General features: G+C 70.5%; 52 protein-coding genes, 1 pseudogene and 2 riboswitches (1 of these 55 running past the window's edge). Of the genes and pseudogenes, 32 read left to right on the top strand and 21 right to left on the bottom strand.

What is annotated here, in order from left to right; all coding sequences use genetic code 11:
• The 6 genes and pseudogenes from ACZ63F_RS30465 to ACZ63F_RS30440 all read right to left on the bottom strand — a co-directional run.
• Positions 1-865, bottom strand: the 5' portion of a protein-coding gene (locus ACZ63F_RS30465; RefSeq protein WP_469715693.1) for an LLM class F420-dependent oxidoreductase. Its footprint begins 59 nt before the window's first position; the window shows 865 of its 924 coding nt (coding positions 1-865); it begins with the start codon at positions 863-865; its stop codon lies beyond the left edge, outside the window.
• Complete coding sequence (locus ACZ63F_RS30460) at positions 862-1,680, bottom strand: methyltransferase domain-containing protein (protein WP_469715691.1); 819 nt, start codon at positions 1,678-1,680, stop codon at positions 862-864. The genes ACZ63F_RS30465 and ACZ63F_RS30460 overlap by 4 nt, the downstream gene beginning before the upstream one ends.
• On the bottom strand, positions 1,595-3,040 hold the full coding sequence (locus ACZ63F_RS30455) for a preATP grasp domain-containing protein (protein ID WP_469715688.1): 1,446 nt from the start codon (positions 3,038-3,040) through the stop codon (positions 1,595-1,597). The genes ACZ63F_RS30460 and ACZ63F_RS30455 overlap by 86 nt, the downstream gene beginning before the upstream one ends.
• A gap of 28 nt (positions 3,041-3,068) precedes the next feature.
• Positions 3,069-3,725: an isochorismatase family protein gene (locus ACZ63F_RS30450; RefSeq protein ID WP_469715686.1), complete on the bottom strand. Its 657-nt coding sequence runs from the start codon at positions 3,723-3,725 to the stop codon at positions 3,069-3,071.
• 70 nt (positions 3,726-3,795) lie between these two features.
• On the bottom strand, positions 3,796-4,962 hold the full coding sequence (locus ACZ63F_RS30445) for a 3-deoxy-7-phosphoheptulonate synthase (protein ID WP_469715763.1): 1,167 nt from the start codon (positions 4,960-4,962) through the stop codon (positions 3,796-3,798).
• Positions 4,963-5,156: 194 nt separating this feature from the next.
• Positions 5,157-6,326: pseudogene (locus ACZ63F_RS30440) on the bottom strand (NAD(P)-dependent malic enzyme); the annotation flags it as partial.
• Between the two features lie 264 nt (positions 6,327-6,590).
• On the opposite strand from ACZ63F_RS30440, the gene ACZ63F_RS30435 reads away from it, so the two are divergent.
• From ACZ63F_RS30435 to ACZ63F_RS30420, 4 genes are all read left to right on the top strand, one after another.
• On the top strand, positions 6,591-8,534 hold the full coding sequence (locus ACZ63F_RS30435; RefSeq protein WP_469715684.1) for an anthranilate synthase family protein: 1,944 nt from the start codon (positions 6,591-6,593) through the stop codon (positions 8,532-8,534).
• A 16-nt stretch (positions 8,535-8,550) separates the two neighbouring features.
• The gene (locus ACZ63F_RS30430; RefSeq protein ID WP_469715681.1) at positions 8,551-9,885 is read left to right on the top strand and encodes a preATP grasp domain-containing protein; all 1,335 of its coding nucleotides are present in this window, start codon (positions 8,551-8,553) and stop codon (positions 9,883-9,885) included.
• Positions 9,886-9,915: 30 nt separating this feature from the next.
• A complete protein-coding gene (locus ACZ63F_RS30425) occupies positions 9,916-11,148 on the top strand; it encodes an MFS transporter (RefSeq protein ID WP_469715679.1) in 1,233 nt (410 codons plus the stop codon).
• Positions 11,149-11,345: 197 nt separating this feature from the next.
• The gene (locus tag ACZ63F_RS30420; RefSeq protein ID WP_469715677.1) at positions 11,346-12,887 is read left to right on the top strand and encodes a LuxR C-terminal-related transcriptional regulator; all 1,542 of its coding nucleotides are present in this window, start codon (positions 11,346-11,348) and stop codon (positions 12,885-12,887) included.
• 769 nt (positions 12,888-13,656) lie between these two features.
• Here the strand turns inward: ACZ63F_RS30420 and ACZ63F_RS30415 are convergent.
• On the bottom strand, positions 13,657-14,043 hold the full coding sequence (locus tag ACZ63F_RS30415; protein WP_469715761.1) for a DDE-type integrase/transposase/recombinase: 387 nt from the start codon (positions 14,041-14,043) through the stop codon (positions 13,657-13,659).
• 172 nt (positions 14,044-14,215) lie between these two features.
• Here ACZ63F_RS30415 and ACZ63F_RS30410 point away from each other — a divergent pair, with 172 nt between their 5' ends.
• Entirely contained in the window at positions 14,216-14,560 is a 345-nt protein-coding gene (locus tag ACZ63F_RS30410; RefSeq protein ID WP_469715675.1) for a hypothetical protein, read from the top strand.
• Between the two features lie 409 nt (positions 14,561-14,969).
• On the opposite strand, the gene ACZ63F_RS30405 is transcribed toward ACZ63F_RS30410, so the two are convergent.
• From ACZ63F_RS30405 to gcvT, 7 genes are all read right to left on the bottom strand, one after another.
• Positions 14,970-15,389, bottom strand: a complete 420-nt coding sequence (locus ACZ63F_RS30405; RefSeq protein ID WP_469715673.1) for a PIN domain-containing protein — start codon at positions 15,387-15,389, stop codon at positions 14,970-14,972.
• Entirely contained in the window at positions 15,389-15,631 is a 243-nt protein-coding gene (locus ACZ63F_RS30400; RefSeq protein ID WP_093498964.1) for a type II toxin-antitoxin system VapB family antitoxin, read from the bottom strand. Before ACZ63F_RS30400 ends, ACZ63F_RS30405 begins: the two co-directional genes overlap by 1 nt.
• Before the next feature lie 37 nt (positions 15,632-15,668).
• Positions 15,669-16,007 carry a nucleotidyl transferase AbiEii/AbiGii toxin family protein gene (locus ACZ63F_RS30395; protein WP_469715671.1) on the bottom strand — a complete coding sequence of 113 codons (339 nt, stop codon included), beginning with the start codon at positions 16,005-16,007 and terminating at the stop codon, positions 15,669-15,671.
• 434 nt (positions 16,008-16,441) lie between these two features.
• Positions 16,442-17,809 carry an L-serine ammonia-lyase gene (locus ACZ63F_RS30390; protein ID WP_469715669.1) on the bottom strand — a complete coding sequence of 456 codons (1,368 nt, stop codon included), beginning with the start codon at positions 17,807-17,809 and terminating at the stop codon, positions 16,442-16,444.
• 56 nt (positions 17,810-17,865) lie between these two features.
• Positions 17,866-19,128, bottom strand: coding sequence for a serine hydroxymethyltransferase (gene glyA / locus ACZ63F_RS30385; RefSeq protein WP_469715759.1), 1,263 nt, complete (start codon positions 19,126-19,128; stop codon positions 17,866-17,868).
• Positions 19,129-19,152: 24 nt separating this feature from the next.
• Positions 19,153-19,530, bottom strand: coding sequence for a glycine cleavage system protein GcvH (gene gcvH, locus ACZ63F_RS30380; protein WP_469715667.1), 378 nt, complete (start codon positions 19,528-19,530; stop codon positions 19,153-19,155).
• A gap of 111 nt (positions 19,531-19,641) precedes the next feature.
• Positions 19,642-20,769: a glycine cleavage system aminomethyltransferase GcvT gene (gcvT, locus tag ACZ63F_RS30375; protein WP_352364331.1), complete on the bottom strand. Its 1,128-nt coding sequence runs from the start codon at positions 20,767-20,769 to the stop codon at positions 19,642-19,644.
• Positions 20,770-20,817: 48 nt separating this feature from the next.
• A riboswitch (glycine riboswitch) is annotated at positions 20,818-20,927 on the bottom strand.
• A riboswitch (glycine riboswitch) is annotated at positions 20,928-21,023 on the bottom strand.
• 183 nt (positions 21,024-21,206) lie between these two features.
• Here gcvT and ACZ63F_RS30370 point away from each other — a divergent pair.
• The 8 genes from ACZ63F_RS30370 (at position 21,207) to ACZ63F_RS30335 (ending at position 30,511) form a co-directional block, all read left to right on the top strand.
• On the top strand, positions 21,207-21,881 hold the full coding sequence (locus ACZ63F_RS30370; protein ID WP_469715757.1) for an AAA family ATPase: 675 nt from the start codon (positions 21,207-21,209) through the stop codon (positions 21,879-21,881).
• Positions 21,882-21,980: 99 nt separating this feature from the next.
• Positions 21,981-22,772 carry an enhanced serine sensitivity protein SseB gene (locus ACZ63F_RS30365; protein ID WP_469715665.1) on the top strand — a complete coding sequence of 264 codons (792 nt, stop codon included), beginning with the start codon at positions 21,981-21,983 and terminating at the stop codon, positions 22,770-22,772.
• Positions 22,773-22,939: 167 nt separating this feature from the next.
• Positions 22,940-23,731, top strand: a complete 792-nt coding sequence (locus tag ACZ63F_RS30360; protein ID WP_469715663.1) for an enhanced serine sensitivity protein SseB C-terminal domain-containing protein — start codon at positions 22,940-22,942, stop codon at positions 23,729-23,731.
• Positions 23,732-24,102: 371 nt separating this feature from the next.
• On the top strand, positions 24,103-25,110 hold the full coding sequence (locus ACZ63F_RS30355) for an ABC transporter permease (RefSeq protein WP_469715661.1): 1,008 nt from the start codon (positions 24,103-24,105) through the stop codon (positions 25,108-25,110).
• A gap of 69 nt (positions 25,111-25,179) precedes the next feature.
• Positions 25,180-26,976 carry an ABC transporter substrate-binding protein gene (locus ACZ63F_RS30350; protein WP_469715659.1) on the top strand — a complete coding sequence of 599 codons (1,797 nt, stop codon included), beginning with the start codon at positions 25,180-25,182 and terminating at the stop codon, positions 26,974-26,976.
• Between the two features lie 111 nt (positions 26,977-27,087).
• Complete coding sequence (locus ACZ63F_RS30345; RefSeq protein WP_352364319.1) at positions 27,088-28,086, top strand: ABC transporter permease; 999 nt, start codon at positions 27,088-27,090, stop codon at positions 28,084-28,086.
• Positions 28,083-29,180 (top strand): ABC transporter ATP-binding protein, encoded by a 1,098-nt coding sequence (locus ACZ63F_RS30340; RefSeq protein WP_352364317.1) that lies wholly within the window; start codon positions 28,083-28,085, stop codon positions 29,178-29,180. Before ACZ63F_RS30345 ends, ACZ63F_RS30340 begins: the two co-directional genes overlap by 4 nt.
• Positions 29,181-29,203: 23 nt before the next feature.
• Positions 29,204-30,511: an ABC transporter ATP-binding protein gene (locus ACZ63F_RS30335; RefSeq protein ID WP_469715655.1), complete on the top strand. Its 1,308-nt coding sequence runs from the start codon at positions 29,204-29,206 to the stop codon at positions 30,509-30,511.
• Positions 30,512-30,605: 94 nt separating this feature from the next.
• On the opposite strand, the gene ACZ63F_RS30330 is transcribed toward ACZ63F_RS30335, so the two are convergent.
• The gene (locus tag ACZ63F_RS30330; protein ID WP_469715653.1) at positions 30,606-31,127 is read right to left on the bottom strand and encodes a hypothetical protein; all 522 of its coding nucleotides are present in this window, start codon (positions 31,125-31,127) and stop codon (positions 30,606-30,608) included.
• A 332-nt stretch (positions 31,128-31,459) separates the two neighbouring features.
• Here ACZ63F_RS30330 and ACZ63F_RS30325 point away from each other — a divergent pair, with 332 nt between their 5' ends.
• Positions 31,460-32,851: a M1 family metallopeptidase gene (locus ACZ63F_RS30325; RefSeq protein WP_469715651.1), complete on the top strand. Its 1,392-nt coding sequence runs from the start codon at positions 31,460-31,462 to the stop codon at positions 32,849-32,851.
• A 47-nt stretch (positions 32,852-32,898) separates the two neighbouring features.
• On the top strand, positions 32,899-33,558 hold the full coding sequence (locus tag ACZ63F_RS30320) for a trimeric intracellular cation channel family protein (protein WP_469715649.1): 660 nt from the start codon (positions 32,899-32,901) through the stop codon (positions 33,556-33,558).
• Here the strand turns inward: ACZ63F_RS30320 and ACZ63F_RS30315 are convergent.
• The gene (locus ACZ63F_RS30315; protein WP_469715648.1) at positions 33,467-34,696 is read right to left on the bottom strand and encodes an alpha/beta hydrolase; all 1,230 of its coding nucleotides are present in this window, start codon (positions 34,694-34,696) and stop codon (positions 33,467-33,469) included. The two genes, ACZ63F_RS30320 and ACZ63F_RS30315, sit on opposite strands and share 92 nt — an antisense overlap.
• Positions 34,697-34,872: 176 nt before the next feature.
• On the opposite strand from ACZ63F_RS30315, the gene ACZ63F_RS30310 reads away from it, so the two are divergent.
• Positions 34,873-35,721 carry a thioesterase family protein gene (locus ACZ63F_RS30310; protein ID WP_469715646.1) on the top strand — a complete coding sequence of 283 codons (849 nt, stop codon included), beginning with the start codon at positions 34,873-34,875 and terminating at the stop codon, positions 35,719-35,721.
• A 234-nt stretch (positions 35,722-35,955) separates the two neighbouring features.
• Entirely contained in the window at positions 35,956-36,324 is a 369-nt protein-coding gene (locus ACZ63F_RS30305; protein WP_469715644.1) for a hypothetical protein, read from the top strand.
• Positions 36,325-36,444: 120 nt separating this feature from the next.
• On the opposite strand, the gene ACZ63F_RS30300 is transcribed toward ACZ63F_RS30305, so the two are convergent.
• The gene (locus ACZ63F_RS30300; RefSeq protein ID WP_469715642.1) at positions 36,445-37,110 is read right to left on the bottom strand and encodes a TetR family transcriptional regulator; all 666 of its coding nucleotides are present in this window, start codon (positions 37,108-37,110) and stop codon (positions 36,445-36,447) included.
• A gap of 120 nt (positions 37,111-37,230) precedes the next feature.
• Here ACZ63F_RS30300 and ACZ63F_RS30295 point away from each other — a divergent pair, with 120 nt between their 5' ends.
• The 3 genes from ACZ63F_RS30295 to ACZ63F_RS30285 all read left to right on the top strand — a co-directional run bounded on the left by ACZ63F_RS30295 (position 37,231) and on the right by ACZ63F_RS30285 (position 38,989).
• Positions 37,231-37,398 carry a hypothetical protein gene (locus ACZ63F_RS30295; RefSeq protein WP_089098627.1) on the top strand — a complete coding sequence of 56 codons (168 nt, stop codon included), beginning with the start codon at positions 37,231-37,233 and terminating at the stop codon, positions 37,396-37,398.
• Positions 37,399-37,433: 35 nt separating this feature from the next.
• Positions 37,434-37,712: a DUF4190 domain-containing protein gene (locus ACZ63F_RS30290; RefSeq protein WP_469715754.1), complete on the top strand. Its 279-nt coding sequence runs from the start codon at positions 37,434-37,436 to the stop codon at positions 37,710-37,712.
• Between the two features lie 113 nt (positions 37,713-37,825).
• Positions 37,826-38,989: a cysteine desulfurase family protein gene (locus ACZ63F_RS30285; RefSeq protein ID WP_469715640.1), complete on the top strand. Its 1,164-nt coding sequence runs from the start codon at positions 37,826-37,828 to the stop codon at positions 38,987-38,989.
• Between the two features lie 67 nt (positions 38,990-39,056).
• On the opposite strand, the gene ACZ63F_RS30280 is transcribed toward ACZ63F_RS30285, so the two are convergent.
• Positions 39,057-40,676 carry a multicopper oxidase family protein gene (locus ACZ63F_RS30280; protein ID WP_469715638.1) on the bottom strand — a complete coding sequence of 540 codons (1,620 nt, stop codon included), beginning with the start codon at positions 40,674-40,676 and terminating at the stop codon, positions 39,057-39,059.
• Between the two features lie 223 nt (positions 40,677-40,899).
• Positions 40,900-41,562, bottom strand: a complete 663-nt coding sequence (locus tag ACZ63F_RS30275) for an N-acetylmuramoyl-L-alanine amidase (RefSeq protein ID WP_469715636.1) — start codon at positions 41,560-41,562, stop codon at positions 40,900-40,902.
• A gap of 60 nt (positions 41,563-41,622) precedes the next feature.
• On the opposite strand from ACZ63F_RS30275, the gene mnmA reads away from it, so the two are divergent.
• On the top strand, positions 41,623-42,759 hold the full coding sequence (gene mnmA / locus ACZ63F_RS30270) for a tRNA 2-thiouridine(34) synthase MnmA (RefSeq protein ID WP_469715634.1): 1,137 nt from the start codon (positions 41,623-41,625) through the stop codon (positions 42,757-42,759).
• Here the strand turns inward: mnmA and ACZ63F_RS30265 are convergent.
• A complete protein-coding gene (locus ACZ63F_RS30265; protein WP_093498942.1) occupies positions 42,735-43,061 on the bottom strand; it encodes a DUF427 domain-containing protein in 327 nt (108 codons plus the stop codon). The two genes, mnmA and ACZ63F_RS30265, sit on opposite strands and share 25 nt — an antisense overlap.
• Positions 43,062-43,188: 127 nt before the next feature.
• Between ACZ63F_RS30265 and ACZ63F_RS30260 the strand changes: the two genes are divergently transcribed.
• From ACZ63F_RS30260 to ACZ63F_RS30240, 5 genes are all read left to right on the top strand, one after another.
• Positions 43,189-43,728, top strand: a complete 540-nt coding sequence (locus ACZ63F_RS30260) for an LOG family protein (protein ID WP_469715632.1) — start codon at positions 43,189-43,191, stop codon at positions 43,726-43,728.
• Positions 43,729-43,735: 7 nt separating this feature from the next.
• Positions 43,736-44,443, top strand: coding sequence for an SDR family oxidoreductase (locus ACZ63F_RS30255; protein ID WP_469715630.1), 708 nt, complete (start codon positions 43,736-43,738; stop codon positions 44,441-44,443).
• Between the two features lie 162 nt (positions 44,444-44,605).
• Entirely contained in the window at positions 44,606-45,607 is a 1,002-nt protein-coding gene (locus ACZ63F_RS30250) for a methionine synthase (protein ID WP_469715628.1), read from the top strand.
• A 13-nt stretch (positions 45,608-45,620) separates the two neighbouring features.
• Positions 45,621-47,816: an NAD-dependent DNA ligase LigA gene (ligA, locus tag ACZ63F_RS30245; RefSeq protein WP_469715625.1), complete on the top strand. Its 2,196-nt coding sequence runs from the start codon at positions 45,621-45,623 to the stop codon at positions 47,814-47,816.
• A 212-nt stretch (positions 47,817-48,028) separates the two neighbouring features.
• Positions 48,029-50,278: a putative bifunctional diguanylate cyclase/phosphodiesterase gene (locus ACZ63F_RS30240; protein WP_469715621.1), complete on the top strand. Its 2,250-nt coding sequence runs from the start codon at positions 48,029-48,031 to the stop codon at positions 50,276-50,278.
• A gap of 169 nt (positions 50,279-50,447) precedes the next feature.
• On the opposite strand, the gene ACZ63F_RS30235 is transcribed toward ACZ63F_RS30240, so the two are convergent.
• A complete protein-coding gene (locus tag ACZ63F_RS30235) occupies positions 50,448-51,026 on the bottom strand; it encodes a TetR/AcrR family transcriptional regulator (RefSeq protein WP_469715619.1) in 579 nt (192 codons plus the stop codon).
• 96 nt (positions 51,027-51,122) lie between these two features.
• On the opposite strand from ACZ63F_RS30235, the gene ACZ63F_RS30230 reads away from it, so the two are divergent.
• From ACZ63F_RS30230 to gatB, 6 genes are all read left to right on the top strand, one after another.
• Complete coding sequence (locus ACZ63F_RS30230) at positions 51,123-51,494, top strand: DUF4267 domain-containing protein (protein ID WP_469715617.1); 372 nt, start codon at positions 51,123-51,125, stop codon at positions 51,492-51,494.
• 37 nt (positions 51,495-51,531) lie between these two features.
• Positions 51,532-52,023 (top strand): cupin domain-containing protein, encoded by a 492-nt coding sequence (locus tag ACZ63F_RS30225; RefSeq protein ID WP_469715614.1) that lies wholly within the window; start codon positions 51,532-51,534, stop codon positions 52,021-52,023.
• Positions 52,024-52,135: 112 nt separating this feature from the next.
• A complete protein-coding gene (gene gatC, locus ACZ63F_RS30220) occupies positions 52,136-52,432 on the top strand; it encodes an Asp-tRNA(Asn)/Glu-tRNA(Gln) amidotransferase subunit GatC (protein WP_067164579.1) in 297 nt (98 codons plus the stop codon).
• 6 nt (positions 52,433-52,438) lie between these two features.
• On the top strand, positions 52,439-53,932 hold the full coding sequence (gene gatA, locus ACZ63F_RS30215) for an Asp-tRNA(Asn)/Glu-tRNA(Gln) amidotransferase subunit GatA (RefSeq protein ID WP_382717813.1): 1,494 nt from the start codon (positions 52,439-52,441) through the stop codon (positions 53,930-53,932).
• Positions 53,929-54,171 carry a hypothetical protein gene (locus ACZ63F_RS30210; RefSeq protein WP_046726919.1) on the top strand — a complete coding sequence of 81 codons (243 nt, stop codon included), beginning with the start codon at positions 53,929-53,931 and terminating at the stop codon, positions 54,169-54,171. Before gatA ends, ACZ63F_RS30210 begins: the two co-directional genes overlap by 4 nt.
• Before the next feature lie 15 nt (positions 54,172-54,186).
• Complete coding sequence (gene gatB, locus ACZ63F_RS30205; RefSeq protein ID WP_469715610.1) at positions 54,187-55,701, top strand: Asp-tRNA(Asn)/Glu-tRNA(Gln) amidotransferase subunit GatB; 1,515 nt, start codon at positions 54,187-54,189, stop codon at positions 55,699-55,701.
• Positions 55,702-55,938 lie beyond the last annotated feature (237 nt).

The following is a 55,938-nucleotide window of genomic DNA, read 5'->3' as shown; positions in this document are numbered from 1 at the left end:
CGAGGTGGCGGAGGGCGGCGTCGTGCGGCGCCCATGGCAGGTTGAGGAGGACCCGGTGGACTCCGGCTGCGGCCAGGGTCTCGAGAGTATGCAGGTCGGCGTCGGTCCAGAAGACGGTGACGGGGAGCGGCGAGCGCCCTTCGGCCTCGGCCAGTTCGCCCAACCTTGCGATCTGCCGCACGAGTCCCGCGGTGTCGCCACCGTAGATCGGGGCCCAGCCGTCGCCGTACTCCAGAGCGCGCCGGTAGGAGGCCGTGCCCTCCCCTCCGACCAGAACGGGAGGCCAGGGTCGCTGGACGGGTTTGGGCCAGGAGTGCATGGGGCCGAAGTCGACGTAAGTTCCGTGAAACTCGGCCTCGTCGTGCGTCCAGATCTCCTTGGCGGCCAGGATGTGTTCGCGCATCACCTGGGTCCGCACCTTTGGATCCACGCCGTGGTTGCGCATCTCCTCACGGTTCCACCCGGCGCCGACACCGAATACGAACCGGCCGTCGGACACCCGGTCGAGGCTCGCGACCTGTTTGGCCAGGGTGATCGGATCGCGCTGGGCCACGAGCAGGATCCCCGTTCCGATGAGCAGCTCCCGGGTGACGGCGGCGACGGCGGCCAGTACGACGAGCGGGTCCGGAGTGCGCGCGTACCGGTCCGGCAGCGCACCGGCGCTCAGCGCGGACGGCACGGTCTCCTCGGCGAGCACGTACCGGGCTTTGGCCCGCATGGGGACGTACGGCGATTCCCGGCTGATGGGAATGTGCGTGTGCTCGGGGAGAAACAGCGACTCGAAGCCTCGTTCCTCCACGGCCCGCCCCAGCGAGACCGGGTCGATCCCCTGGTCGGTGACGAAGGAGGAGACGCCGATCTTCATTCGCTGTCACCCCCGTCCGGACGGCGTCCCCAGGCCGACATCATCGTCTGCCCCGCCATGTCGAAGTCCGGGTCGGCCATGCGCTCCCGCAGGCCCGCGGTCTCCTCGGCGCTGATCAGCCCGCCGATGTCGTCCCGGGCAAGAAACTGCTCGTGGGAACCCAGGTAGACGGCCGCCAGGGCGGAGGAACCACCGCGCAGGGTCAGCACGCGACCCTCGGCATCGACGTCGACCAGTCCCGAACGGCGCAGCATCCCGGGGAGCTTGCGTCCCACAAAGGGATCAAAACCGTGGCGCCGGTAGAACGCGGCGAGCTTGTCGATCAGAGCGCGCGCGGAGTCGTTCTGCGCCGGGGTGCCGACCGGGCCGTACGAGCCCCAGTCGTAGTCCTCCACCAGCAGCCATCCTCCTGGCCTGACCGCGCGGACCAGCCGGGCCAGGATCTGCTCGCGTTGCGGGAAGTGGATGAGGATCAGCCGCGCGTGGACGAGGTCGAACGCGTTGTGGGGAAACTCCTCCGTGAGGAAGTCGTGACGCACCACGCTGACATTGGCGGGCTGCTCGGCCGCGGTCAGGTGCCGGGTGTCGATGTCGGTGGCGAGGACCCCGCCGCTGTCTCCGACGGCCGCGGACAGCCAGGGCAGCAGGCTTCCGCCACCCGCCCCGGCCACCAGCACGCGGGAACCCCGGCGGAGGCCGAAGCGGGACAGGTGACGGAGGGTTCCCGGATCATAGGTGCTCTCGATCGCACCGAGCCGTGCCCGCTCGTTCGGGGCGGAACCGTCCATGAGGTAGTGCTGCGACACATGGGTCATGAGGATTCTCCTGAGGCCGGACGGCGGAGTGCGCGGGAAGGGAGAGGAGGGCGTCGGCCTGCGCCGCAAGCATGTCGGCGGCGTCGGGCGAGTCGGCCACGGCGCAGAACTCTCCGTACGGGGGCGTCCGAGTGTCGTCGTGCACCGTGATCAGGACCCCGCTCCTGCGGTGCGGGTCGTACCGCAGGCCGTGCTCGGCGAGCCGGGCCAGGGAGGTGCCCAGCGCGGCGCCGGGACGGTGCCGGCAATCGAGCAGCACGCGGTCCCTCGGAGGCTGGGTGACCCCGGCGCGCTCGGCTATCACGTGGGTGTGGGTCGCTCCGCCGGCCCGGGCGTTGAACTCGGTGAGCAGGATCTCGTCCGCCGGCGTGAGAATGGCGTCGACGCTCAGCCGGCCCCGGTACCCCATCGACCGTGTCGCTTCGCCCAACTGCCGTGCCTGGGCGAGGAAGGCCGGGAACGCGGTCCGTTCCGCGGCGGGCGCGGGAACCACCAGTCCGGCGATCAGCGGAGCCATCCGCATCTCACCGTGCCCGTAGGAGGTGACACCGTCGGCCGCGATGTGGAGACCCACGTAGAGCGACGCCGACCCCGGGACGTAGCGCTCGATCACCAGGGGATCCCGGCCGCGGTGTGTGTAGTGCGGCCAGCGGTCGGCGAGGAGCCGGGCCAGCGTGGTCCGGCTGCGCACCACCGTCGTCCGGCTCACGCCCAGCGCCTCCACACCGTCACCGGGGCTCAGCAGTTCGTTTCCACGGCCACCCAGGTGCCGGGCCTGCTTGACCACGGCCGGCACACCGTCGGCCAAAAGGCTCCACAGGTGTTCCTCCGCGAAGCGCGGTGACGTGGCGACCACCCCGTGCGGGACACTCGCACCGACGCCGGCCGCCATCGCCCGGAACGTCCCCTTGTCGTTGAGCAGTTCGCCACCGCCCTGCTCGAAGAACGAGAACCCCGGGGTACCGGCGTCCAGGCCCAGCCGGCGGGTCAGGTCGGCCACGCCGGTGTCGAACAGATAGGGCCACATCCGGTCGATGCCGCGCTGCCGCACGGTCCGGAGCAACGCCCGCTCGAACGAGGTGAGCCGGGTCCGGCGGTCCAGGGGTACGTGCACCCCTGCCTCGGCGAACGGCGCGACCACCACGGACAGCGACTTGCGGTCCATCCCGAGCACGTGGGTCACATGGCGTACGAAGTCCGAGCTCACGGGAGCCGGAAGCACCACGACGTCGCCGGGCTCGGCACACCACAGCGCCCGGTGGGCGTGCGTGTTCGCATAGCTCTGGGTCGGCGCCTCACCACCGTCGTCCGGTCCGCGATGGTGCGCGCTTCCCAGATTGGCGAGCAACAGCTTCGGCATGTGCCTCCTTGCCACGTGGTGATCGGTCTCACGGGATCGAGAGGGGTTCCGGCCGCGCCTGGTCCGCAGGCCCGCTCGCGGCGCTCAGGGCCAGGAGGACGTCGCACGTGGTGGTGACTGCCGCACAGTTGTGGGCGGCGTAGCTCAGGGCCAGCCGGTGCCGCTCCAGGGAGAAGTCGGCGACCGCGTCGGCGACCAGGAAGGGCTGCACGTCGTGCGAGAAGGCGTCCACACCCGTCATGAGGACACCCACGTGGGCGTAGACCCCGCACAGGATCAGCTGGTCCCGGCCCGCCTCGCGCAACCGCTCCAGCAGCCCCGAGCGAAACAGGGCGCTGTAACGCCACTTGGTGAAGACCTGGTCGCCGGGGCGCGGGCCCACGGCCTCGACGATCCTGCGGTCCTGCGGTTCGGCGCTCATGCCGGGACCCCAGAAGTCCTTCAGCAGTCCGCGCTGTGCGTCGCTCATGTCGCCGGGCTGCGCGGTGTACACGACCGGGACGCCCAGGTCGGCGCAGCGGGTCCGCAACAGGCGGCAGTTGTGCAGAAGTTCGGAGGCGGGCGAGCGGTCGGGGGCGAACGGGCGCAGGAAGTACTCCTGCATGTCGTGGACGAGGAGAACGGCCCGGTCGGGGGCCGGGACCCACGGCACACGGGTTTCGGGCAGATCGCGCTTGGTGGGCATGGGGTACGGCGGTATCGGGCTGATGCTCACGGGTGGCCTCGCAGGTAGGGGTGGGTGTGCGGGCGGGGCGTCAGGCGCGCCAGGCCGCGGCGACCGAGAGGGCCTGGGCCGGGTCGAGCCGCGGGTCGCACAAGGTGGTGTAGGGGCCGGTGCGGCCGGCGTCGGCCACGGCCGCGGCGTCGGGGACGCACTCGGCCACGGAGTCGGGCGTCGCCTCGAGATGGAGACCGCCCGCCACGCCGCCGCCACGGCGTACAGCCGTCAGGAACTCGCCGACCTCCTGCACCACGGCGGTCAGCAGCCGGGTCTTGAGACCGCCGGGCGTGGTGACCGTGTTGCCGTGCATCGGGTCGCACAGCCAGACGACCGGATGCCCCGCCTCCCGTACCGCCGAGACCAGGCGGGTGAGCCGGTCGGCGGGCCGGCCGGCGCCGAAGCGGGCGACGAGGGTGAGCCGGCCGGCAACGCGGTGCGGGTCGAGCATGCCGCACAACTCCAGCAACTCCGCGGGGGTGCAGTCCGGGCCGACCTTGCAGGCGACGGGGTTGGCCACGTCGGCGAGCAATCGCACGTGGGCCCCGGCCGGGTCACGGGTGCGCTCGCCGATCCACGGCCAGTGCGTGGAGGTGAGCAGCAGACGGCCGTCGTCCGAGCGGCGCAGCGACGGCAGTTCGTAGTCGAGCAGCAGGGCCTCGTGACTCGTCCAGACCGCCGGGTCCGGCAGTGGGGTCCAGGAGCCCGCCTGCCGGCGCAGGTGGTCCATCGCCGCCGCGGCGGCACGGTAGCCGGTGACCAGGCGCAGCGGATCGGGACGGCGGATCATCGGCTCGGGTTCGGCGCCGTTGACCACCAGGCCGCGGAAGACGGGCAGTTCCACACCGTCGACGCGTTCGGTGGGGCGGGAGCGCGGCTTGGCGAACTGACCGGCGATCCGGCCGACGCGGACGACGGGCAGCCCCGCGCGCATCCGCAGCACACCGGCGAGCGCGTCCAGCAGGCCGACCTTCCGGTCGATGACCTCGGGGACGCAGTCGGCGGGATCCTCCGCGCAGTCACCGGCCTGCACGACCAGCAGCCGTCCCGCCGCGGCCTCGGCGAGCAGCGACCGTAACTGCCGTACCTCCTCCCAGGCGACGAGCGCGGGCAGTGCGGCCAGATCCGCGCGGACCTTCTCCACGAGCCAGGTGTCCCCCCAGTCCGGCTGCTGCGCGGCGGGCAGAGCCAGGAAGCGGGCCATCTCGTCGCCGGTCGGCGGTGACCGGAACAGTTCGGGTGCGGCGAGCGCACCGGCATGGCTGATCACGGCTGGTCCTCAGGAAGCGGCAAGGGGAGCGCGGGGGACAGGGGCGCGGACTCCTGGCGCGGTGGTCGGGGGCTCAGGTCCGGCGAGGTCACCGGGACACCCGATGCCCGGCCGTCGACGTCGGCGGACTCCTTGCGGGCAGCCGCCGCGACCGCCGTCGCCACCCCCGGTGCCACCCGGGGGTCGAGCACATGGGGGACCACCCGGTCCGGGGCGAGGTCCTCCGCGGCCAGGGCGACGATGGCGTCGGCGGCGGCCAGCATCATCCGTTCGGTGATGCGGGACGCGCCCACGTCCAGGGCTCCCCGGAAGATCCCGGGGCAGGCCAGCAGGTTGCTGATCTGGTTCGGGCGGTCGCTGCGGCCGGTGGCGACGACGGCCGCGTGCCGGCCGGCCGCCTCGGTACCGATCTCCGGGGTGGGGTTGGACAGGGCGAAGACCACCGCGCCGGGTGCCATCGCGGCGATCAGTTCCTCGGGCACCGTCGCCGAGGACACCCCGACGAACACGTCGGCTCCCGGCAGCACGTCGGCCAGCCCGCCGCGCACGCCGGTCGGGTTGGTCAGCTCGGCGAGCCGCGCCTTCGCCGGGGTCAGCCCCGGCCGGTCCCGGTACACCACTCCCTGCGAGTCCAGTACCGTCACCTCACCGGCCCCGGCGGCCACCAGCATGCGTGCGCAGGCAGTGCCCGCGGCCCCGGCCCCGGACACCACCACCCGCAGGGAGTCCAGCGGCTTGCCCAGCAGCTCGGCCGAGCTGCGCAGCGCCGCGAGCACCACGATCGCGGTGCCGTGCTGGTCGTTGTGCATCACGGGGCAGTCCAGCGCCTCGTCCAGGGCCCGCTCCAGCTCGAAACAGCGCGGCGCGGACACGTCCTCCAGGTTGACCGCGCCGAAGGAGGGGCGCAGCCGGGTGAGCGTCTCCACGATCTCGTCCACGTTCTGGGTCCCCAGCACCAGCGGCACGGAGTCGAGCCCGCCCAGCGCCTTGAACAGCGCGGACTTGCCCTCCATCACCGGCAGCGCCGCCGCGGGGCCCACGTCGCCCAGTCCCAGGACGGCGGTTCCGTCACTGACGACGGCGACCAGGCGGTGCGCCCAGGTGTACCGGGTGGCCAGCCGGGCGTCCTCGGCGATGGCCCGGCTGACACGGGCGACCCCGGGGGTGGAGATGACGGACAGCGTCCGGGCGTCCAGGGGCGTGTGGGGGACGTGCGTGCTCAGCTTGCCGCCCAGGTGGGCACGGAATATCTCGGCCTCGGTGAGCTCTTCGGCAGGGGCCTGATGTGCGACCGACACGGACTTCCCTTTCTGAGGGAGCGGGTGATCGCGTTCGACGCTAGCCGCCGCCCGCAGCGCTGCGGAACTACTCGACCGAGTGGGTCGACCGTTCCGCCGGCCCGCCCCGCGGCACCTGTGCAACGCACCCACTCGTTCGAGTAGTTGTAGGTGGCACGGGTCCTGCGGAAGTCTCGGAAGCGTCTTCCCCACGTTTCCCGTCCAGCCGCTGACCTCTGTTTTTTCCGCTGCGCGAGGAAAACGTCCCCCTTCCCAGGAGGTGCCATGACCGGCCTGCTCGGCTCGTTGCTAGCGCCGGACGGCGATCCCCCCGCCTACGCCCTGCTGTACCGGCCCGAGAGCGGCGTGCCCGACCGGGTCGAGGTGGTCGTGGGCGAGGTGAGCGAGCCGGCGTCCCTGGTCGATCTGCCGCTCGACGAGGGAACGGGGCCGGTCCGCGCCGCCGTCGAGCAGCACGAGCTGCTGGCCGTGGTGCCCTTCCGGCAGCTGGCCGAGCGCGGGTTCGCCGCACCCGACGACGGGGCACCGCTGCTCGCGCTGCGGATAACCGCGCAGGAGTCGGTGGACCTCTCCGACGCTCTGCGGATGCTGCCCGACGACCGGCTCGCCGTCCGGAACGCGGGCTTCGCCGTGGACGACGCGGCCTACGCCGACCTCGTACGGACGGTGCTGGCAGAGGAGATCGGCCGGGGCCGCGGAGCCAACTTCGTCATCGAGAGGCCGTTCGTCGCCGAGATCGACTCCTTCGGGCCGCGGGCGGCGCTGTCCGTCTTCCGCCGACTGCTGCTCCAGGAGCGCGGCACCTACTGGACGTTCCTGGTCCGGACCGGTGATCGCACCTTCGTCGGCGCATCTCCGGAACGGCACGTCAGCGCGGTGGGCGGGGAGGTCGTGATGAACCCCATCAGCGGGACGTACCGCTACCCGCCCGGCGGGCCCTCCGTCCCCGGTCTGCTGTCCTTCCTCGCCGACCGCAAGGAGACGGACGAACTGCTCATGGTGGTGGACGAGGAACTCAAGATGATGAGCCGGATCTGCGAGCGGGGCGGCCGCGTCGTCGGCCCCTATCTCAAGCCGATGGCCCGGCTCGCTCACACCGAGTACCTCATCAAGGGGCACAGCACCCGGTCCGTGCCGGACATCCTGCGCGAGACCCTGTTCGCGCCGACCGTGACCGGCAGCCCGCTGGAGAGCGCCTGCGAGGTGATCAGCCGCTACGAACCCGCCGGCCGCGGGTACTACAGCGGCGTGATCGCCCTGGTGGGGCGGGACGCGGCGGGTGGCCGCCGTCTCGACTCGGCCATCCTCATCCGCACGGCGCAGCTGGATCGGACCGGCCGCGTGCGGATCGGCGTCGGGGCGACCCTGGTACGCCACTCCGATCCGGCTGCGGAGGTCGCCGAGACAAAGGCCAAGGTGGCGGGGCTGCTGGCGGCGATCCGCGGCGGGGTGGGCCCCGGCAGCACGGACGCGCAGATCGGCGCCGGCGCCCGCGACTGGTCCGCCGACTCCGACGTCCACGCCGCTCTGGCCCGCCGCAACACCACGCTCGCCCCCTTCTGGCTGGCCCGCCGCGACGACCTCCCGGGGGAGGTGCGGGGTACCGTGCTGCTCGTCGACGCGGAGGACACGTTCACCGCGATGCTCGGTCACCAACTCGCCGTGCTCGGCCTGACCCCACGGATCCGGCGCTGGGACGACCTGGCCGACGCCGAAGAGGCGGGCCGGTACGACCTGGTGGTCGTCGGCCCGGGCCCCGGCGACCCCCGTGCCCTGTCCGAACCGAAGATCGCCGCGCTGCGCACGCTGACGCGTGGACTCCTGGAGACGGGTCGGCCCTTCCTCTCCGTCTGCCTCGGACACCAGGTCCTCGCTGCGGAACTCGGCCTGGACCTGGTCCGCAAGTCCCGCCCGCACCAGGGCAGCCAGCGCGTGATCGACCTGTTCGGCCGGCGCCGCCGGGTGGGCTTCTACAACAGCTTCGCAGCACTTGCGGACGGTGACCGCTTCGCCCCGCCGGGCCTCGGCACGGCGGCCGTCGAGGTCAGCCGCGACACCGCGACGAACGAGGTGCACGCGCTGCGCGGCCGGCACTTCCGTTCCGTGCAGTTCCACCCCGAGTCCGTGCTGAGCACCGACGGCTTCGACGTCCTGCGCGAGTCGGTGACCGGTCTGCTCACCGTACCGGCCGCCGCGCACAGTGCCTGATCCGACAGGAGATCCCGTGCCGAAACTGATCGTGAGCAACCAGCGCACCGACGAGATGATCGGCGACCTGGGCAGCCTGACCCCCGAGTACCGGCGTTACGTGGCCGGCCAGGCGCAGCGCATGGTGTGGCTCGCCGAACCCGGCGACGTACTCGTCCTGCCCGTGGAACTGGACGAGGAGTTCCTCTCCTACGTCGCCCGGCTCAAGGGCATCGACCGAGCGTCGTGGACCGTGCTCGTCCCGCCCGTGGGACGCCTCGGCGAGGACGTGCTCTCGCGGGACCGGCTGGAGGACGCCGGGTTCGTCGCCCGGCTGCGTGACGCCGTGCGGGAGCGCGCCGTACGCACGATCCTGCCCTTCCACTTCGACCGGGTCAGCGTCCGGCTGGCCCGCGCCCTCGGCCTCGACGAGCACACGCCCGGATTCCCGTTCGCCGCCCAGGGCGGTACGACCCTGCTCAACAGCAAAGCGACCTTCCGGGCACTGGCCGTCGGCCACGGCATACCCGTGCCGTACGGGACGGTGACCGACGACCGGGCGGAGGCCGAGGAGTTCATCCGGCAGGCCTTCGACACGGGCCGGCCTGTGATCGTCAAGCAGGATTTCCACGTCGGCGGCATAGGCAACGAGATCGTCAGCCCCGTGCCGGGTGTCCGCCCGATAGGCGCCACCGGCACCGAGGTGATCGTCGGCCCGGCGGCGCTCGCGGCCCACCTGGACCGGCGCTGGGCGCACTACACCGGCCCGCACCGGAGCCGGGTGGTGCTGGAGCACTACACGCCCGAATCCCCCGCGGTCTACTCGGAGTTGCTCGTCAGCAACGACGGTGTCCGGCTCGTCGGACACGGCGAGATGCGGATGAAGCCGGTCATCAACGGACTCATCGTGCCCGCGCCCTCCCGGCAGCTGGCCGCCTTCGCGGGCTTCCTCGACGACTCCCGCCGGCTGTCCGAGACACTCCGCAGGATCGGCTACCGGGGCAGCCTCAGCGTCGATGCGATCGTCACCCCCGAGGAGCGGATTCTCGTCAACGAGATCAACGGACGTGTCGTCGGCTCCGCGCACATCCACCGCATCGGCGAGGAACTCGTGGGCGGGGACTACCCCGACACCCACGTCCTGATCGAGAAACGCCGCGTCGCCTTCCCCGACTTCCGTACGACCCTGGACAAACTCGTCGCGGCGGACCTCGCCTACGACCGGACCCGCCGCACCGGCGTCGTCGTCACCGTCCACGACAACGGCCGTACCGGCGGATTCGGTGGCAGCTGCCTGATCGCGGAGGACGACGCGGCCGCCCGGGCCCTGGAGGAGGAGGTGGACGCGCTGTTCGGGGGCACGAGTCGGTGACCAGGGCCGGAGAACTGTTCGGGAGCAACGGTGAGTGAGAGTACGAAGCGGCAGGAGGCCGGCGCGGCGCCACCGGGATACCGGGCGCTGCTCGCCCGGCCGGGGGTGCGGCCCTGGCTCCTGGTCACGCTGGCGGCGAAACTTCCCGTCGCGATGGCGCCGCTCGCGCTGGTGTTCCTGGTGCGGCAGACGCCGGGCGGCTACACGCTGGGCGCCGTGCTCGGCGGTGCGTACGTGGTCGGTGAAGTGGCCGGTGCGCCGGTGCTCGGCGCCCGGCTGACGGGTACGAGACTGCGCCGGGAGCTGGGCCTCGGACTGCTGGGGGGCGCCGCCGCCTTTGCGGGACTCGCCTTCTGCGGCACGGCGCCCCGGCCGGTGGCGGTGGTTCTGGCGTTCCTCGCCGGATGCGCCCCCGCCGCGCACGCCGGCGGACTGCGCGCCCTGTTGGTCGGTGCCGTGCCGGAGCAGGACGTGGCACGCGCGTTGAGTGTCGAGACCACGCTGACGCAGGGCATCTGGGCCGTCGCACCCGCCGCCGTGGCGTTCCTCGCGCTGGACCTGGCTCCCGGCGCCCCGCTGTTGCTCGCCGCGTGCTGCGCGGCCCTGGCCGCGGTCGGGGTCCGGGCGCTGCCCCGGGCGGGCACGGCGGACCCGGACCCGGCTGCGGGCGGCGCGGCTGATGGCGGACAACCTCCGTCGCGCACCCGGGCGTTGGCAGCGGGCTGGCCTGTCTACCTCACCAGCGCCGCCGCGATGGCACTGCTGGCCACCGCCGAACTGGTACTGCCCGCGCTGCTGGAGTACCGCGGGCTGCCCGTCGCCTGGGCGGGGCCGTTGCTGACCGCGTTCTCCGCCGCCAGCGTCGCGGGCGGTCTGCTGTACGGCGCGCGGCAGTGGCCGGGTGGTGCACGGGCCCAGAGCCTGGTCCTGCTGGTGGTGATGGCGGCCTTCGTGGCGCTCACAGCCGTACTGCCCGGGCTCGTCGGCATCGCTGTCGCCCTGCTGCTGGCCGGTGCCTTCAAGTCGGGGGTGATGGTCACCCGGAACCTGTCCCTGCGTGAGCGCGTGCCGGCCGGGATGCTCGCGGCGGGCTACTCCGTCATGTACGCGGTCCAGGGCGTCGGCTACAGCCTCACCGCGTCCTTGGCCGCCGTCGTCCTCGACCACGCGGAACCCGCCGTGGCCGTCCTCTGCGGCGCGGCGCTCACGCTGCTGCTCACCCTCGTCAGCGCGCTCGCCGAACGCCGTCCCCGCACCGTCTGACGCGGATCGGGGTCGTCACACGGGACCCACTGGTTTCGGCCGAAGATCCCTATCCCGGTCATTTCACATGTCGTTCACGGATCAATGGATCAACACCGCTAATCTCCGTACAGTGTCCGGTCGGTGGGACAACTCCCCGGCAGGCCGGCCGGAATGGTGAACCAGCGCGAGAAAGCGGTGTGATCCCATTGTCCAAAATGCTGAAGACCAGGGACTCGACACTCCTGAGTTCCGCCTCCCTGCTGGCCTCACAAGGCGACGTGGACCAGATCTCCGCCCTGCTGCGGGCCGTGGTGACCGAACCCTTGGGGCTGGTACGGGCGTTGGCCTCGGTCGGCTCCGTGGCGCAGGCCGTGCAACTCATCGAGACCGCACTCACCCTGGAGTTACCCTCGGGCCTCGCGGCCCGGCTGCGGTGTCTGCTGGTGGAGTTGGAGGTGGTGGGGCGGGATCTGCCCGAGGCGCTCGCCTCCGCGGAGGAGATCCTCGGCACCGAATCCGGGATCCCGTCCTCGGTCCGGGGTGCCGTGGCCGCCAGCCGGATGTTCGGCCGCTACTTCCTGGACGTCGCCGAGGGCCGTCGGCGGGCCGAGGCCGTGCTGCGCGCGTACGGCGGGCGGATCGCCGGTGAGGCCGAGGTGCTCGCCGCCGCGACGGTCCTGTCCGACGCGGTGCTGTCCGACGGGCTCGTCGTCGAGGGACTGCGGCTCGCCCGGGCGGCCGTGGCCGCCGCGGCGGACCTCCCGTCCCCGGTGTGGCGCGTTTACCTCCACGTGGTGCTGGCGGAACGGCTGGTGGACGTCGGCGCCTACGAGGAGGCCGAGCACGTCATCCGGGCCGCCCGTACGGACGGCGGCCAGCCGGCCGGTGGGGTCGGCCTGACCGTCGCACACGTGCGAGCCCGGCGCCTCAGCCACCAGGGCAGGCTCGCAGAGGCCCGCGACGAGGCCCAGAAGGCGCTGGCGGCGGCCGTCGGCCGGGGCGTCCGGCTCTCGGTGCCGCCACTGCTGGCCACGCTCGGCCAGTTCGCCCTGCTCTCCGGAGACCTCGACGGCGCCGACGGTTTCGTACGCGGCTACCGTGAGGCGCTCGGCCAGTCCCCGGGCCGTCTGCCCTCGGCCGACTACGACTGGGTCGAACTCCAGGTGACTGCCGCCCGGTACGGGGCGGCTGCCGCGCTGGGCGAGATGAACCGCCGGTACGCCACCGCGGACCGCCGCGCCGTGCTGTTCGTCCGTCAGCCGGGTGCCGCCGCCTGGTTCGTCCGGACCGCGCTGGCGGCGGGCGACGAGAACTGGGCCGCCACCGCGGCCGCGCAGGCCGGGCGGCTCGCCGAGCGCAACCCGGGCGTGCCGCCGCTGGCCTCCGCCGCGCTGCACGCCGTCAGCCTGCTGGAGGGCGACCCGGACGGGTTGGTCCGGGCTGCGACCGAACACGTCGACCACGGGGCCAGGACTTCCGCCGCCGAGGACCTGACGGCCTTGCTCGACGGCCGTTTCCGCGGCCCGGCGCAGCCGGACACGGACCGTCCCGAGGCGGGAGCGACCGCACTCAGCGACGTGGAGCGTACGGTGGCCCGCCTGGTGGGCGAAGGCCTGACCAACCAGCAGGTCGCGTTCCGCCTCCGGCGTTCCCCGCACACCATCAACTACCACCTGCGCAACATCTTCAGGAAGCTGGGGATCAGCTCCCGGGTCGAACTCGCCCGCCACACCCACGGGTGGGCCCCGAGCCCCTGACCCGGGCACGCGCCCCGAGCCGCGCGGCTCAGGAGAGTGGCTCTCCGGCCGGGAACCCGGAAGGCAGGGGCCACCGGGCCCGGTCGTCGCCACCGGCGACGACCGCGACCAGCACCTGGCCGAAACCGAAGGTGGCCGCCGGTCCGGACGCCTAGCACTCGATGATGTTCACCGCCAGCCCGCCCCGGGCCGTCTCCTTGTACTTGACGTACCTCTGGACGGCTGTTGATCACAGAGTTGACCTGCAGTTTTGGCATCCCGAGGCTTGCCTTGAATCATGGGGGACTTTTTGGGGACTTCTTGTCGTCAGCTGACAACAACGGATCCCATGCTGCGTGAGACGCCTGCGGGGTGGGGCCGTTGCTGATCGGGCGGCATGAGATGGCTTCGGCGAGCCCCGCGCTCGTGATGCGTAGGTCTAGGGTTCGAATCCCGAAAGCGGCTGGCGAACCTCAGGTCGGGCATCTGACGCGTAAATATGTCCAGGTCGGGGTGGGTCTGGGCAGGGCTGGGTGCCTAGTGGTCGTCGCGGCCGCCGGGCGCTGCGTCATGGGTGGTCAGGCTGAACCGCTCCGGGAGCGGTGGAGGCTCTATGCGTTGACTCCAGCCGCCGGTTGGGGCTGGTGTTGAGCGTAGTAGTTGATCTCGTGCTCGTGGGGCGGGATGTCACCGATTGCTGTGTGGAGGCGCTGGTTTTTGAACCAGTCGACTCATTCCGCGGTAGTAAGTTCGACGTCGCCGAGGCCGTGCCAGGGCTTGCGGGGCTTGATCAGCTCTGTCTTGTAGAGACCGGTCCGGGATTCCATGAGCGCGTTGTCCAGGGCGTCGCCGACAGTGCCGATTGAGGCGTCGATTCCGGTGGCGAGGAGATGCGTGGTGAACGCGAAGGAGGTGTATTGACTGCCCGCGTCGGAATGGTGAACCAGCCCCGGTCCTGCGTGAGTTCCGGCGCGGTCGCGTCGCCACAAGGCGATGTCGAGGGGTCGAGGACGAGCTTGGCCCGTTTGCTGGTGGCGGCTGACCAGCCCACGATCGTGCGAGAGAAGACGTCCACGACGAACGCGACGTAGACGGTCCCGGACCAGGTGGCGACGAAGGTGAAGTCAGCCACCCACCGCTCGTTCGGACGTGACGCGGTGAAGTCGCGCCGGAGCAGGTCACCAGCTCAAGTCCGGTGACCGGCTCGACCTCGGCCTGGAGGTCAGGACTCGGAAGCCCACGGGTGATCTGCCGACGATCAAACACCCCTCGGTAGGATTGATCGATATGGGCAACCACGTCACCCAACGACAGACTGGCCAGACCTTGATGTCGCGTACCGATGCGGTGTGGGAATGATCAGTGGTTATGCCTGGATCCTGCCTGCAGTGATCGCCGTCGGCTGGATCCTGTCGTGGTGGGGAGCGCGGTGGATCCGGTGGAGCCTGCTGGCCACCGGCCTCGTCGTGTCTGTGCTCGTCTTCGTCACGGGTTTCCACGTGTCGTCGCCGGCACTCAGTCCGGACAGCGACTGCACCCGCGAACAGGTGCAGTGCATGGACGGGCGCCCGATCCCCTGGCTGGAGGCCGGGCTGTTCGGCTTCGCATGCTGCGTGCTGTTGCTGATCGTCACGACCGTGGCCGAAATCGTCATTCGACTCGAACACCGGTCCTCGGTGGAATCACCACACTGACCTCCTTGCGCTCCAGCGGGAAATCAGCAGCAGCAACCAACGGCCGGGGCCGAGCGCCCGGACCGTGCGGCCACCGGCCTCTGGACATCGAGCCCTTGAGAGACTGGGTGCGCTGACGTGAGTGGCGCGGACTCTGGAAGACGAGCCGGCTCTTGGTGTGGGGTGTACAAGCTGATAGCAACCACCTGCGGGGTGCTTGTCGGGAAGTCTCAGTCCCCTCTCCGGGCCGGCCGGATGTCTCGCTCCCCAGCACGCAGCGTATGGCGTTCCCCATGGCGGGTCAGTATGGGCCGGGCTGCGGCGGGCGGTGGCCTGGAGTCTGGCCCTCCGGCACTCACGCGATCGCCGATGTCGAGGCCGGCATGCTCCCTGTAGGAGTCACTGGTCTCCATTGCGGTCTCAGTACCGTTCAGCGGTCGGCGATGCCTGGTGGCACGACCCACTCGGTGGGCTGGCCGGTGAGGGAAGCGATCATGTCGAAGTCGCCGTCGTAGTGGAGTACAGTCAGCCGGTTCAGCTCCGCTGTGGCGGCGATGAGAAGGTCGGGGAGTGACAGTGCCCGGTGGAAGCCTGCGTTGAGAGCGCGGCGCTGGACCTCCAAGGCGCGAGTGAAAGCGTGGTCGTCACCGTGCAGGTAGTCGAAGGCGCGCAGCCAGGTACTGATTCGCGTTGCCTCGGCGGTGTCCCGGGCCGAGTGGATCATCTCGAATTCGGTGGGTTGGCAGACTGAGAGCAGGTAGCGCTCGTGGAGGGGCTTGAGTACCTCTCTGACACCGGGTTTTGTCCAGCGCGCCAGAGCGGACTTGTCGATCAGGTAGCGGTCCTGCATCAGGCGGCTCGGTCACCTTCGCGCTTAAGGGTTCCGTCGGCGTTCCGAGGGCCGGTGCTCTCGATGATCTCGCTGAAGTCGAAGTCGCCGGCGTCCATGGCGTCGAAGCCCTCCTGTCGCAGGTGCCGTTTGACGGCGTCCTCCATGGCGAGGCGTACGGCCTGGGCTTTTGTCTTGGTACCGAAGATGCGCATGGCCTCGGCGACCATGGTCTCGTCGAGGTCGATTACTGTCCTCGCCATACTGGCCTCCTCGCGTCATCAGAACCGCCAAATGATATCAGATTTGCATGAGAAGCGATATCGTATGGCGAGCCCTGGCGGGGTCCGTCATGTGGGTCGTGGAATCTGGTCGGCCTCGTCCTCCTCGCGGATGGGGGCCGTCTTGAGTGTCGTGGGATCGAGTGCGACGCCGTCGTCGATCTGCGATGGGCGTGACCCTGCGGATGATCTCGGTTTCTGTGCCCGGGGACGAGCGGCCGAGGATGTCGATGTCGCGGGTCATTCGACGTGCGCCGAACTGGGCGAGCAGCAGGCCGCCCTTGAGGACGAAGTGCTCCCGGCCCAGGGGCGATGAGGCCGGGCGCTGGAGGAACCGTTCGAGGACGTACTCCACCATGACCTCGTCCGTGGGCCGGCTGTTGCGGTTGGCCAGGTTGCGCAGGTCGTTGTAGACGCGGCCTGCGATGAGCTGGAGTTCGTCGACCCCGCCGGGTCCCCTTCGGCGCAGGTAGCGGACGAATGGGGTGGAGCGGCCGGTCAGCCGCTGTTCCAGACGTGAGTTTGCCGCAGCGTCGATGTATCGAATGAGACCCCTCAGGCGGACTCAGGGGTTCGATTTGATGCGTCCAGTGGCGGGTGGGCGGCGCATCCGGTAGTGATCACGTGCCGCGAAACTGCAGGTCAAGAGCAACTTGCAGAGCAACTTCCATGGGGACTTTCCGGGGACTTTCAAGCCTGTCCCAGGGACTTCCCGGGGACGTTACGCCGCGTGAGCAGGGAAGGCCCCGACAGCGCCGAGAGGAACAAACGCGCTGGTCAGGGCCCCTTCCCCTAGCACTCGATGATGTTCACCGCCAGCCCGCCCCGCGCCGTCTCCTTGTACTTGACGCTCATGTCGGCGCCGGTGTCCTTCATGGTCTTGATGACCTTGTCGAGGGACACCTTGTGGGAGCCGTCGCCGCGCATGGCCATGCGAGCCGCGGTGACCGCCTTGACCGCGGCCATGCCGTTGCGTTCGATGCAGGGGATCTGGACCAGGCCGCCGACCGGGTCGCAGGTGAGGCCGAGGTTGTGCTCCATGCCGATCTCGGCCGCGTTCTCCACCTGCTCGGGGGAGCCGCCGAGGACCTCGGCGAGCGCGCCCGCCGCCATCGAGCAGGCCGAGCCGACCTCGCCCTGGCAGCCGACCTCGGCGCCGGAGATGGACGCGTTCTCCTTGAAGAGCATGCCGATCGCGCCGGCGGCGAGGAGGAAGCGGACCACCCCGTCCTCGTCGGCGCCCGGGACGAAGTTGATGTAGTAGTGCAGGACCGCCGGGATGATGCCCGCCGCGCCGTTCGTGGGGGCGGTGACCACCCGGCCGCCGGCCGCGTTCTCCTCGTTCACGGCCATCGCGTAGAGCGTGATCCACTCCATCGCGTGCGCCAGCGGGTCGCCCTCGGCGCGCAGCTGGCGGGCGGTCACGGCGGCCCGGCGCTTCACGCGCAGGCCGCCCGGCAGGATGCCCTCGCGGGACATGCCGCGGGACACGCAGGCCTGCATCACCCGCCAGATGTCCAGCAGGCCCTCGCGGATCTCCTCCTCGGTGCGCCAGGCCCGCTCGTTCTCCAGCATCAGCGCGGAGATCGACAGACCCGTGTCCTTCGTCAGGCGCAGCAGCTCGTCGCCCGTGCGGAAGGGGTACTTCAGGACCGTGTCGTCCAGCACGATGCGGTCCGCGCCGACCGCGTCCTCGTCGACGACGAACCCGCCGCCCACCGAGTAGTACGTCTTGGTGAGGAGTTCGGCCCCGGACGCGTCGTACGCCCAGAGCGTCATGCCGTTCGCGTGGTAGGGGAGCGCCTTGCGGCGGTGGAGCTTGAGGTCGTCGTCGAAGGAGAACGGGATCTCGTGCTCGCCGAGCAGCGACAGGCGCTTCGTGGCCTTGATCGTCTCGATGCGGTCGTCGGCGGTCTCCACGTCCACCGTCCGTGGCGAGGCGCCCTCCAGGCCGAGCAGCACCGCCTTGGGGGTGCCGTGCCCGTGGCCGGTCGCGCCGAGGGAGCCGTACAGCTCGGCGCGTATGGAGGCGACGGAGGACAGCAGGTCCTCGTTGCGCAGGCGGCGGGCGAACATCCGGGCCGCGCGCATCGGGCCGACGGTGTGGGAGCTCGACGGGCCGATGCCGATCGAGAACAGGTCGAAGACCGAGATGGCCACGGGAACTCCTCCAAAGAGGGTGGGGGCACACGTCGTCGGGTGCCCCCACCAGGGAACTACTTGTTCAGACCGGGGTAAAGCGGGTGCTTCGCCGTCAGCGCCTCGACCCGGGCCCTGAGGGCCGCCGCGTCGTAGGAGGGCTTCAGCGTCTCGGCGATCACGTCCGCGACCTCGGCGAAGTCCTCGGCCGTGAAGCCGCGGGTGGCCAGCGCCGGGGTGCCGATCCGCAGACCCGAGGTGACCATCGGCGGCCGCGGGTCGTTCGGGACGGCGTTGCGGTTGACCGTGATGCCGACCTCGTGGAGGCGGTCCTCGGCCTGCTGCCCGTCCAGTTCGGACGCACGCAGGTCGACGAGGATCAGGTGGACGTCCGTGCCGCCGGACAGGACGCTCACGCCGGCCTCGCGGGCGTCGGCGGCGGTGAGCCGCTCCGCCAGGATGCGGGCTCCCTCCACCGTACGACGCTGGCGCTCCTTGAAGTCCTCCGAGGCGGCGACCTTGAAGGAAACCGCCTTCGCCGCGATCACGTGCTCCAGGGGGCCGCCCTGGAACCCCGGGAAGACGGACGAGTTCAGCTTCTTCGCGAAGTCCTTGCGGGCCAGGATGATGCCGCCGCGCGGGCCGCCGAGCGTCTTGTGGGTGGTGGAGGTGACCACGTCCGCGTAGGGGACCGGGTTCGGGTGCAGACCCGCCGCGACCAGGCCGGCGAAGTGTGCCATGTCGACCCACAGGAACGCCTCGACCTCGTCGGCGATCCGGCGGAACTCCGCGAAGTCCAGCTGGCGCGGGTACGCCGACCAGCCCGCGATGATCACCTTCGGGCGGTGCTCCTTGGCGAGCCGCTCCACCTCGGCCATGTCGACCAGGCCGGCGTCGTCCACGTGGTACGCGACCACGTTGAACTGCTTGCCGGAGAAGTTCAGGCGCATGCCGTGGGTCAGGTGGCCGCCGTGGGCGAGGTCCAGGCCCAGGATGGTGTCGCCGGGCTGGGCCAGCGCGAACAGGGCCGCCTGGTTGGCGGAGGCGCCGGAGTGCGGCTGCACGTTGGCGTACTCGGCGCCGAACAGCTCCTTCACCCGGTCGATGGCGATCTGCTCGGTGACGTCGACGTGCTCGCAGCCGCCGTAGTAGCGGCGGCCCGGGTACCCCTCGGCGTACTTGTTGGTGAGGACCGAACCCTGGGCCTCCATGACCGCGAGCGGAGCGAAGTTCTCCGAGGCGATCATCTCCAGGGTGGACTGCTGGCGCGCCAGCTCCGCGTCGACCGCGGCTGCCACCTCGGGGTCGAGCTCGTGCAGGGGCGTGTTCAGAAGCGACAACTCAGACATCCGTTCTACGACTCCTCAGCCGGCGGTGAAGGCGGTGTACTCGTCGGCGGAGAGCAGGTCGGCCGGCTCGTCCGTGACGCGCACCTTGAAGAGCCAGCCGTCCTCGAAGGGGGCCGAGTTCACCAGGGACGGGTCGTCGACGACGTCCTCGTTGACCGCGGTGATCTCACCGGTGACCGGGGCGTACAGGTCGGACACCGACTTGGTCGACTCCAGCTCGCCGCAGGACTCGCCCGCGGTCACCGTGTCGCCGACCGCCGGGAGCTGGACGAAGACGACGTCACCGAGCGCGTTGGCCGCGTGCTCCGTGATGCCGACCGTCGCCACGCCGTCCTCGGCGGCCGTGAGCCACTCGTGCTCCTTGCTGTAACGCAGCTGCTGGGGGTTGCTCATGGCCTGAATTCTCCTGTACGCGGGGAAGTGCTGGTGAAGGGGGGACTGCTGGGGATACGCGTGATCAGCGGCGATGTGCGCGGGGTCACGCCCGGTGGGCTGCCCGGTGGGCTACTTCTGGCGCTTGTAGAAGGGCAGTGCCACGACCTCGTACGGCTCGTGACTGCCCCGGATGTCCACGCCCACGCCCGCCGTGCCCGGCGCCGAGTGCGCCGCGTCGACGTACGCCATGGCGATCGGCCTGCCCAGGGTGGGGGAGGGGGCGCCCGAGGTGACCTCTCCGATCACCTCGCCGCCGGCGACCACCGGGTAACCGGCGCGCGGCACCCGGCGGCCCTCGGCGATCAGGCCGACGAGCACCCGCGGCGGGTTCTGCTCGGCGCGGGCGGCGGCCTCGGCGAGCGCGGCGCGCCCCACGAAGTCGCCCTCCTTCTCGAACTTCACCACCCGGCCGAGCCCGGCGTCGAACGGGGTGAGCGAGGTGCTGAGCTCGTGCCCGTACAGCGGCATGCCCGCCTCGAGGCGCAGCGTGTCCCGGCAGGACAGCCCGCATGGCACCAGGCCGGCGCCCTCGCCGGCCTTGGTCAGCGCCTGCCACAGCTCCACCGCGTGCTCCGGCTTCACGAACAGCTCGAAGCCGTCCTCGCCGGTGTAGCCGGTGCGCGCGATCAGCGCCGGAACGCCGGCGACGGTGCCGGGCAGCCCGGCGTAGTACTTCAGCCCGTCCAGGTCGGCGTCGGTGAGGGAGGCGAGGATGCCGGGGGACTCCGGGCCCTGGACGGCGAGCAGCGCGTACGCGTCCCGGTCGTCGCGGACCTCGGCGTCGAACCCGGCGGAGCGCTCCACGAGCGCGTCGAGGACGACCTGGGCGTTGGAGGCGTTGGCGACGACCAGGTACTCGGTCTCGGCCAGCCGGTAGACGATCAGGTCGTCCAGGATGCCGCCGTCGGCCCGGCAGATCATGGTGTAGCGGGCCCGGCCCGTGCCGACGGAGGCGATGTTCCCGACCAGCGCGTGGTTCAGCAGGGCGGCGGCCTGGGGGCCGGTCACGGTGATCTCGCCCATGTGGGAGAGGTCGAAGAGCCCGGCCCTGGTGCGTACGGCAACGTGCTCGTCGCGCTCGGAGCCGTAGCGCAGGGGCATGTCCCAGCCGGCGAAGTCGGTCATGGTCGCGCCGAGCGAGCGGTGCAGGGCGTCGAGCGCGGTGCGGCGGGGTGCGGCGGAATCGGTACTGCTCATCGGTCGGTCGTCTCCCGAAGGTCCCAAGGGCATGACAGGCGAGGGCTGTCCTCCCCATCTGTCATCGGAACCTGAGAGGTTCGCCCTGACCACGGACGTGATCACGGCTTGCACCTTGGGTGGAGCCACTGACACAGCGGCCCGCTTTTCAGATGTGCCTCGCCCGCGCGGTAACGGGGCCTGAGAGATTCAAGGGAGGGACTTGCTCCTTCGGCGCCCCAGCGAACGGCTGGGGACTCTCCCGCGCGGATTCAAGCGGCCGGTATGCAGTTGGCGCGGACATCATTGCACGCCGCCCGGGGCCGTGGCAGGCCCGACCCGTCCCGCGCCTTTGTGACGGCCCTGTGGCAGGACGCGAACGGAACCGCGAGACACCGTGCATTACCTTCTCTTTACGGTTCGTGGGGAAAACCTTTCCTGAACCCCCAGGGAGGACGATCACGGTGACAAGGACCACGGCATACGCGACGACGACTGGCATCGCCCTGCCCCGGCAGCCGGCGGCCCCGGCCCGCGAGCGGTGCGACGAGCTCGCCGCGCCGGTCGTCCGCGACCTGCGCGGCCGGGCCGGGCACAGCCCGCACGGCCTGCTCTTCGGCCCCCGGGACCTGGTCGTGGTCACCGGGCTGCCCGGCAGCGGAAAATCCACCCTGATGCACCGCACCGTGCAGGGCATCCGCATCGACTCCCAGGACACCCGCGACCGCTGGGACGCCCGCCTGGCCCGTCTCCTGCCGTACGCCGTCTACCGCCCGCTGGTCCGCCTCGCCCACTACGCCGGGCTGCGCCGCGCCCTCGGCACCGGCGAGGGCGTGGTCGTGCACGACTGCGGGACCCAGGCCTGGGTGCGCGACTGGCTGGCCCGGGAGGCCCGCCGCCGCGGCGGCACCCTGCACCTGCTGCTGCTCGACGTCACGCCGGGCACGGCCCTGGACGGCCAGCGCGAGCGCGGCCGGGGCGTCTCCCGGTACGCCTTCCTGCGCCACCGCAGGGCGGCCGGCCGGCTGCTGCGGGCGGCGGAGAGGGGCAGACTTCCCGAGGGCGTCGGCTCGGCGGTCCTCCTCGACCGGGCCGCGGCGGACGTACTGCGCCGGATCGGCTTCGCGGGCTGAGGCCGCCATCGGGGCCGAACCGGCTGGTGGGGTGGCTTTGTCGGCGTCACCCGCTAGCCTTTCCAGCCTCAGCAGCGGTTTCCAGCAGGCGGTAGGCAGATGGACTTCCCGGCGGACATTCCCGCGGACTTCCCGGCACAGGCGCACCCCCACCCGCACGGCGGGTGGCCCGGCAACGAACTGGAGGAGGTCCTGTCGGCCTCCCTCGGCGTGCCCGCGGCGGCCGGCCGGCTCATCGAGGTACTGGGCCGGAGCTTCCTGTGGATCCCGCTGCCCGAGGGCGGCGGCCCGCACAGCGGCCCGCTGGACCTGCCCACCACGCAGATCGAGGGCCAGGTGTACGTGCCGGTCTTCAGCTCCGAGGAGCAGTTCCGGCAGGTGGCCGGCTCCCACCTGTCGTACACGATCGCCCCGGCGGTCGAGTTCGCCCGCGGACTGCCCCCGCAGGTCGGCATCGCCGTCAACCCCGGGGGTGTCGTGGGTGTCCCGCTGCCGCCGGAGGCGGTCGCCCAGCTCTGCCGGGCCGGCCGCACCGAACTGGACGGTCCCGCCTCCGGCGGCCGGGTCCGCCTCTTCGAACCGGACTGGCAGGACGACCCGGTGGACTTCCTGGCCGCGGCGTCGGCGGAGTTCGCGGCGATCGGCGTGGTCGCCACGGCCCGCCGCTGCCTGGCCGCCATCGAGACGGCCGACCCGGTGATGTTCGTGGGCATCGAACTCTCCCAGTGGGAGGGCGACTTGCGCGCCCTGCCCCTGGAGGCCCTGGGCAGGGCGCTGGGCCGGGTCCCGGTGAAGTGGCCGGTGAACCTGGTCCTCCTGGACGTGGCGGACGACCCGGTGGGCCACTGGATGCGCGAGAGCGTGCGCCCCTTCTATCAGTACGGTCACTAGGAACGCCCTGGGGCAGCCGACTCGGGGCGCGGGGTACTGCGCGCTCGGTCACGACGGGACCCGCACCCGCCGACGGACAATCGGCGCCACCCCCTTGGCGCTTAAGCTGTCTCCAAACGCGGGGCGGTCCTCCGAACGCGGGGCACCAGATGAAGGGGCGGTAACACGTGAGCGCCAGCGGCACCGCGGCGGCCGGACAGGTCGAGCACATGCTGCGCCAGGTAACCCCCGGGCGCTACGACGCCTACGAGGCACTCCTCCGCGCCCTCGCCACGCCCTCCTCCGGTCAGATCTGGATGCTGCTCTGGCACGGTCAGGCCGGCTCCCCCGACGCCCAGTACGGGAACATGGAGGTCGAGGGCCACGGCTACGCCCCCTGCGTGACCTCGGCCCAGGAACTCTCCGCGAGCGGCTGGAACCGCTCGTACGAGGTGGTCGACGGCGTCGACGTGGCCCGCACGCTCTACCCCGACCACTTCGGCCTCTGGCTCAACCCGCACGCGCCGGGCGGCGGCGTCGGCATCCCCTGGCTGGACCTGCGCCGCATCGCCACCGGCCTGGACCGCCAGCCGGCCGGGCCGCTCAGGATCACCGAACCGGCCATCGAGGTCCCGCAGTTCTACGCCCTGCTCACACAGAACGCCCACCGCACCCCCGCCATCCGCTCGCTGCGCCGCGCCTGGGTGCAGCCGGCCCTCGGGGCGCCGTACCTCGCGATCGGCCTGGACGTCTACGACACCTCGCCGTCGGCCGTGGACTCGGTGCGGGGGATGATGCAGCAGTCGATCGGCGCGGTGCCGGACGGACTGCCGGTCTCGACGGTCGCGATGACCGACGAGTACGACCCGGTCGTGATGTGGATGCGGGCGACGGCACGGCCCTTCTACGACCGCGAGGCCCACGCGGCGCCGGCACCGGCGGCGGGGTACGGCTATCCGCCCGCGCCCGGCGTCTACTGACCGCGCTGCGCGCCTCCCGCAGGGGGAGTTCGACGGGCCCGGCCGACGGCGTAGCGTAGCGCCGGGAACTGCGGCGGCTGAGGCGGACGAAGCCGGTCTGCGCGCGTAGTCCGCGGACATACGTCAGCTCATGCGCCGTCTTGTCAAGGTATGTCCGTGTCCGGCGGGCGTTACCCGACGTTCGGATAACGAAACTACATGCTCGTATCACGGTTGCGCATCCATTCACCGCCAACTCTGGCAACCAGTCGCCACAGCGTTGAAGACTCGCGCTTCATGGGGTGTTTCACCCTGCCCAGGAGAGAGCGATCATGCCGCTACCAGCGGCAAGTGCAAGCCGGCTACAGCCGGTTGAGAGGGGTCCCTGCCAGATGACGGCACCATTGCACGAGCCGACCGCGGAGGCGGCCCCGAGTGCGGCCGAAGAAGCGGCAGCTGCCAACGCCGGTGACAAGGCCGTGCAGGGACGTTCCCTGGGCCGGATCGCCTGGGAGCGCCTCAAGCGCGACAAACTCGCCCTCACGGGCGGCGTCGTCGTGCTTCTCCTCATCCTGGTCGCCGTCCTCGCCCCAGTGATCGCCAACCTGGTCGGCCAGGATCCGGACACCTTCCACGAGAGCCTCATCGACCCTCTGTTCGGCACACCCAAGGGATCGTTGGGCGGCATCAGCGGCGACCACCTGCTCGGCGTCGAGCCCGTCAACGGCCGGGACATCTTCGCGCGGATCCTCTACGGCGCCCAGATCTCGCTCCTCGTGGGCTTCCTGTCCGCGATCGTCGCCGTCGTCCTCGGCACCGTCCTCGGCATCCTGGCCGGCTTCTTCGGCGGCTGGGTCGACTCGGCGATCAGCCGTGTCATGGACGGTCTGCTGGCCTTCCCGCAGCTGCTCTTCATCATCGCGCTGGTCTCCGTGATGCCGAACGACATGCTGGGGCTGAGCGGTTCCAGCGTGCGTGTCTTCGTGATGATCCTGGTCATCGGCTTCTTCGGCTGGCCGTACATCGGACGCGTGGTGCGCGGACAGACCCTCTCGATGCGTGAGCGCGAGTACGTCGAGGCCGCCCGATCGCTGGGTGCCGGGCGCTTCTACATCCTGTTCAAGGAACTGCTGCCCAACCTGGTCGCGCCGATCATCGTCTACACGACGATGATGATCCCCACCAACATCCTCACCGAGGCGGCACTCAGCTTCCTGGGCGTGGGCGTCAAGCCGCCCACGTCCTCCTGGGGGCAGATGCTCTCCACCGCGATCGACTACTACGACTCGGACCCCATGTACATGGTGGTCCCCGGCGTGGCGATCTTCATCACCGTTCTTGCCTTCAACCTCTTCGGCGACGGCGTGCGGGACGCGCTGGACCCGAAGGGCTCCCGCTGAACCGCCTTACCCCAAGCGTCCCGTGCCATCTACACGGGGTCTCTCATCTAATCCGGAGGATCCGAGATCGTGACTACCCAACGCACCTCAGGGCGGCGTAAGCAGGCGTATGCCGCTGCTGCCGCGGTAGCCGGCATGCTGGCCTTGGCAGCGTGCGGCGGCGGCAACAGCAGCGGCGACGGCGGTTCGAAGAACGGCGCCGCCGGCTTCGACGCGGCGAACAACAAGGTCGCCCAGGCCTCGCTGGTGAAGAAGGGCGGCGAGCTCAAGTTCGTCTCCGCCCAGGACGCCGACTTCTGGGACACCACGCGCGGTTACTACGGCTTCATGTGGGACTTCTCGCGGTACTACAGCCGTCAGCTGCTCACCTTCAAGACCGAGCCGGGTGCCGCGGGCGCCGAGCTCACGCCCGACCTGGCCACCGACATGGGACAGGTCTCGGCCGACGGCAAGACCTACACCTTCCACCTGCGTGACGGGATCACCTGGGAGGACGGCAAGGCCATCACCTCCCAGGACATCAAGTACGGCATCGAGCGGGTCTGGGCGCAGGACGTGCTGTCCGGCGGTCCGATCTACCTCCAGCAGATGCTCGACCCCAACAACACCTACAAGGGTCCCTACAAGGACACCTCGAAGGACCACCTGGGCCTGAAGGCGATCTCCACGCCCGACGCCAAGACGATCGTCTTCCACCTGCCCAAGGCGAACGCGGACTTCAAGCAGGTCCTCGCCATGGTCACGGCGTCCCCGGTCCGCCAGGACAAGGACACCAAGGCGAAGTACACGCTGCACCCCTTCTCCTCCGGCCCGTACAAGTTCCAGTCGTACAGCCCGGGCAAGAAGCTGGTGCTGGTGCGCAACACCAACTGGAAGGCGTCGTCCGACCCGGTGCGCAAGGCGTACCCGGACAAGATCTCGCTGACCATCTCCTCGAACCAGTCCGACATGGACCAGCGCCTGATCAACGGCGACTACGACATCGACGCCGGCCAGACGGGTCTGGGTCCGCAGGGCCGCACCATCGCCCTGAAGGAGCACAAGGGCAACCTGGACAACCCGATCTCCGGCTTCATCCGCTACGCGGTCTTCCCGCAGAGCGTCAAGCCGTTCGACAACATCGAGTGCCGCAAGGCGGTCATCTACGCGGCCGACCACGTGTCGCTGCAGACCGCGCGCGGTGGCCCGATCGCCGGTGGTGACATCGGTACCAACATGCTCCCGCCCGCCATCGCAGGTGGCGAGGGCCAGAAGTACGACCCGTACAAGATCTCCGGTGCCAACAAGACCGGCAACGACGACCTGGCCAAGCAGGCGCTGAAGGCCTGCGGTCAGCCGAACGGCTTCAAGACCACCATCGCCGTCCGCAACAACAAGCAGCAGGAGGTGGCCACGGCCACGTCCCTGCAGGCGGCGCTGAAGAAGGTCGGCATCCAGGCCGACATCTACCAGTACGACGGTTCGCAGAGCTCCGGCATCATCGGCTCCCCCTCGAACGTCGCGAAGAAGAAGCTCGGCATCATCATCATGGGCTGGGGCGCGGACTTCCCGACCGTCCAGGGCTTCGGTGCCCCGCTGTGGGACAGCAGCTACATCCTGCAGAGCGGTAACAACAACTTCGCCCTGATCAAGGACAAGACGATCGACGGGCTGTTCAACCAGTACAACGCCCAGCAGGACGAGACGAAGAAGACGCAGATCGCCACGGAGATCAACCACAAGGTCACCGAGGGCGCGTACTACCTGCCCTTCACCTTCGAGCGACTCCTGAACTGGCGCTCCTCGCGTATCGCCAACGTGTACACGACGAACGCGTACAGCGGCTACTACGACTTCGTCAACATCGGTCTGAAGTCCACGAAGTAATCCCGGCACACCCGCCGCACGGCACGAAAGGCAGGTGAAGGCCGGCGCGGCGGGATCGTGGGCCACCGGAAGACCTCCGGTGGCCCGCGGTCCCGCGGCGGGCCGTTAGCTGTGCTCGCTTACCTCATCAGGCGGCTGTTCGCCGCCGCAGTGATGCTGGTGGTCATCATCCTGGTGGTCTTCTGCATCTTCTTCCTCGTCCCCAAGTGGGCGGGCGTGGACATCGCCACGAGCTTCGTGGGCAAGCAGGCCGACCCTCACGCCGTCGCGGCGGTGCGGGAGAAGCTGGGTCTGGGCGACCCGATCTTCGTGCAGGTCTGGCACTTCTTCAAGGGCATCTTCGTGGGCCGCACCTACGCGGGCGGCGGTGACGTCACCCACTGTGCCGCGCCGTGCTTCGGCTACTCCTTCCGTAGCGAGCAGGCCGTCTGGCCGGTGCTCACCGACCGCTTCCCGGTGACCCTGGGGCTCGCGCTCGGTGCCGCCGTGCTGTGGCTGGTCTTCGGCGTCGCGGCGGGTGTGCTCTCCGCGCTCAAGCGGGGCAGCATCTGGGACCGCACGGCCATGGTGGTCGCGCTCGGCGGTGTGTCCCTGCCCATCTACTTCACCGGTCTGCTCTCGCTGGCGGTCTTCAGTTACGGACTGAACTGGATCAACGGCCAGTACGTCCCGCTGGACCAGAGCTTCTCCGGCTGGCTCGGCGGCATGATCCTGCCCTGGATCACCCTCGCCTTCCTCTACGCCGCCATGTACGCCCGTATCACCCGTGCCACCATGCTGGAGATCCTCGGCGAGGACTACATCCGCACGGCACGCGCGAAGGGCCTCAAGGAACAGGTCGTCATCGGCAAGCACGCCATGCGCTCCACGATGACGCCGATCCTGACCATGCTCGGCATGGACCTCGGCGCCCTCATCGGCGGCGCGATCCTGACCGAGACGACGTTCAGCCTGCCGGGCCTCGGCCAGGCGGTGCTGACCGCCATCAAGAACCAGGACCTGCCCATCATCCTGGGCGTCACCCTGATCACTTCTCTCGCGGTGCTGATCGCCAACCTCGTGGTGGACATCCTGTACGCCGTGATCGACCCCCGAGTGAGGCTCTCATGACCGAACTGAGCAAGAGCGGTGCGGCCGTGGGCGAGCCCACGAGCGCCTCGCCCGCTCCGACGGCCTTCCTGGAAGTGCGCGACCTGAAGGTGCACTTCCCGACCGACGACGGCCTGGTCAAGTCCGTCGACGGGCTGACCTTCCAGCTGGAGAAGGGCAAGACCCTCGGCATCGTGGGCGAGTCGGGATCCGGCAAGTCGGTGACCTCGCTCGGCATCATGGGCCTGCACACCGCCGGGCAGTACGGCAAGCGCAAGGCACAGATATCCGGCGAGATCTGGCTGGACGGCACCGAGCTGCTGAGCAGCCCGCCCGACGAGGTGCGCAAGCTCCGCGGCCGGCAGATGTCGATGATCTTCCAGGACCCGCTGTCCGCGCTGCACCCGTACTACACGATCGGCCAGCAGATCGTGGAGGCGTACCGCATCCACCACAAGGTCGACAAGAAGACCGCCAAGCGGCGCGCGGTCGAGATGCTCGACCGGGTGGGCATCCCCCAGCCGGACAAGCGGGTGGACAACTACCCGCACGAGTTCTCCGGCGGTATGCGCCAGCGCGCGATGATCGCGATGTCGCTGGTCAACAACCCCGAACTGCTGATCGCGGACGAGCCGACGACCGCCCTGGACGTGACCGTCCAGGCGCAGATCCTCGACCTCATCCGGGACCTGCAGAAGGAGTTCGGCTCCGCGGTCATCGTGATCACCCACGACCTGGGCGTCGTCGCCGAACTCGCGGACGACATCCTGGTGATGTACGGCGGCCGCTGTGTGGAGCGCGGCCCGGCCGAGAAGGTGTTCTACGAGCCCCGGCACCCCTACACCTGGGGTCTGCTGGGCTCGATGCCGCGCCTCGACCGTGAGCAGCAGGAGCGCCTGATCCCGGTGAAGGGCTCCCCGCCCTCCCTGATCAACATCCCGTCCGGTTGCGCCTTCAACCCGCGCTGCCCGTACGCGGACGTCCCCAAGGACAACGTCACCCGCACGGTCCGTCCGGAGCTGACCGAGGTCGGCGGCCGGCACTGGGCCGCCTGCCACATGACGCAGGAGCAGCGGGAGCGGATCTGGACCGAAGAGATTGCGCCGAAGCTGTGAGCGAGAACCCCAAGGACACCGCAGTGACCATCCCTGCGCAGAGTGACGGTGCCGCCTCCGCCGCGGGCACCGCCCAGGGCGAGACCCTGCTCAAGGTGACCGGGCTCCAGAAGCACTTCCCGATCAAGAAGGGCCTGCTCCAGCGGCAGGTCGGCGCCGTGCACGCGGTCGACGGGCTCGACTTCGAGGTCAGGGCCGGTGAAACCCTCGGCGTCGTGGGCGAGTCCGGCTGCGGCAAGTCGACGATGGGCCGGCTGATCACCCGGCTGCTGGAACCGACCGGCGGCACGATCGAGTTCGAGGGCAAGGACATCACGCATCTCGGGGTCGGCGGCATGCGTCCGCTGCGCCGCGACGTGCAGATGATCTTCCAGGACCCGTACTCCTCGCTGAACCCGCGCCACACCATCGGCACGATCGTCGGAGCCCCCTTCCGGCTCCAGGGCGTGACGCCGGAGGGCGGGATCAAGAAGGAGGTGCAGCGGCTGCTGTCGGTGGTCGGCCTCAACCCCGAGCACTACAACCGCTACCCGCACGAGTTCTCCGGCGGCCAGCGCCAGCGCATCGGCATCGCCCGCGCGCTCGCGCTGAAGCCGAAGCTGGTGGTGGCCGACGAGCCGGTCTCCGCGCTGGACGTGTCGATCCAGGCGCAGGTCGTGAACCTCATGGACGACCTCCAGGAGGAACTGGGCCTCACCTACGTGATCATCGCCCACGACCTCTCGGTGGTCCGGCACGTCTCGGACCGCATCGCCGTCATGTACCTCGGCAAGATCGTCGAACTCGCCGACCGGGAATCCCTGTACAAGGCGCCGATGCACCCGTACACCAAGGCGCTGATGTCGGCGGTCCCGATCCCGGACCCGAAGCGGAAGGACGCCAAGAGCGAGCGCATCCTGCTCAAGGGCGACGTGCCCTCGCCGATCTCCCCGCCCAGCGGCTGCCGGTTCCACACCCGGTGCTGGAAGGCGACGGAGATCTGCAGGACGACCGAGCCGAAGCTGGTCCAGCTGAAGCCCGGACAGCAGGTCGCCTGCCACCACCCGGAGAACTTCGAGGACCAGGCCCCGCAGGACACCGTGCTCCTGACCGTGGCCAAGGAAGCGGCCGAGTTGGTCGCCGACGAGGTCCTCGCGGAGTCGGCGGAGACGTCGGCGGCGGTTGCGGCGGAGGTCGCGGAGATCGCCGAGGCCGAGGCTGAAGCTGAGGCCGAAACCGAGGCCGAAACCGAGGCTGAGGCTGAGGCTGAGGCGGAGGCCGAGGCGGGGGAGTCCGGGGAACCGACGCCGGCCGCCGAGTCCGGGAATGCGGAGAGCGGCGGCGACAAGTAGTCGGAATCATTCAACGCGAATTCCCCGGCGGCCCTTTCGGGTTGCCGGGGAATTTCGTATGTGGCGGCCTTTTCGGAGCAGGCCGATTTTCAGGTCAGGACTTCGTCTCCCAGTAGTGCCAGCCGACCGAGGTCGCCGGGAGCTTGGCGGTGCCCGACGCGAGCACCGTCGTGCTGCAGTTCGGGTTGGTGCGGTTGGACTCCCAGGCGACCTTGTAGCCGTTGGAGCCGTACTGCAGGTTGCCGTACTTGTGGGCGTTGATGTTGTGCGAGTACGAGTGGCCGGTCGTGACCGCCACGGACTTGGTGATGCTGCCGCTCACGGAGGCCTTGGCCGAGGCGAAGAGGTAGCTCGCGCTGACCTCCAGCGAGGTGGAGAGGCTGTACGAGATGGTGGTGGCCTTGGTCACCGAGGCCGAGATGGTCCCGCCCGGGCCGTCCTTGTAGTAGGCGCCCTTCGCGGGGAGCCTGTATGCCGTGTGCGACTTGATGAGCACCCCGTAGGTGATCGGGCACGACTTCGGGGTGACGACGGTCGCCGACGCCGGCGCCGCCCCCGCGACGACGGGCACCGTCCCGGCCATGACGAACGCGGCCAGCATCGCTCTCTTGCGCATGGAAAATCCCCCAGTTGAGTTGTCCGGTTTTCGCTGTGGCGTAAACCGTCAAGCACGAGCGAGCGTATGAAGTTGACAGAGGTCGGTCAATTGAGTTCCGGCGGGATTGAGCAAGAATTGAGGTTGCCGTTTTACGCCATGTAATCTCTGGCAAATTTCTCCCCAACTCCCTTGATGCTCCGGTGTGCTGATTTCCGGGTTCGCGCACGGCGACAGGAGTCAACAGCGCAGTGGTTCATGACAAGTTGGTAAAGTCGTGTACATGACCGAACGGCAGGGGAGAGGGTTCGGCGTATCCGACCGAATCGGACCATGCACCGAAGGGACGACCCATGGCCTTCTCCCGTTCGGCACGTTTAGGGGCCCTCGCGATCGCGGCGGGCTCCTTCCTTGTCGTCGCGGCCGCCCCCGCCCCCACCCCGGGCGCCGACGGCATCGGCGACCCCTACTTCCCGCAGCTCGGCAACGGTGGCTTCGACGCCCGCCACTACGACCTCGACGTGGCCTACGCCCCGGACACCGGCCGCCTCGACGGCCGTACCACGCTCACCGCCCGTGCCACCCAGAACCTCTCCGCCTTCGACCTCGACCTGCAGAAGCTGGAGGTCGCGAAGGTCGAAGTGAACGGCAGACGCGCCGAGTTCACGCGCGCCGGCGACGAGATCACCGTCACCCCGAGGGACGCGCTCCGCAAGGGCCGCGACTTCACCGTCTCCGTCACCTACGGCGGGATACCCGAGCCCCTCAACGGCCCCATCGTCTTCGGCTCCGACTACGGCTGGATGAAGACCGCCGACGGCGTCTTCGTCGCCTGCGAGCCCAACGCCGCCTCCACCTGGTTCCCGTCCAGCGACCACCCCGCCGACAAGGCCACCTACGACATCCGGATCAAGGCGCCCCAGGGCCTGACCGGTGTCTCCAACGGCCGGCTGGTGTCGACGTACGACAAGGGCGGCTCGACGTACACGCACTGGCGCGAGTCGAAGCCGATGGCGACCTACCTCGCCACCGCCACCATCGGGAAGTTCGACGTGCGGACCGGGAAGACCCCCTCCGGCATTCCCATCTACGTCGCCATCGACCCGGTCCTCGCGAACAGCAACAACGTCGACGTGTACGCCGTCACCGCCGCCGCGACCGACTACTGGTCGCAGCTCTTCGGGCCGTACCCCTTCGAGGAGACCGGGGCCATCGTCGACGACATGCCGGAGGCCGGGTTCTCGCTGGAGGTGCAGAGCAAGCCGGCCTACTCGGCGGTGCGCAGCGAGACCACGATCGTGCACGAGCTGGCCCACCAGTGGTTCGGCGACTCGGTGAGCGTGGCGCAGTGGAAGGACATCTGGCTCAACGAGGGCTTCGCCACCTACGCCCAGTGGCTGTGGGCGGAGCACCAGGGCACCAGGTCCGCCCACGACTCGTTCCTCGCCGCCTACAACTCCCGGGCCGCCGACAACCCCTTCTGGCAGATCACCGTCGCCGACCCGCAGCGCGACACCATGTTCGCCTCGGCCGTCTACCAGCGCGGCGCGATGACCCTGCAGATGCTGCGCGAGCGCATCGGCGACACGGCCTTCTTCAAGCTGCTCCCGGCCTGGACGAAGCTGCACCGCTACGGCAACGCCGACACCGCCGACTTCATTCGCCTCGCGGAGAAGGTCAGCGGGCAGCAACTGGACGACCTCTTCCAGGCCTGGCTCTTCACCGCAGGGAAACCCGCCCTGTAGGCCTGGGTTTGTAAGGTTCATGCACCCTGGCAGGTCACAATGTCAGGGTGCAGCTCCAGCAACTCTTCTCTCCCTCCGTCCAGCACACGCTCGACGTCATCGGCATCTTCGTGTTCGCCATCTCCGGCGCGCTGCTGGCCGTCCGCAAGAACTTCGACGTCTTCGGCATCGGGGTGATGGCCGAGGTCACGGCGCTGGGCGGGGGGATCTTCCGGGACGTGATCATCGGGGCGGTCCCCCCGGCCGCCTTCACGGACCTCGGGTACTTCATCACCCCGCTCATCGCCGCCCTGGTGGTGTTCTTCCTGCACCCGCACGTCGAGCGGATCCAGTCGTCGGTCCTGGTCTTCGACGCGGCCGGCCTCGGCCTGTTCGCGGTCAGCGGCACGACCAAGGCCTATTCCTACGGCCTCAACCTCACCGCCTCCGCCGCCCTGGGGCTCGCCACCGCGGTCGGCGGTGGCGTGCTCCGGGACGTGCTCGCCAACGAGGTTCCCTCGCTGCTGCGCTGGGACCGCGACCTGTACGCGGTCCCGGCGATCGTCGGGGCGACGACGGTGGTGCTGTGCATCCACTACGACGCGCTGACCCCGTTCACGAGCGGGCTCGCGGTGGTCACCGCTTTCGTACTGCGCCTGCTCGCGATGCGCTACCACTGGCGAGCGCCGCGTGCGTGGAATCGGCGTTCGACGGTTCGGGAGGAGTAGCCCCACCCCGAACGTGGCTCTGGCCCAGGTTGAGCGTGAGCCACTCGAAGACCGTCGGCACCTGGGGCCGCCACAACGCCATGTTGTGGCCGCCCGCGCTGCGCGGCAGGTACACCACGTGCACGGTCGTCGGGGCCTTGGCGATCTGCTCCAGCGCGACTCCGGCCTGGTAGCCGTCGCCGGACTCGCCGGAGATGTAGAGCGCGATCCGGGGCGGGCTGACCGCCTTGCGCAGCAGCAGGTAGGGGTTGTTCTGCTCGCGCAGGGTCACGCTCTGGGCGGCGAGCGAGTTGCGCTCGCCGATCGGGTCGTTGTAGCCGGACAGGCTGATCGCGGCCCGGTAGCGGTCCGGATGGGCGACCGCCAGCTTGACCGCGCAGTGCGCTCCCGCCGAGTAGCCGGCCACGGCCCAGTTGGCGGGGGCGGCCGCGGCGCGGAAGTTGTCGGTCACCATCTTCGGCACGTCGATGCTGAGCCAGCTGTCCGCGTTGACCGTGCCCGGGATGTTGGCGCAGCCGGTGTCCACCCCGGCCAGCAGGTTGGTGCGCGGCGCGACCAGGATGAACGGCGCGACCTTGCCGCTCCTCATCAGCGGCTCCAGCTGCTCGGTGACCTTCAGCGAACCGAACCAGGCCTTGGCCGAGCCGGGGTAGCCGGGCAGCAGCTCCACGACCGGGAAGCGGTGGTTGCGGTAGGCGGCCTGGTGGTACTGGGGCGGCAGCCAGACGTAGACCTCGGCGTTGACGCCCGAGACCCTGCCCTTGAGCTGGGTGACCTCGACCCCGCCGGCCGCCCGCATGCCCGGCCCGTCGGCCGCCGAGAAGGCCTGCTTCACCTTCGGCAGCCGTTTCAGCGCTATGCCGCCGGTACCGTCCTGGCCGAGGTTTGCGGCCTGCTGGACGTGGTCGCCGGTGCCGAGGAGGTCGGCCCAGTTGTCGTACAGGTTGTTCTCGTTGTTGACCAGCACGAAGATCAGCGTGACCGCGGTGGCCTGCGCGAACAGGAGCATCAGGATCCGGGCCGCGGCGCGGACGGCCTTGGGTCCGCGCATCCTCGACCACAGGACGAGCGGCAGTATGAGGGCGACCACGGACAGGACGATGGTCGTGTAGAGGAACGGAGTCCCGGTGAGGCTCATGTCCCCATAGAGGGGAATCCAGGGCTCCGGGTTACGGACGTGTCCGGACACTTACCTAGAAATTGCCGGAACCTCACTCGGCGGACGGAGCCCTTACCGGTCGGCCGGCGGCCGGACCGCTGGTGCGTGGATCACAAAAGCTACCGCTTAGTAATCACATCTTGTACTGTTCAGGCATGTCAGAAGCATCCACGCGGGCCGTGATCGGTGACAGCGAGTTCGACCGCGACACCGCGGTCACCCGGCGCGCTCCCGGCGTCTACGACATCGACCTCTCGGCCGGCTGGACCATCATCAGCGCCGTCAACGGCGGCTACCTGCTCGCCGTGCTCGGCCGGGCGCTCGCGGACACGCTGCCGCACCCCGACCCGTTCACCGTCTCCGCGCACTACCTGACCGCGTCCCAGCCGGGCCCGGCCGTGATCCGCACGGACACCGTCCGCACCGGCCGCACCCTCTCCACCGGCCAGGCCTCGCTCTTCCAGTACGACGACGAGGGCAACGAGGTCGAACGCATCCGCGTCCTCGCCTCCTACGGCGACCTCGCCGCCCTCCCCGACGACGTCCGTACGACGGCGACCCCGCCCGCGATCCCGGCCATGGAGCACTGCTTCGGCCCGGAGGACGGCCCCGCCCCGGTCGACGGCAGCTCCGCCATCACCGAGCGCCTGATGCTCAAGCTGGACCCCGCCACCCTCGGCTGGGCCCTCGGCGCGCCCTCCGGCAAGGGCGAGATGCGCGCCTGGTTCGGGCTTGCGGACGGCCGTGACGCCGACCCGCTCTCCCTGCTCCTCGCGGTGGACGCGCTGCCGCCGACCGCGTTCGAGATCGGTCTCAAGGGCTGGGTGCCCACGGTCGAGCTCACCGTCCACGTCCGCCACCGCCCCGCCCCGGGCCCGCTGCGCGTCTCCGTCACCACCCGCAACCTGGCCGGCGGGTTCCTGGAGGAGGACGCCGAGGTCTGGGACGCCGAGGACCGCCTGGTGGCCCAGTCCCGCCAGCTGGCCCGCGTCCGCCTCGGCTGACCCCGGCCCCGGACGGGCGTATCACCGTTTCGACGGCGCGAACCCCGTTCTGTCACGGGCGTGTACCAGCGAGTAGGCGCCGCCGTACAGCGAACTACCAGGTCAGCGGCGCCTCTTGGAGAGCGCTTTACCTCCCTGACAGGCGGCGAACAGTGCGGGCCCAAGAAGGCCTTAAGCGCCGTTGATTGAGTGCGACTCCTCAGGACTCCCTCATCCTCAATGGAGTTGTCTCTCATGAAGCGTGTACGTCTCGTCCCCGCCGTGGCTCTGCTCGCGCTGTCCCCGCTGCTGCTGACCGCGTGCGGCGGTTCGGGCGACTCGTCGTCGTCCTCCGGCAGCGGCACCTCCGGCGGGCAGAGCTGTCAGCAGCCGACCGGCATGCCCACCGGCAACGCGTCGGGCAGGCCCAGCGGCGCGCCGACCGGCAACTCGACCGTCAAGCCGACGGGCACCCCCACCGGCATGCCGAGCGGCGGCCCGGGCGCCGGCGGCCAGGGCGGCCCCGGCGGCGGCATGGGCGGCGGCTGCGGCGGTCAGGGCGGCCCCGGCGCGGGCGGCGCGGCGCCCAGCGGGGCACCGACCGCACAGGCGACGAAGAGCTGACCGCAGGGGTCGTACGGTTGGGCAGCGCCCCGTAAGGGGCGCGAGGAACTGCGCGATCGGCCACGACGGCGCCGCAGCAGACTGACGGCCTGCTGCGGCGCTTCCAGCGGAGCGCTCGGCTCAGTCCAGCCAGTGCTGCCGGCCGAGGCTGATCAGCCGCAACTGCCGGGTGGCGAGCCGGACGACGCGCTGCCGCTCCGCCTCGGAGGACTCGGCCGACTCCGGGGACTCCGGGGACTCCGGGGACTCCGGGGACTCCAGCGTCTCCAGGAACAGGGAGGCGGTGATGAGCATCTGGTCCACGTAGAGGTGGGCGAGCATCAGCAGGTCGTCGTCGTTCCAGCCCTCGGCCTCGGGATCCTTGGCCAGCTCGGTCTTGATCTCCTCGGCGAACCGGGCGAGCTGGGCCCGGATCGCCTCGCGCACCGGCTGCACCCCGCCGTGCCGCTCCCGGGCGATGAACCGGACGTGCGCCGGGTGCGCGGCCACGTGGTCGGCGATCAGCTGCACGGCCCGGGTGATGCGCTCCGCGCCGCCCGTGGCGACCGTCGTGCGGACCATCGGATGCAGGCTGCCCAGCGCCTCGTCGACGAGGGCGACGCCGAGGTCGGCCGTCGAGCGGAAGTGCCGGTAGAAGGCGGTCGGGGCGACGCCCACGGCCCGGGTGACCTCGCGCAGTCCCAGGCTGCTCAGGCTCTGCTCCTCCAGCAGGGCGAGCGCCGCGTCCAGGAAGGCCTGGCGGGTCTTCTGCTTCTGGGCCTGTCGGATGCCGAAGGTGTGACTCATGTCATCCAGTTAACAACTGTTCTCCGGAATTGAAAAGCCGTGCGAGTTGCTAGACTCGAAGTCAGTGAACAACTGTTACTACAACCGTTCACCCAAATGTAACGGAGGGGGATCGAACCCATGCTGTTCCTCGTCGCCGCACTCATGCTGCTCGGCGTGGTGCTGGGCACCGTGGCCCACGCCCCGCTCGACGTCACCGCGGGCCTCGCCGCCGTGATCGTCGTCTGGCTGGCCGTCTTCGCACTCCGCGAGCGCCTCGCCCGCCGCCGCCACACCTCGGCCAACTGACCTTCCGTCCCCGCTCACTTGAGGAGCTGAGCATGATGCAACTCACCGCCCCCGCCACCCCCCGCCCCGAGACCCGCACCGGCACCCGCGACGCCGACGGCATGGCCGTGGCGTCCTTCATCCTGGGCCTGCTGGGCCTCCTGGTCCTGAACCTGTTCCTGGGCCCGATCGCGATCATTCTGTCCCTGGTCGCCCTGTGGCGCGGCACCGCCCGCAGGGGCCGCGCATACCTGGGCCTGGCGCTCGGCGTGGCGGACCTCGCGGTCCTGGCGATCGCGATGGCGGCCTCGAACACGGTCTCCTGGAGCCTGTAGACGGGGGAGGAACTGCGCGACCAGCCACGAACTACCGGCACCCGCACACCCGCACAGGCCACCTACGGCGGCTGGGCGACCCTTACCCCGCCCCCCGTAGAATCGACCCCACCATGGCCTACCTCGACCACGCAGCCACGACCCCGATGCTTCCGGAAGCGGTGGAAGCACTCACCGCCGCCCTCCGCGTCACCGGTAACGCGTCCTCCCTGCACGCCTCCGGCCGCACGGCCCGCCGCACGGTCGAGGAATCAAGGGAGACCCTCGCGGAAGCGCTCGGCGCCCGCCCCAGCGAGGTCGTCCTCACCTCCGGCGGCACCGAGGCCGACAATCTCGCGGTCAAGGGCCTCTACTGGTCCCGCCGCGACGCCGATCCGGCCCGCACCCGGGTCCTGGCCAGCCCCGTCGAACACCACGCGGTCCTGGACGCCGTCGACTGGCTCGGCGAACACGAGGGCGCGACGGTCGAGTACCTTCCCGTCGACACCTACGGCCGGGTCCACCCCGAGGCGCTGCGCGAGGCGATCGAACGCAACCCCGACGACGTGGCCCTCGCCACCGTCATGTGGGCCAACAACGAGATCGGCACGGTCCTGCCGGTCCGTGAACTCGCCGCCGTGGCGAACGAGTTCGGCATCCCGCTGCACGCCGACGCGGTCCAGGCCTTCGGCCAGCTCCCGCTGGACTTCGGCTCCTCCGGCCTCGCCGCGCTGACCGTCTCCGGCCACAAGGTCGGCGGCCCGTACGGCATCGGCGCCCTGCTCCTCGGCCGTGAGTACACTCCCGTACCCGTCCTGCACGGCGGCGGCCAGGAGCGGCACGTGCGCTCCGGCACCCTCGACGTCCCGGCGATCGCCTCCTTCGCGGTGGCGGGGCGGCTCGCCGCCGAGCGCCGTGAGTGGTTCGCCCGGGAGATCGGCGCCCTGCGCGACGCACTGATCGACGCCGTCCGCACGGCCGTGCCCAACGCGATCCTCGGCGGCGACCCGGTGGACCGCCTCCCCGCCAACGCGCACTTCACCTTCCCCGGCTGCGAGGGCGACTCGCTGCTCCTGCTGCTCGACGCCCAGGGCATCGAGTGCTCGACGGGCTCCGCGTGCACCGCCGGGGTCGCCCAGCCCAGCCATGTCCTGCTGGCCACCGGCACCGACCCGGACCTGGCCCGCGGCACCCTGCGCTTCTCGCTCGGCCACACCTCCACCCAGGCCGACGTCGAGGCGGTCGGGAAGGCGATCGGCCCGGCGGTGGAGCGGGCCAGGGCCGCCGGGCTCAGCTGACCGGCGAACGGCTGCCGCCGGCACTTCCACTGCCGGCGGCAGCCTGCTCGGCAGGCCCGGACGGCGGCTAGCTGTCCGTGACCATGAGGGCGGCCATCATGCCCTCGTCCTCGTGCTGCAGCAGATGGCAGTGGAGCATGTACATGTACGTGTCGTCGGAGAAGTCCGTGAACTCCATGGCGATCTCGATGGAGCCGCCGCCGACCACCTCGTAGGTGTCGTACCAGCCGAGTTCGACGCCGGTCGGGTCCTCGCCGTTGACGGAGATCAGCTGGTACGGCACGTCGTGCAGGTGGAACGAGTGCTCCAGCTGCGTGCTGTTCTTGATCGTCCAGATCTCCTTGGACCCCAGCGTGGTGCTGATCATGGCCATGGAGGACATGCTCGTCCCGGCCGAGCCGTTGATCAGCATCGTCGTACCGGACTGGCCGAGCGTGATGGTCCGCGCGGTGAAGTCGCTGGTGTCGTACCGGTCGATGGTCCGCAGTGAGCTCGGCAGGTCGTCCGGGGTGTCGGTGCCGCTCGCGGTGACCGCCAGGAAGTCGTACGTGCCGCTGCCGCCGCGCACCCAGCCGGTGGTGATGACCGCCTGCAGGGTGACGTCGTCCGACATGTCCATCACCATCTCGGCGCGGGCGCCCGCCACCAGCCGGATCGTGGTCACGTCCGCCGCCTCGGCCAGGTAGCCCTGGTCGGTGGCGATCTGGGTCATCGTGCCGCCGTCGCTGCGCTGGATGGTGATGATGTCCGACGGCGAGGCGTTGAGCAGCCGGAACCGGGTCCGGGTCTTGGTCGCGGTGAAGGTGAGAGTGGTGTCGTCGACGTTGGTGCCGTTGACCAGCAGCGGGTAGCTCAGGCCGCTGCTGAGGTAGCCGGTGAGGTCGTACTTGATGTCGCCGTCGGCGTCCACCGCGAGGCACTGGAAGATCAGCGGGATGTCGTCGGTGCCGTAGGTGGTGGGCAGATCGGCGCTGGTGGTGTTGGAGCTGTCGTCGACGATGATCATGCCGGCCAGGCCGTGCACCGCCTGCTTCGCCGTGGTGCCCAGCGCGTGCGGGTGGTACCAGAGCGTCATCGGCTCGTCCTTGACCGTGAAGGTCGGCGACCAGGTCTCCCCGTCGGAGAAGGCGACCTGCGGACCGCCGTCCATCTTGGCCGGGACGTGCGCGCCGTGGAAGTGGACCGTGGTGTCCTCGCCCAGGCTGTTGGTGATGTTGAGGACGTTCGTGTTGCCCTTGGTCCACTTCATGGTCGGGCCGAGGAAGGACTGGTTGTAGCCGGCGGTGGTGCTGGTGACGCCGCTGAGCACCTCGGCGCTGCCGGTCTTCGCCTCCAGGGTGAAGGTGGTGGTGCTGTCGGAGGTGGTGCCCTCCAGGAGGTCCGGGATGGACAGGGTCGCGGTGTTGGTCGCCGCACCGGCCTTGTTGCCCTTGGCGTCGGTCAGCAGGGCGAAGGTGGAACCGGCCGCGGCGACGGCGCCCAGGCCGACGCCGGCCATGCCGCCGAGGAACTTCCGCCGGTGAACGCCCTTGCCGCGCTTGGCCGTCTGGTCCTTGGAGTGCTCGGCGTCGGTGACACGCGCCGCCTTGGAGTGCTCCGCGCCCTTGGCACGCCGCCGCCGGCCGCCGGTGGCCTGCTGCTCTTCGTCTCCGTCCGCCTCGAAGGCGGGATCCGTGGTGTGGGTCATGGCCCTGGATGTTTGACCTGTGGACTGTGTGAAATCTGAGGCGAAGTTAGGAGGGGACCGGGGGGACTGTGAGACGGCCGTGGATGACGGTGATTCCTAACTCCCTTGGAAAAAGGGCTAGTTGAGCAGCCGCAGCTAGTGCCCGGGGTGCGGGACGCAACGGACACAGACGGCGTGCAGCACGGGCACAGGATAACGATTGAGAAACAGGTGGAACCGGGAATCAGGCCTGTCCGACGCGCCGAACAAGCCCCATGTAACGACCCCAGTCCCAGTGCTTTCCCGGATCGGTGTGATCCGTGCCCGGCACCTCCACATGACCGATCACGTGCTCGCGGTCCACGGTCATCCCGTACCGCCGGCATATCGCGGCCGTCAGCCGCGCCGAGGCCGCGTACATCGCGTCGGTGAAGTCCTCCGGGCGGTCCACGAACCCCTCGTGCTCGATCCCGACACTGCGCTCGTTGTACGACCTGTTGCCCGCGTGGAACGCCACGTCCAGCTCGCGGACCAGCTGGGTGATCCGCCCGTCCTTGCGCACGATGTAGTGCGCCGCCGCCTGGTGCGCCGGGTCCTGGAAGGCCTTCACCGCGCTCGCGTAGCCGCCCTGGGTGACATGGATGACCACCCGGTCGACCGGGTAGTCGGACGGCCGGTCCGCCGTCCGGTAGTTCGCCGGGGACGCCGCCACCCAGCGCGCGCCCGTGAAGTCCACCGCGCCCGCCACCCGCGCCTTGCGCACCCCCGGCAGCCGCCAGTAGAGCCGCGACAGCTCGTCCCTGGTCAGCGCCACCGTGCCCGCGGCGGCCGCCGCCCCGCCCACCAGCAGCGCCCGCCGCCCGAGCCTGCGGTCACCGTCCCCCGCCACTGCCTGATTCGCCCCCATGCGATCTCCAACGGATACTCGCGGGCCCTGGTTCCCGCCTCCCCGTACCCTGGAGGGGCTATGACTGACACCCCGCAGCCCACCCGCCCCCTCCGCGTCCTCGCCGCCATGTCGGGCGGCGTGGACTCCGCCGTCGCCGCCGCCCGCGCGGCCGAGGCCGGTCACGACGTCACCGGCGTCCACCTCGCGCTCTCCGCGAACCCGCAGTCCTTCCGCACGGGCGCCCGGGGCTGTTGCACCATCGAGGACTCCCGCGACGCCCGCCGGGCCGCCGACGTCATCGGCATCCCGTTCTACGTCTGGGACCTCGCCGACCGCTTCCGCGAGGACGTCGTCGAGGACTTCGTCGCCGAGTACGAGGCGGGCCGCACCCCCAACCCGTGCCTGCGCTGCAACGAGAAGATCAAGTTCGCGGCCCTGCTGGACAAGGCCCTCGCGCTCGGCTTCGACGCCGTCTGCACCGGCCACTACGCGAAGATCGTGACGCTCCCCGACGGCTCCCGCGAGCTGCACCGCGCCTCCGACATGGCGAAGGACCAGTCGTACGTGCTCGGCGTCCTGGACGAGCGGCAGCTCGCCCACGCCCTCTTCCCGCTCGGCGACACCCTCACCACGAAGGACGAGATCCGCGCCGAGGCCGAGCGCCGGGGCCTCGCGGTCGCCAAGAAGCCCGACTCGCACGACATCTGCTTCATCGCCGACGGTGACACCCAGGGCTTCCTCGCCCGGCGGCTCGGCAAGGCCGAGGGCGACATCGTCGACGAGTCCGGCACCAAGGTCGGCACCCACGAGGGCGCGTACGGCTTCACCATCGGCCAGCGCAAGGGCCTGCGGATCGGCCACCCCGCCCCCGACGGCAAGCCCCGCTACGTCCTCGACATCTCGCCGGTGGACAACACGGTGACGGTCGGCCCGGCCGACGCCCTCGACGTCACCGGCCTCACCGCGATCAAGCCCCGCTGGTGCGGGACCGCCCCCACCGCCCCCGGCGTCTACACCGCCCAGCTCCGCGCCCACGGCGGCGAGACCGAGGTGCGCGCCGAGCCGGCCGACGGCGAACTGCACGTCACGTTCACCGAGCCGGTCCGCGGCGTCGCCCCCGGCCAGGCGATCGTCCTGTACGACGACACCCGCGTCGTCGGCTCGGCGACGATCGCCTCGACCGTCCGGCGTCAGCCGGTGACGTCCACCTCGTAGAAGCAGAGGTGGTCCTTGATCTGGGCGACGTCCGCCTTCGGCTCCGGATACGCCCAGACCAGGTCGGGCGCGTCCGGCAGGGACCAGTAGGAGGCGGTCCCCTTGAAGGGGCAGACGGTGTGCGTCTCGGAGGGCGTGAGGAGGTCCAGGCGGACGTCCTCGGCGGGGATGTAGTAACGCGGCGGACAGCCGGTCTCGTGGAGCAGAAGAGCCTGGTCGCTCTCGGCGAGGACCAGATCGCCGTGCGTCACGCGCACGTGCTGGTCGCTGTTCTCGATGGTGATCGTGTGTCCTGAGGCCATGTAGGGGTGACACCGGCGGACGCCCGCTTGTTCCCGAGGACCAGCTTCTTTCCCCCGGGGCGCGGGGAACTGCGCGATCAGCCCCACGCACCCGCGGTCGCCCGTGGTCGGTGCATACCCTGACCGCATGCGAATCTGTGTCTTCCTCTCCGCGGCAGATCTGGACGACCGCTACACCCGCCCCGCCCGCGACTTCGCGGAACTCATCGGCAAGGGCGGCCACTCCCTGGTCTGGGGCGGTTCCAACGTCGGCCTCATGAAAGTGGTCGCCGACGGCGTCCAGGAAGCCGGCGGCAAGTTGATCGGCATCTCCGTCGAGTTCCTCGCCAACAAGGCCCGCCCCGGCGCCGACGAGATGGTCATCGCGGCCGACCTCGCCGAACGCAAGCGACTGCTCCTGGAGAGGGCCGACGCCGTGGTCATCATGGTCGGCGGCACCGGCACCCTCGACGAGGCCACCGAGATCCTGGAGCTGAAGAAGCACGGCCGCACCGACAAACCCGTCGTCCTGCTCAACACCGCCGGCTTCTACGACGGCCTGCAGCAGCAGTTCCACCGCATGGAGGAGGAGGGCTTCCTGCCCCGCCCCCTGGCGGAGCTGATGTTCTTCGCGGAGGAACCCGCCGAGGCGCTCACGTACCTGGAGACAGGCCGCGGCACCCGCTGATGCGAGCATGGCCCCCATGGCAACTCATGTGATCACCGGCGCCGGTTCCGGCATCGGCGCCGCCGTGGCCCGGCGCCTGCACGCGCGCGGGGACGACGTCGTACTGCACGCGCGCGACGCGGGCCGAGCGAAGGAACTGGCCGCAGGGTTCCCCGGCGCCCGCACCCTGGTCGGCGACCTGGCCGACCCGGACAGGCTCTCCTGGGCCTTCTCCCACCAGAGCCTCCCGGACCGGGTGGACTCGCTGCTGCACATCGCCGGCGTCGTCGACCTGGGCGAGGTCGGCGAGCTGACCCCGAAGTCCTGGCGCCACCAGCTCAACGTCAACCTGATCGCACCGGCCGAGCTGACCCGGCACTTCCTGCCCCAGCTCCGCGCCGCCCGCGGTCACGTGCTGTTCGTGAACTCCGGCGCCGGCCTCAACGCGCACGCGAACTGGTCGGCGTACGCGGCCTCCAAGCACGGCCTGAAGGCCCTCGCCGACTCCCTCCGCGCCGAGGAGCACGGCAACGGCGTCCGCGTCACCTCGGTCTACCCGGGCCGCACGGCGAGCCCGATGCAGGCCAAGGTCCACCAGCAGGAGGGCAAGGAGTACCACCCGGCGCGCTGGATCGACCCGGAGTCGGTGGCGACCACGATCCTGACCGCCCTGGACCTGCCCGGGGACGCGGAGATCAACGACCTCACCGTGCGTCCGGGCCCGATTCCGGGCTGAGCTGGTGTGCGGCGCCCCGCCAGGAGCGCTGGGGGCACCCCGGCCGAGGGCTGGGGGAGGAACTCCGCGACCCGTAATGAGCGGGCCCCGCCGCACACCCCACCCGCACCGCCGCACCCGCCTCGCCGCACACCGCACCGCCCACCCGCTTAGGCTCCTCCCGTGAACGCAATCTCCGACTTCGGCCCCGCCACAGGCGTCGGCTCGCTCCCCGGCACCGACGCCCGCGAGGCCGCCAAGACCGCGACCGGCAGCTTCGAGGACTTCCCCTTCCTGCCCGAACTGCCCGCCCGCGGCCCCGGCGCCGACATGATCGGCCGCACCGCGGGTCTGCTCGTCGAGCTGTACGCGCGCGTGGAGCCCAGCGGCTGGCGGATCGGCGACCGGCCGGGCCGCGACACCCGGCGGGCCAGGTCCTGGCTGGGCGAGGACCTGGACGCGCTGGAGGAGTTCACCCAGGAGTACACGGGCCCGCTGAAGGTACAGGCGGTCGGCCCCTGGACGCTGGCCGCCGCCCTGGAGCTGCGCAACGGCGAGTCCGCCCTCTCCGACCCCGGCGCCTGCCGTGACCTGGCCGCCTCCCTCGCCGAGGGTCTGCGTCTGCACCTGGCCGAGATGCAGCGGCGCGTGCCCGGCGCCCGCCTGGTGCTCCAGCTCGACGAGCCGTCCCTCACCGCCGTACTGCGCGGCCAGGTGAAGACCGCCTCCGGCTACCGCACCCACCGCGCGGTCGACCGCCAGGTCGTCGAGTCCACCCTGCGCGACGTGTTCGGCGTGCACGCCGACGGCCCGGTCGTCGTCCACTCCTGCGCCCCGGACGTGCCCTTCGCGCTGCTGCGGCGCGCCGGGGCGGCGGGGGTCTCCTTCGACTTCTCGCTCCTCACCGAACGTGACGACGACGTGCTCGGCGAGGCGGTGGAGGCGGGTACCCGGCTCTTCGCCGGTGTCGTGCCCGGCACGGACACGGCATTGTCAGACCCTGCCGGTAGCGTCATGGGTGTCAGGACGCTGTGGCGCAGGCTGGGGCTGCGACCGGGGCTTCTCGCGGAGTCCGTCACCGTCACCCCGGCGTGCGGGCTGGCGGGCGCTTCCCCCGCGTACGCCCGGGAGGCACTCGCCCACTGCGTCCGGGCGGCGAGATCACTCGCGGACAACCCAGAGTAACGGGAGGAACACGGTGGCCGGCGACAAGCAGCAGGCGGAGACGGCAGTGCCCGCCGAGGCACGGGAGAAGCACGCGCGGCTCGCTGAGCAGATCGAGGAGCACCGCTTCCGGTACTACGTGAACGACGCGCCGGTCATCAGCGACGCGGAGTTCGACAAGCTCCTCAAGTCGCTGGAGGCGCTGGAGGACGAGTACCCCGAGCTGCGCACGCCCGACTCGCCGACCCAGAAGGTCGCGGGGGCGTACGAGACGGAGTTCACGTCGGTCCAGCACCGCGAGCGGATGCTGTCGCTGGACAACACGTTCAACGACGACGACCTGGCGGCCTGGGCCGAGCGGATCCACCGGGAGCTGGGCGAGCAGGAGTACCACTTCCTGTGCGAGCTGAAGGTCGACGGTCTCGCCGTCAACCTCACCTACGAGCACGGCCGCCTCACCCGTGCGGCGACCCGCGGCGACGGCCGCACCGGCGAGGACATCACGCCCAACGTCCGTACGATCGCGGAGATCCCGGACCGGCTGCACGGCGAGCGGGTCCCGGACCTGGTCGAGATCCGCGGCGAGGTCTACTTCCCGATGGAGAAGTTCGCCGAGCTCAACGAACGCCTGGTCGCGGCCGGTGACAAGCCGTTCGCCAACCCGCGCAACGCGGCGGCCGGTTCGCTGCGCCAGAAGGACCCGCGGGTCACCGCCTCCCGCCCGCTGCACATGGTCGTGCACGGCATCGGCGCCCTGGCCGGCTTCGAGGGCCTGAACCGGCTCTCCGAGGCCTACGACCTGCTCAAGACCTGGGGCCTGCCCACCTCCCCGCACAACAGGGTCGTCGACGACCTCGACGGCGTACGGGAGTTCATCGCCTACTACGGCGAGAACCGGCACTCCGTGGCGCACGAGATCGACGGTGTCGTCGTCAAGCTGGACGAGATCCGGCTCCAGGGGCGCCTCGGCTCGACGGCCCGCGCACCCCGGTGGGCGATCGCGTACAAGTACGCGCCGGAGGAGGTCAACACCAGGCTCATCGACATCAAGGTGGGCGTCGGCCGCACCGGGCGGGTCACGCCGTACGCCCAGGTCGAGCCGGTCACCGTGGCCGGCAGCGAGGTGGAGTTCGCCACCCTGCACAACCAGGAGGTCGTCAAGGCCAAGGGCGTGCTGATCGGCGACACCGTGGTGCTGCGCAAGGCCGGTGACGTCATCCCGGAGATCCTCGGTCCGGTCGTCGACCTGCGGGACGGCAGCGAGCGGGAGTTCGTGATGCCGGCCGAGTGCCCGGAGTGCGGGACGCCGCTGCGGCCGATGAAGGAGGGCGACATCGATCTGCGCTGCCCCAACGCCCGCACCTGCCCGGCCCAGTTGAGAGAGCGCGTCTCCTACCTCGCGGGCCGTGAGTGCCTGGACATCGACCACTTCGGCGGGGTCGCGGCGGCCGCGCTCACCCGGCCGCTGGAGCCCGCCGACCCGCCTCTGGTCGACGAGGGCGACCTGTTCGACCTCACCGTCGAGAAGCTGCTGCCCATCAAGGCGTACGTCCTGGACCCGGACAGCGGGCTGCCCAAGCGCGACCCGAAGACCGGCGAGGAGAAGGTCGTCACGGTCTTCGCCAACCAGAAGGGCGAGCCCAAGAAGAACACCCTCGCGCTGCTCCAGAAGATCGAGGAGGCGAAGACCCGCCCGCTCGCCCGCTTCCTCAACGGCCTGTCCATCCGGCACGTCGGACCGGTCGCCGCCCAGGCACTGGCCCGCGAGTTCCGCTCCATCGACCGCATCGAGCAGGCCACCGAGGAGGAGCTGTCGAACATCGACGGCGTCGGCGGCATCATCGCGACCGCGCTCAAGGAGTGGTTCGCCGAGGAGTGGCACCGCGAGATCATCCGAAAGTGGAAGGCCGCCGGCGTACCGCTGGAGGACGAGTCCACGGGAGAGGACGAGGGGCCGCGTCCGCTCGAGGGCCTCACCGTCGTCGTGACCGGAACCCTGGAGCACTACACCCGGGACGGCGCCAAGGACGCGCTGCAGAGCCGCGGCGCCAAGGTGACCGGCTCGGTGTCGAAGAAGACCGCCTTCGTGGTCGTCGGTGACAACCCCGGATCGAAGTACGACAAGGCGATGCAGCTGAAGGTTCCTGTTCTGAACGAGGAGGGATTTGTCGTCCTTTTGGAGCAGGGACCGGACGCCGCGGCCGAAGTCGCCCTTCCGACCGGGGAGTAGCGGTTGAAGGCCACCCGTTCGGCGCATATCAGATGCATACGGGTGGCCGGGGCGCAATCGGGCAACCGTCTACGACCGCTGCCCGTGGAAGCCTTCTGCGGCCTACTGTTGAGACGTGCACCTGCCGTGCCCAGCTCGGTCGGGGCATTCCCGTGCTCCGGCAGGGCACGGACCGCATGGCGTGGGCACCGCCGGCTGTGAGAGGGACGGGAATGGAACCGACCGAGAGCGCCGCCACGGGCGCGCGGCTGCCGCTGCGCCGCCGGGCGTGCGCGTGGCGGGGGAGCCGGTGGACGGGGCGGGGTGACCGGCGCCCCGGCATGCCGGGTACCTCGCGCGTGCCGGCGGTGAGCGCCGCGGCCGACGCGCGCGACCCGCTGCCGCTGGCCGCCGTCGAACCGCCGCCCGGCCTGGCCGGCACCGAGCACGAACGGCACCTGTCCTGGCCCGCGCTGCCCGCCGGGGTCGTCGCGGCCGCCGCGTTCGTCCTCGGCGCCGGGTTCTACCGCGCGTTCTCCGACGACCACGCCCTCTTCCCGTCCGGCACCGTCGGCTGGTCGCTGGCCGTGCTGACCGGCATCATCGTCGGCCACCTCGTCCTGCTGGGCCGCGCCCGCTGGTGGGGCGGCACCGGCTCGGGCGCCGCCCTCACCCTCGCCGTCCTCCTCCTGTACGGCTGGGTGCCGGCCGGCATGGTCAGCCTCACCGTCGTCGTCCTGGTCGGCATAGCCAGGCGCCACCGCTGGCGGCAGGGCGTCCTGCACGGCGCGGTGGACATCCTCGGCATCGGCGCCGGCGCGCTGGTGCTCCTCGTGTGCGGACGTGTCCCGACCGTCGAGTCACCCTGGAACCCCGGCAGCTGGAGCGTCGCCACCGCTCCCGAGGTCGTGCTCGTCGCGGCCGCCTACCTCGCCGTCACCCGCGCCCTGCTCTGGTACCTGCACGCACCCCGCGGCGGCGGCGTGCCCACCGTCGCCCGCACCGCCCTGATGCGGCAGGGCCTGGTCGCCGTCGCCCTGCTCGGCATCGCCCCGCTGATCTGCGTGGTCGCCGTCGCCCAGCCGCTGCTGCTGCCGCTGTTCGCCATCCCGCTGGTCGCCCTCGACTCCACCCTGTGGATAGCCCGGGCCCGCGCCGAGGAGCAGCTGCGCGACCCGCTGACCGGACTGCCCAACCGGCAGTGGCTGCTGGAACGGATCTGGACCGCCCTCGACGACGCCGAACGCATCGGCGCCCGCTCCGCCCTCATGCTGATCGACCTCGACCGGTTCCGTTCGGTCAACGACACGCTCGGTCATCTCGCCGGTGACCGGCTGCTGCTCCAGATAGCCGACCGGCTGCGGGCCGCGCTGCCGCGCGGTGCGGAGGCGGCCCGGCTCGGCGGCGACGAGTTCGCGGTCTTACTCCCGGTCGCCGACTCCACGACCTCGGCCACCCGGGTGGCGCGGGGCCTGGTCACGGCCCTCTCCTCGCCGCTCGACCTCGACGGCCTCACCCTCGTCCTGGAGGCCAGCGCGGGGGTCGCCGTCTTCCCCGACCACGCGCTCGACGCGGAGGGACTGCTGCGCCGTGCGGACGTGGCGATGTACCAGGCGAAGAGGGACCGTACCGGCGTCGAGGTGTACGAGTCCAAGCGGGACTCCAACACCCCCGACCGGCTGGGCCTGCTGGGCGATCTGCGGCGCGCCCTGGACGCCCACGAGGTGCAGCTGCACTACCAGCCGAAGGTCCGTTTCGACGGACAGGTGGCCGGCCTCGAGGCTCTGGTGCGGTGGGTCCACCCGGAGCGCGGGAAGGTGCCGCCGGACGAGTTCATAGCGATCGCCGAGTCCTCCGGGCTGATGCCCCACCTGACGGAGTACGTGCTGGAAACCGCGCTCGGGCAGGTCGCCGAGTGGCGGGCGCAGGGGCTGCGGGTGCCGGTGGCGGTCAACGTCTCGCCGCGCGACGTCCACACGCCGGGGTTCGCCGGCCTGGTGGCGGCGCGGCTGGCGCGGCACGGGGTGCCGGCCGGGGCGCTGCAGCTGGAGATAACCGAGCACGTGCTCCTCGAGGACCCGCAGCGGGCCGCCGACACCCTCGCGGGGCTGCACGGGCACGGCGTGAAGATGTCGCTCGACGACTTCGGCACAGGGTACTCGTCGCTCGTGCACCTGCGGCGGCTGCCGGTGAGCGAGCTGAAGATCGACCGGTCCTTCGTGGCCCGGCTGGCGGTCGACAACGAGGACGCGGAGATCGTGCGCTGCACGGTCGACCTCGCGCATTCGCTGGGGCTGCTGGTGGTCGCGGAGGGCGTGGAGGACGACGAGACGTGGGAGCGGCTGCGGGATCTGGGGTGTGACGCCGTGCAGGGGTGGCTGGTGGCGGCGGCGATGCCGCCGGAGGAGACCACGGCGTGGTTGCTGGCGCGGGGGTCGCGGGGGTGGCAGCGGCCGCGGGCGGCGTTGCCGGCGGCCGAGTAGTTTCCCACCCGCTCGCCCGTTCACCGTTTCTCAAGAGGCGGGCGTCTGCCGTGGCGGTGCGGTCGCGGGTGCGGGTGCGTTGGGGCTGGCCGCGCAGTTCCTCCCCCAGCCTTCGGCCGGGGGTGCCCCCAGCGCCCCTTCGGGGCGCGAACCTCGGGGCGCTGAGAAGTCATGGGGCGCCGAAGTGGTCGACCAGCAGCGCCAGCCTCGTCTCGTGGGCCGCTTCCGGAAGGCGGCCGCTGCGCATCAGGGTCACCAGGCCGTGCAGGGCCGCCCAGAAGGTCTCGGTCAGGGCGCCCGCGTCCTCCCCGTCGCCGGTGATCGGCTCGACCGCCCGCAGGATCTCGCCGAAGGCCGCCTGCAGCGGCTCCGGGGCCTCGGGGGTGGCGAACGGGAGGTCCACCAGGTGGGTGAACATCGCGTCGTAGAGGGCCGGGCGGCGGCGCGCGAACGACGTGTACGTGGCCGCCACCGCGGCCAGTGCCTCCCGGGTGCCCGTAACCGACGCGTGGGCCGCCCGTAGCTCCTCCGCCAGGTCCGCACAGCCCTGGACGGCCACCGCCGCCATGATCGCGTCCTTGCCCTTGAAGTGGCTGTAGAGGACCGGCTGGCTGTACTCGATCTCGGCGGCCAGGCGGCGGGTCGTCACCGCGTCCCAGCCCTCCGTCTCGGCGAGTTCGCGGGCGGCCGTGACGATCAGCCGTTCGCGCTCGGCCCGTTCGCGTTCCCGGCGGTTCTGAATCGACATGCTCCGGATTCTAGCAGTGCTAGCCAATCTGTCGATGCTCTGCTAGCTTCGCTATCAGTCCTAGCGCTGCTAGAAAACAACCAACAGGGGGCCACCATGACCGTCACCGCCTACACGCTCGCCGTCCTGCTCGACCTGTTCTGCCTGTTCCTCGGCTACCGGTTCCTGTTCCAGCCGGGGCCTGCCGCCGCCGGCTACGGCGTCCCCGCCGACCCGACGGGTGACGCCCGCGCCTACCTCACGGTCAAGGGCCTCAGGGACGGCACGCTCGGGGTCGTGGGGCTCGCGCTGCTGGCCTTCTCCGGCGCGCAGGCCGAGGCCTGGTTCATGCTCTGCGTCGCCCTCATACCGTTCGGGGACACGGTGACGGTGCTGCGGAACGGCGGGGCCAAGGCGGTCGCCTTCGGGATCCACTTCGCCACCGCGATCGTTGTACTGGTCAGCGCCGCCCTGCTGTTCCTCGTCTGACCGCGTCGACGTCCCGTCAACAACCGGGGGTTCGGAAATGTCGCTGTTCGTGCCGAAGTTCGATGAATCCGTGATCGTGCGGGAGGCCGACGCCGAGGTCGTCGGCGGTGACCCGGTCGGCGTCAGACTGCTCGCCGACAGCAGCTCCACCGGCGGCGCGCTCTCCACCGTGCGCGTCACGCTGGGCGAGGGCGCCGACGGTGCCGTGCCGCATCTGCACCGCAACTCCGCCGAGCTGTTCTACCTGCTCGACGGCGCCGCCGACGTGCTCTCCGGCGACGACGTCGTCACCGCCGGGCGCGGTGACCTGGTCGTCGTCCCGCCCGGCAGGCCGCACGCCTTCGCCGCGGTTCCGGGCAGCACCGCGGACATCCTGATCGTCATCACGCCGGGCGTGGAGCGCTTCGAGTACTTCCGCCACCTCCAGCGCCTGCGACTGGGTGAGGCCACCCTGGAGAGCCTCCTGGAGGTGCAGGAGCTGTACGACAACCACTACCTGCGGAGCGAGGCCTGGGAGACCCGGCACTGAGCCGCGGACGCACGGACGTTTCGGGGCCCGGAGCAAACCGTTTCACGGTCATCGGGCCCCGCCCCATAGGATTGGCTCCAAACCACACACACTCACCCCAGAGGAACGCTGCATGCCTGGCATCACGCGCGAGGAGGTCGCCCACCTCGCCCGGCTGGCGCGTCTGGAGCTGAAGCCCGAAGAACTCGAACACTTCGCCGGCCAGCTGGACGACATCATCGGCGCGGTCGCCCGCGTCAGCGAGGTCGCCGACCAAGACGTACCGCCGACCTCGCACCCGCTGCCCCTGACGAACGTCATGCGCGCGGACGAGGTCCGTCCCTCGCTCACCCCCGCGCAGGCGCTCTCCGGCGCCCCGGCCCAGGAGCAGCAGCGTTTCAAGGTGCCGCAGATCCTGGGGGAGGACTAGACAGCCATGACGGACATCATCAAGCTCGGCGCCGCCGAGATCGCCGCGAAGATCGCCGCAGGCGAGCTCACGGCCGTCGAGGTCACCGAGGCCCACCTCGCCCGGATCGAGGCCGTCGACGAGAAGGTGCACGCCTTCCTGCACGTCGACCGCGAGGGCGCCCTGGCGCAGGCCCGTGCCGTCGACGAGAAGAAGGCCCGGGGCGAGAAGCTCGGCCCGCTCGCCGGCGTACCGCTCGCGCTCAAGGACATCTTCACCACCGAGGGCATCCCGACCACGGTCGGCTCGAAGATCCTCGAAGGCTGGATCCCGCCGTACGACGCCACGCTCACCAAGCGGCTGAAGGCCGCCGACGTGATCATCCTCGGCAAGACCAACATGGACGAGTTCGCCATGGGGTCCTCCACCGAGAACAGCGCGTACGGGCCGACCGGCAACCCCTGGGACCTGACCAAGATCCCCGGTGGTTCCGGTGGCGGCTCGTCCGCCGCCCTCGCCTCGTTCCAGGCGCCGCTCGCCATCGGCACCGACACCGGCGGCTCCATCCGCCAGCCGGCCGCCGTCACCGGCACGGTCGGCGTCAAGCCGACGTACGGCGCGGTGTCCCGGTACGGCATGGTCGCCTTCTCCAGCTCCCTGGACCAGGGCGGCCCGTGCGCCCGTACGGTCCTGGACGCGGCCCTCCTCCACGAGGTCATCGCCGGGCACGACCCGATGGACTCCACCTCCATCGACGCGCCGGTGCCGCCGGTCGTCGAGGCCGCCCGCAACGGCAGCGTCGAGGGCATGCGCGTCGGCGTGGTCAAGCAGTTCCGCGGCGAGGGCTACCAGGCCGGCGTCATCCAGCGGTTCGACGAGTCCGTCGCGCTGCTGAAGGAGCTGGGCGCCGAGATCGTCGAGCTGGACTGCCCGTCCTTCGACCTGGCGCTGTCGGCCTACTACCTGATCGCGCCCAGCGAGTGTTCGAGCAACCTCGCCCGCTTCGACGGCCTGCGCTACGGCCTGCGGACCGGCGACGACGGCGGCCACTCCGCCGAAGAGGTCACCTCGCTCACCCGTGAGGCCGGCTTCGGCCCCGAGGTCAAGCGCCGCATCATGCTCGGCACCTACGCGCTGAGCAGCGGTTACTACGACGCGTACTACGGCTCCGCCCAGAAGGTCCGCACGCTCATCACGCGCGACTTCGAGAAGGCCTTCGAGCAGGTGGACGTCATCGTGTCGCCCACGACGCCGACCACCGCCTTCGCGATCGGCGAGCGCGCCGACGACCCGATGGCGATGTACCTGGCCGACCTGTGCACCATTCCGACGAACCTCGCGGGCAACGCGGCGATGTCGCTGCCCTGCGGTCTCGCCCCGGAGGACAACCTCCCGGTGGGCCTGCAGATCATCGCCCCGGCGCTCAAGGACGACCGCCTTTACAAGGTCGGCGCCGCCGTCGAGGCCGCCTTCGTGGAAAGGTGGGGTCACCCGCTCCTTGAGGAGGCACCGTCGCTGTGAGCAACGCACTGTCGAAGGCCAAGGGCTTCAAGAAGTCGAAGTCCGGTACGTACCTGTCCATGGCCACCACCGCGTTCGGCGCGGTGAGTGTCGCCAAGCAGATCAAGAAGGCCCGCGCCGAGCACGACACGCTCCGGCTCATCGATGCCACCGTGTCCGCCGTCGCGATCGTCACCGGCCTCGCCATCCTCTACCGCGAGCTGAAGCGGCTGGGTGACGACGACGTCCTGCTGGGCTGAGAGGGAAGTTTCACCGTGACCACCACGACCGACCTGGTGTCGTACGAGGACGCGCTGGCGTCCTACGACCCCGTCATGGGCCTCGAGGTCCATGTCGAACTCGGCACCAGGACCAAGATGTTCTGCGGCTGTTCGACCGAGCTGGGCGCCGAGCCCAACTCGCAGACCTGCCCGACCTGCCTCGGCCTGCCCGGCGCGCTCCCGGTCGTCAACGCGACCGGCGTCGAGTCCGCGATCAAGATCGGCCTCGCGCTGAACTGCGAGATCGCCGAGTGGTGCCGCTTCGCCCGGAAGAACTACTTCTATCCGGACATGCCGAAGAACTTCCAGACCTCCCAGTACGACGAGCCGATCGCCTTCAACGGCTACCTCGACGTACAGCTGGAGGACGGCGAGACCTTCCGCGTGGAGATCGAGCGCGCCCACATGGAGGAGGACACCGGCAAGTCGACGCACGTCGGCGGCGCCACCGGCCGCATCCACGGCGCGTCCCACTCCCTGCTCGACTACAACCGCGCGGGCATCCCGCTCATCGAGATCGTCACCAAGCCGATCGAGGGCGCGGGCGAGCGCGCTCCCGAGGTCGCACGGGCGTACGTCCGTGAGCTGCGCGAGCTCATCCGGGCGCTCGGTGTCTCCGAGGCCCGCATGGAGATGGGCCAGATGCGCTGCGACGTGAACCTGTCGCTGCGCCCCATCGGCACCGAGAAGTTCGGTACCCGCTCCGAGACCAAGAACGTGAACTCGCTGCGGTCCGTGGAGCGCGCGGCCCGCTTCGAGATCATGCGGCACGCGGCCGTACTGTCCTCCGGCGGCACGATCGTCCAGGAGACCCGGCACTTCCACGAGGACACCGGGTCGACGACCTCGGGCCGCGTGAAGGAGGAGGCCGAGGACTACCGGTACTTCCCGGAGCCCGACCTGGTCCCCGTGGCGCCCTCGCGCGAGTGGGTCGAGGAGATCCGCGCCGCGCTGCCGGAGATGCCGCTGGCCCGCCGCAACCGGCTGCTCGCCGAGTGGGGCGTCTCCGCGGTGGAGATGCAGGCGATCATGAACGCCGGCGCGCTGGACCTGATCGTCGCCACCATCGACGCCGGGGCCGACGCGGCCTCCGCCCGCAAGTGGTGGATGGGCGAACTGGCACGCAGCGCCAACGAGTCGGGCAGCTCGCTCGACGAGCTGGCGATCACCCCGGCGCAGGTCGCCCGGGTCACCGAGCTGGTCTCGAAGGGTGACCTGAACGACAAGCTGGCCCGGCAGGTCATCGAGGGCGTCCTCGCGGGCGAGGGCACCCCGGACGAGGTCGTCGACAAGCGCGGCCTGAAGGTCGTCTCCGACGAGGGCGCCCTGACCGCCGCCGTCGAGGAGGCCATCGCCGGCAACCCGGGCGTCGCCGACAAGATCCGCGGCGGCAAGGTGGCCGCGGCCGGCGCCCTGGTCGGCGCGGTCATGAAGGCGACCCGCGGCCAGGCCGACGCGGCCCGCGTCAAGGAGCTGATCCTGGAGAAGCTGGGCGTCAGCGAGGGCTGAGCGAGCGGCACGCACGTGGTACGGCCCCGGAGGCAGCGCCTCCGGGGCCGTACCACGTCACAGGCGGCGGCCCACGATCCACTGCTGAGCGGGTACCGGGGGAGGGCCAGGCGGCCGGTGAGAGAGGCGTCCCTTCGACGGTGCCGGTGAGACGGCGTCGGACATGACTGAACGGGCTCCTTGTGATCTTCGTAGTGAAGGGCGATGCGCAGGAGCTCATTCGGACCGTCAGACAGT

The sequence above is a fragment of the Streptomyces sp. NPDC104761 genome, assembly GCF_055583445.1.
This window is presented reverse-complemented; position numbering and strand designations above follow the sequence as displayed.

Bases quoted from the DNA above. Each gene is read 5' to 3' on its own strand.
- ACZ63F_RS30460 (WP_469715691.1), bottom strand. From the start codon at position 1,680: ATGACCCATGTGTCGCAGCACTACCTCATGGACGGTTCCGCCCCGAAC.
- ACZ63F_RS30455 (WP_469715688.1), bottom strand. From the start codon at position 3,040: ATGCCGAAGCTGTTGCTCGCCAATCTGGGAAGCGCGCACCATCGCGGA.
- ACZ63F_RS30450 (WP_469715686.1), bottom strand. From the start codon at position 3,725: ATGCCCACCAAGCGCGATCTGCCCGAAACCCGTGTGCCGTGGGTCCCG.
- ACZ63F_RS30445 (WP_469715763.1), bottom strand. From the start codon at position 4,962: ATGGCCCGCTTCCTGGCTCTGCCCGCCGCGCAGCAGCCGGACTGGGGG.
- ACZ63F_RS30435 (WP_469715684.1), top strand. From the start codon at position 6,591: ATGACCGGCCTGCTCGGCTCGTTGCTAGCGCCGGACGGCGATCCCCCC.
- ACZ63F_RS30420 (WP_469715677.1), top strand. From the start codon at position 11,346: ATGCTGAAGACCAGGGACTCGACACTCCTGAGTTCCGCCTCCCTGCTG.
- ACZ63F_RS30405 (WP_469715673.1), bottom strand. From the start codon at position 15,389: ATGCAGGACCGCTACCTGATCGACAAGTCCGCTCTGGCGCGCTGGACA.
- ACZ63F_RS30400 (WP_093498964.1), bottom strand. From the start codon at position 15,631: ATGGCGAGGACAGTAATCGACCTCGACGAGACCATGGTCGCCGAGGCC.
- ACZ63F_RS30395 (WP_469715671.1), bottom strand. From the start codon at position 16,007: ATGGTGGAGTACGTCCTCGAACGGTTCCTCCAGCGCCCGGCCTCATCG.
- gcvH (WP_469715667.1), bottom strand. From the start codon at position 19,530: ATGAGCAACCCCCAGCAGCTGCGTTACAGCAAGGAGCACGAGTGGCTC.
- gcvT (WP_352364331.1), bottom strand. From the start codon at position 20,769: ATGAGCAGTACCGATTCCGCCGCACCCCGCCGCACCGCGCTCGACGCC.
- ACZ63F_RS30365 (WP_469715665.1), top strand. From the start codon at position 21,981: ATGGACTTCCCGGCGGACATTCCCGCGGACTTCCCGGCACAGGCGCAC.
- ACZ63F_RS30355 (WP_469715661.1), top strand. From the start codon at position 24,103: ATGACGGCACCATTGCACGAGCCGACCGCGGAGGCGGCCCCGAGTGCG.
- ACZ63F_RS30340 (WP_352364317.1), top strand. From the start codon at position 28,083: ATGACCGAACTGAGCAAGAGCGGTGCGGCCGTGGGCGAGCCCACGAGC.
- ACZ63F_RS30330 (WP_469715653.1), bottom strand. From the start codon at position 31,127: ATGCGCAAGAGAGCGATGCTGGCCGCGTTCGTCATGGCCGGGACGGTG.
- ACZ63F_RS30325 (WP_469715651.1), top strand. From the start codon at position 31,460: ATGGCCTTCTCCCGTTCGGCACGTTTAGGGGCCCTCGCGATCGCGGCG.
- ACZ63F_RS30315 (WP_469715648.1), bottom strand. From the start codon at position 34,696: ATGAGCCTCACCGGGACTCCGTTCCTCTACACGACCATCGTCCTGTCC.
- ACZ63F_RS30310 (WP_469715646.1), top strand. From the start codon at position 34,873: ATGTCAGAAGCATCCACGCGGGCCGTGATCGGTGACAGCGAGTTCGAC.
- ACZ63F_RS30305 (WP_469715644.1), top strand. From the start codon at position 35,956: ATGAAGCGTGTACGTCTCGTCCCCGCCGTGGCTCTGCTCGCGCTGTCC.
- ACZ63F_RS30300 (WP_469715642.1), bottom strand. From the start codon at position 37,110: ATGAGTCACACCTTCGGCATCCGACAGGCCCAGAAGCAGAAGACCCGC.
- ACZ63F_RS30295 (WP_089098627.1), top strand. From the start codon at position 37,231: ATGCTGTTCCTCGTCGCCGCACTCATGCTGCTCGGCGTGGTGCTGGGC.
- ACZ63F_RS30290 (WP_469715754.1), top strand. From the start codon at position 37,434: ATGCAACTCACCGCCCCCGCCACCCCCCGCCCCGAGACCCGCACCGGC.
- ACZ63F_RS30285 (WP_469715640.1), top strand. From the start codon at position 37,826: ATGGCCTACCTCGACCACGCAGCCACGACCCCGATGCTTCCGGAAGCG.
- ACZ63F_RS30280 (WP_469715638.1), bottom strand. From the start codon at position 40,676: ATGACCCACACCACGGATCCCGCCTTCGAGGCGGACGGAGACGAAGAG.
- ACZ63F_RS30275 (WP_469715636.1), bottom strand. From the start codon at position 41,562: ATGGGGGCGAATCAGGCAGTGGCGGGGGACGGTGACCGCAGGCTCGGG.
- mnmA (WP_469715634.1), top strand. From the start codon at position 41,623: ATGACTGACACCCCGCAGCCCACCCGCCCCCTCCGCGTCCTCGCCGCC.
- ACZ63F_RS30265 (WP_093498942.1), bottom strand. From the start codon at position 43,061: ATGGCCTCAGGACACACGATCACCATCGAGAACAGCGACCAGCACGTG.
- ACZ63F_RS30260 (WP_469715632.1), top strand. From the start codon at position 43,189: ATGCGAATCTGTGTCTTCCTCTCCGCGGCAGATCTGGACGACCGCTAC.
- ACZ63F_RS30255 (WP_469715630.1), top strand. From the start codon at position 43,736: ATGGCCCCCATGGCAACTCATGTGATCACCGGCGCCGGTTCCGGCATC.
- ACZ63F_RS30240 (WP_469715621.1), top strand. From the start codon at position 48,029: ATGGAACCGACCGAGAGCGCCGCCACGGGCGCGCGGCTGCCGCTGCGC.
- ACZ63F_RS30235 (WP_469715619.1), bottom strand. From the start codon at position 51,026: ATGTCGATTCAGAACCGCCGGGAACGCGAACGGGCCGAGCGCGAACGG.
- ACZ63F_RS30230 (WP_469715617.1), top strand. From the start codon at position 51,123: ATGACCGTCACCGCCTACACGCTCGCCGTCCTGCTCGACCTGTTCTGC.
- ACZ63F_RS30225 (WP_469715614.1), top strand. From the start codon at position 51,532: ATGTCGCTGTTCGTGCCGAAGTTCGATGAATCCGTGATCGTGCGGGAG.
- gatC (WP_067164579.1), top strand. From the start codon at position 52,136: ATGCCTGGCATCACGCGCGAGGAGGTCGCCCACCTCGCCCGGCTGGCG.
- gatA (WP_382717813.1), top strand. From the start codon at position 52,439: ATGACGGACATCATCAAGCTCGGCGCCGCCGAGATCGCCGCGAAGATC.